Genomic DNA, 40,824 nt, shown 5'->3' with positions numbered 1-40,824 from the left:
CCGCCGCCTCACCAGTGAGAACACCATCTCCTGGCGCGACCCGAAGAAAGTCACAGAGCATCCCATCTCGGGATGAAACATTGGACGAAAACGACCTCTTAGATTGGCTGGTGTGCGTGCGCGGGGGCGGATTTACCGATATGTCGGACCGATCGAGTTGAAGGCTGCGGTCCGACCTGGCAGCGGCGGGCGCCGGATCAGCTCGGCGGCCGAATTCGACGACTGGATCGCTGGGCGATCGGCGACGGAGCTGGCCGAACCGTTCACCTTCGTCATGGGTACGGACGGTGTGCTTCGGCTGGCGCCGCGGCGGAGTGAGCATGTGGCCTGTGCCGGCGGAGACAGGGTTCTGAGCGCAGGAGAGATCGGCTTCGCGCGCGGGGCACACTGGTGGGGCGTGATCGAGGTCAGCAACCAGTCCACCGGGTTCTGCCCTGACATCGGCTCTTGGTCGGAAGTCGTTCGTGCGCTGGACGGCGTAGGGCTCGGGCGGCCCTCCGGCTTCACCCACGAGGTGGTGTTCCGGCGGTGTCCTGGCTGCCAGGAGCACAACATCGTGCGCGAGGGCGACTTCGTCTGCGTCTTCTGCGGCAGCGACCTTCCGGAGACGTGGAACGTGGATCCAACCGCGTGATACGCGAGCTACAGGTCGCAGGCCGGTCAGGAACCCATGGTGTCAGTGACGGCTCGTAGAGTGCGGTGGCATTCGACGAGGAGGATTGCATGGGCTTTTCCGGGCACCTGGTCTTTGCGTGTAGTGAGCGCCCGCTGCAGGAGACTGCTCTGTTCGGCAGCGCTGATCCAGGGCTGAAGGCCGAGGTGCATCAGTGGCCGCCACGACCGGGCGGTTGGCAGACCCTGCAGATGAGGCAAGGCATCTGGGAGGATGACTACCTGTTCGCCTTGGTCGACCTGACTGGTGCACCGGTGTGCGTCGCCGACGTGTCCGACAGCAGCGTCGCCCTCGTGACCGGCCTGGACACCCTTGGCCGGCGCTGGCAGGCATGGCTCAACCCGGACATTGCCGCGGCCCTCCTCGTCGAGCAACCCGAGGACGTGGACGACATGAGCCTGTGGGTCACCACTCCGGAGTTCGAAGAAGCCATCAGGCACAAGCACGCAGAGCTCGATGCGGAGGTGCCGGCCGACGCCGAAGGCGCTCTCGTGTGGGCGTCAGCGGCTGGCGCCCAGGCCGCGGCGCAGCAGTCGCGGATCGAGGAGTTGCTGCGTGCACGGGAGCCCTTCGTGGAGGACCTGTTCGAGGCGATGCTGACCGAACTGGGTTTCCCTGAAGCGGCTCAGTCTTCACCGCGGCCGTAAGAACGGCGTCTGAGGAAATCGATTCCGCCGCGCTGAGCCCGTGCGTAGTCTGGCGATCTGATCGAGAGCGAGCGGGGGTGGAGGGTGTCTGACGGGCCATGGACGGGTGATGATCGTGGTTACAACGACACGGTTCACGAGCGTTGGCTGCGGCTGGCGGACCGATCGACCGCGGCGCCCGGCTATCGCGACGAGTGGTTCGACACGCAGTGCGGCGGGTGCCGCTTCTGGGTCGCGCTGAGCGGCGAACTGGGGCGGGACTGGGGAGCCTGCACTCACGCCGAGTCGAGGTTCGACGGTCAGGTGCGATTCGAGCACGACGGCTGCGCCTCCTTCACGGTCCGCGCAGACGGCTCGTTCGGCTGACGGCAGCCCGTTCGGCTGGCGGCAGCCGCAAAGCAGCAGCCAAGCAGCGACCAACAGGGCAGAGGGCGGCGGGAAGGCCATGGCCTCGTCGAAGTGGTGAGGGTGCCGGATCCTGGACTGGCGGAGAGGTTGTCGGCGTGCGGTCGTGGGCGAATCGGCTGCGGTCGTCTCTGGTCTCGGTGAGCAAGCGGTGACTGCGGCCCGGTCGGTGGCTGCTCCTAGGATGTGCCGCATGGCAACGAGACTCGTGCAGATCAATATGAAGGCCCAGGACGACACTGCGCTCGGCCGTTTCTGGGCGGAGGCACTCGGTTGGGGTGTCGACAGCGAGGGGCCCGGCGTGACCAACCTCGAACCGGTGGGATTCTCCTACCCCGACCCCGTGGCCGTCTGCATCGACATCATCGCCCGCCCGGAACCCAAGACAGTGAAGAACCGGGTGCACCTCGATCTGGCCACCACATCGAGGGAACATCAGGCGGAGTTGGTCGCGCGGCTCAAGGATCTCGGTGCGACGCTTGCCGACGTAGGCCAGGGCGACGTCCCCTGGACCGTCATGGCGGACCCGGAGGGCAACGAGTTCTGCGTCCTGGAGCCGCGCCCGATCTACCAGGACACCGGGCCGATTGCCGCGGTGGTGGTCGACTGCACCGACCCACGAGCGATGGCCCGGTTCTGGGACCAGGCGATGGACTGGACTCTGCACGAGGTCACCGACGACCACGCCTCCATGCGCGCCGCCCAAGGCGTCGGCCCCTACCTGGAGTTCCTCCGCACGCCCGACACCAAGAGCGTGTGGAACCGTGTCCACCTCGACGTCCGCCCCTACCCCGGCGACGACCTGGCGGCGGAGGAAGCCCGGCTGCGCGCCCTGGGCGCCACCGACCCCGGTATCGACCAGTCCGAAATCTCCTGGAGGGTTCTGGCCGATCCGGAGGGCAACGAGTTCTGCCTGCTCGCCCCTCGCTGACCTTGAGCAACGGCTCCGGCCGGTCCGTGGTCGGCACCGGACCGATCGCCGTCGGATTGCATGGGGCGGGCCCGGGGCGTGGGCGCGTGGAGGTGGATGCATCATCGATCAGTGACAGATTAAACTGTCGCCACTAGTCCTCGACAGCTATGCTTGTCGCATGAGCGATGTGAGTGTGGTTCCGACTCCCGACAGGAACGACGAGAACTTCTGGACCGCCGCCTCGGTCCTGGTGGAGCCTCCCTGGAGCGAGCCCACCCAGGACGACGCGTTCGCGATGGACGAGAGCGTCTATGAAGCTGCCCGCGCCCTTGCTGAGCGGATCTCGACCCGCGCATCGGCCTACCGCGCCGCCGACAAGGCCCTCGACCCCGTACTCATGGCGTCCCCCGACGTACAGCTGGCACTGCTGCGCGCGCTGTACGAGACCAAGCAGTCCGTCGAGCGGCTGGCGGAGAGCGCTGCCACCGTCGCCGGCCGCAGTGGAGCCAACTACGCCCAGCTCGGAGCGGCCTGGGGCGGCATCAAGCGTCAGTCCGCCCGTCTCAAGTGGCCCCATGCGGTCATCAGGAGATCCGCCAGCGAGGCCATCCCGTTCAGCTACGCGGGTGGTACCGCCGTGGTGCACCACGATGCCGACGCCGATGCCTGGTGGTACACCGCCACCGCCGCGGACCATCAGGACACGGAGTCCGAGCCCGTCCACCGCACGTACGCCGAGGCGATCGCCGGAGCGACCGAGTACCTCCTTACGCACTCGCTGCCCGACGGGCAGTGACTCGTGTGAGGGTTGCCCCCGTCGGTGCTGTCGAGGCCCTGGTTACAGGGTTCGTATCGGGTGGGTCGGTTCCTCTCGCGGCCGATACCTCTCGCGGTGCTCGTCCGGGACGGGGATCTGGTCGACGGCCTCGAACAGCGGCGAAAGTACGCCTGTCGGCGCCTACGAGTTGGCGGTGCCCGGGAGGGGCACGTGCGGGAGTGGGCACGTAATGGGGGATGCTGTGAGGAATTCAGGTGTCTTCGTGCCCAACGCCGTGGTGCATGCCGAGCTGGACTACGAGCTGCCAAAGGACCCGGAAAGCTACCGCCGTTTGGTGGCCGATTGGTTCGCGGACTCCGCTCGTCATCTGGGCGGTGAAGCACTGGACCCCTTCACGCAAGGCCTCGACCTTTCGGGCCGTGGGGCTGTACTGCGTAGGTCAGGCCTGGCCTACGGCGAGCCAGGGGAGTTGTGGGGCAGTCTCTGGACCACCACGATGGCCGGAGGTAGACGTACGCGTCGCGGTCGGGTCTGGTCACCGGAGGAATGGGCGTCCTTCCAGAGGTACCTCGAGCGCGTTCCGTTGGAGGTGACGTTGAGGCTGACGCGGCTTGGTGGGGACGGGTATCCCGCGGCTCCCTGGCTGACGATCTCGGCTGAGCGGGACATCGAGGCTCCCGACTGGGTACGGCTCACGGCCGACCGGTCTGCGGAGGAGTTCTTCGCCCCGCGACGTTCTTCCGGACTCCAACGGCGATGGACCGACTTCCTGCTTCGCCGGCTGAACGAAGCAGGGCAGACGTGTCTCTTCGGCTGTCTGGCGGACGACGTCGAAACGACAACGAAGCGCACGGCTCTCGAGGCCTCGTTGGGACTGTTCCAGGACGAGACGTTTCCGGAACTCGACACCACGCTGCGTGGCTACTCATGGATCACGGTGTGTTCCCCCGGTGTCGCCGACCGACTCGGAGGTGCGGACGTCCTTCGCGTATCCGAGGCGTTCTCGGCAGTCACGGAACTGGCCGACGGCGGCTTGGTGCTCCAAGCGACCGACGACATGCGCACCTACACACCCGACCGGATCGCCAGGGTCTTCCAGCAGCTCCGTCCGGTGCTTCTGCCGGGAGAACCTGTGGGCGGAGGACTCTCGGACATGACCCCTCGGCTCGTCTTCGAGGGGCGCTGATACGAGGCGAGCGGGCGGGCCGACCTTGCGCGAGCATGCCGAGCCCGTACGGCCCTCTGCCCTCGACGCGTCCCACACCCACCCCGTTCACCACGACCGCGCGCGAGGAAGGGCCTGTTCAGTTCTGGGAGGACTCCTTGTTGTCCCGGACCGTGGAGAGGGGCTCGGCGATGTCTTCCAGCGAGCGGCGTTCTGCGTTCACCGCCAGGAAGGCCGCTACGATTCCCGCCGCACACATCAGCGCGGCGCCGATCTGGAAGGCCAGCGCCGTGTCGCCGACCACGCCCGACTCGGTCAGTTCGGCGAAGACCAGCGGGCCGCTGATGCCACCGGCGGCCGTTCCCAGTGCGTAGAAGAACGCGATGGCCATGGCGCGGGTCTCCATCGGGAAGATCTCGGAGACGGTGAGATAGGCGCTCGAGGCGCCTGCCGAGGCGAAGAACAGCACCACGCACCAACAGGCCGTCAGCGTCGTGGCCGACAGCGAGCCACTGTCGAAGAGCCAGGCCGTGACGAAGAGCAGCAGGCCCGAGAGGGTGTACGTGCCCGCGATCATGATCCGGCGGCCGACGGTGTCGAAGAGCCGGCCGAGGAGCAGCGGACCCAGGAAGTTGCCCGCTGCGATCACTGCGAAGTAGTAGCCGGTGTTGCCGGTGGGAACGTCGAAGAAGGTGATGAGGATGGTGCCGAATCCGAAGGTGATCGCGTTGTAGAGGAAGGCCTGTCCGATGAAGAGGGACAGTCCGAGGACGGCGCGGCGCGGATAGCGGCCGAATACCGTCTTCGCGATCGTGCCGAAGCCGATGCTCTTGCGCTGGTGGATGGTGATCTCGCCGGCGGGCGGCGGCAGCGCCGCGCCCTTCTCCTTTTCGATCTCCCGCTCAACGGAAGTGACCAGCTCCTCGGCCTCCTCGCTGTGGCCGTGGATGAACTGCCAGCGTGGACTCTCCGGTACGTGCCGGCGTACCAGCAGGATGACCAGGCCCAGGACGACGCCGAGGGCGAAGCTGAGCCGCCAGCCGAGGTTCTTGGGGAAGATGTCGGTGTCGAGCAGGACGATCGACAGCAGGGAGCCGCCGATGGCGCCCAGCCAGTAGCTGCCGTTGATGATCAGGTCGACGCGTCCCCGGTAGAGGGACGGGATCAGCTCGTCGATCGCGGAGTTGATCGCCGCGTACTCGCCGCCGATGCCGAAGCCGGTGAGGAAGCGGAAGAGGAAGAACCACCATGACTCGAAGGACAAGGCCGTCATCGCTGTGGCGCCCAGATAGACGGCCAGGGTGATCATGAAGAGTTTCTTGCGGCCGTAGCGGTCGGTCAGCCACCCGAAGAACAAGGCACCGGAGCAGGCTCCCGCCACATAGAGGGCGGCAGCCACACCCGTCACCTGGGCCGCGGTGATGTCCAGGCCGCTGCCCTCCTCGGCCAACCGGCCGGCGACGTTGCCGACGATGGTGACCTCGAGACCGTCCAGAATCCAGACAGTGCCCAATCCGATGACGATCATCCAGTGCCACCGCGACCAGGGAAGCCGGTCGAGCCGGGCCGGAACGGCGGTGGTGACCGTGCCCGTCCCGGCCCCCGGGTTTGAAGACGTCGCGCGCATGGTTCTCCTCTCTCCGTCAGCGCGGGTATCCCCGTCGCCAGTGGTCATCCGTCGGTACGCGTGGGCCGACGCGTGTCCCGCCGATCACGCAGGTCGAGACGGCGTCGGCGGTCACGCAGGGAGAGACGGCGGCGGCGATCACTGCGCTCGCGGACCCGCCGGTCAAGCTCCTCCATCAGGCGGTGGCCCCGGTGCTCGGGGTCGAGTTCGTCGAGGATCCGATCGATCTCGGCGAGCAGGGCCCCGTACAACTGCCAGCGACCGGGGTCGGCGAGGGCGAGGGCGAGAAGCCGGTCGGCGGCGTGGTCCCTGCAGGCCCTGGCCGCCCGCAGCTCGCCCGCAAGCCGGATCTCCGCGGCCTCGGCACCCTCGCTGGCGGGCGCGGTGACCAGGACGGCGAAGCTCACGAGGGCGTCGGCGGTGTACTGGGCGGTCTCCCGGATGGCCAGAGCTGCCGGCTCGGGCAGCAGCTGGTGCCCGTTACGGTGTTTCGCCAGGTCGGTGAGAGTGCGGGCGAGCACCCGCAGGACGACGGCGCAGATTTCCAGCGTGTCGAGGCCGGTACGCAACACCACCCGGTGCAGGAGTCCCTCTTTGACGCGGGGGTTGAATCGCAGGCTGTCCTCGGCGGTGCGCAGGGCCCCGTCGACATCGGCGACGTCGTTGTCGAGGCGGCGGGCCTCGTGGAGCCGATTGGCGGCCTGCTCGACGGGGGGTGCGCCGGTGAACTCGTCCGCCACGTCCAGGAGCAGCAGCCGCATCCGGCGGGCGAGGTCCTCGATGGAGTCGCCCGCGGTGTCGACCCAGACGGGCGGGGCGAGAAGCAGGTTGAAGAGCATGCCGACGACGGCGCCGATCAGGGTCTCCAGCACGCGGTCCCATGCGGTGTCGGACACCTGGGTGACGCCGAGGACGAGCATGGCGCTGATGGCGACCTCGGGGATGAACTCCTCGACCCGGACGAGCCGGCCGACGAGCAGCGAGGCCAGGATCACGAGGGCGAGACTCCACCAGGAAAGGCCGACGACGGCGCTGAACGCGATGGCGATCAGGACGCCGACGACGACGGAGTTCACCCGGCGAAGGCTGGTGGTCACGGTGGAGTAGAGCGTGACCTGGACGACGAGGAGGGCAGTGAGGGGTGCGGTGAGGGGAACCGGTTCGCTGCTGAGCTGGAGAGCGACGACATAACTGAGAGTGGCAGCCGCCGCGGACCGTACGGTCTGCACGGCGAAGGGGTCACGCCGGAGGCGCGCGAACAGCCCGTCGCCCCGGTCGTGCCGTCCTTCACCGCGTGCCACGCCCCACCTCGTCCCGTCGCCGCCCGGCAAGAGCCGTCTGGACAACCCGTCTGCCCGGGCGGGCCCAGGCTCATGCGCGGGTACGGCCGGGCGGACGAGGGATCACCCCCGCTTCGGGGACAGGGCGGCCCCGAAAGCGGACGGCGTCGACGCACCGCACTTGCCCCGCGGTACGTGTCCGCACATGCCACCGACGACCGATGACTGATCGCTGACGACTGACCGCCGGGCCAGCGGCCAGAGGCCCTTGGGGCGGGCCTCTCAGCGCAGGTCTAGTCGCATCAGGACCCGGGGGTGACCGGCCAGTACCGAGGTGGTGTCGGCGGCGTGGGTGAACCCGGCGCGTTCGAAGTTCTTCCGGATCCCGGCGTACGCCATCGTCGCGTCGATCATGGCGCCGCCGCTGTCGATCGGGTACGCCTCGATCGCCGGTGCGCCGTGGGCGCGGGCGAACTCGACCGCGCCGGTGATGAGGGCGTGCGAGACGCCCTTCTTGCGATGCCCGGGGCGTACGCGGATGCACCACAGGGACCAGACCGGAAGGTCGTCCACGTGCGGGATCTTACGGCTGCGCGCGAAGGCGGTGTCCGAGCGCGGTGCCACACCGGCCCATCCGACCGGCTCGTCGTCCTCGTAGGCGAGCACCCCAGGGGGCGGCGTCGTCCGGCACAGCTCGGCGACGTACTCGCCACGGGCCGGCCCACGGAGCTCATTGTTGAGTTTGGACGGGATCCGGTAGCTCAGGCACCAGCACACGTTGGCCCCGGGCGACTTCGGACCGACCAGGGTACGGACGTCCTCGAAGACTGAAGCAGGGCGAACCACGACGGTCATGACACCACGATGTCACGGTGTACAGCCCGGCTGCCGCTCAACCTCCGATGTGCGCCGAAGCCACGTGGGAACGACTTGTCCAGAGGCACCGACCAACGCCTTCGTTCGTCGCAATGAAGGTGCCCGTCGTCGCCGGCATCCCGGTCTCGGACGAGCCGGCGCAGAGGGTGCCCGAGGTCATCGGTGTGTGGTGGGATGGTCGGATTCCACTGCTGTGACCTGCTGGGAGTGCGACTTGATGCCGCCTTACTCGTCTCTGAACCACGCCCTGGCGGAAGCCCTGATCGATGTGCTGTGGTTCATCGACGGTTGCGACGAAGAGCAGATGGATGCGGACGACGCGGTCAAGGTCCTGGAGGGCGTCGGTCACGTGGTCGGCAAGCTGTCTAGTGGTCAGCGGAGCGAGTTCATCGCTCTCCTGGGAGCGATGGCTGAAGTCGAGTCTGACCCTGCGCGGCGCGAGTTCCTTGAAGGGTTCCCGGACGGCTTCGCGCCCCGTGATGATGCGGTCTGACCTGCGGCTCACGGGCGGGCCGAAGACTGCCGCCGGGTGGCAACCGGCCCGACCGGCGGAATCGAGGCCGTCTGAAGCCAGCCGAGGACCGGGCCGACCGCAGGCGCTCGGCCCGGCGCCCGTGCCGACCTCCTCCAGGCCGGCTCGCCCGAGCCCGGTGACTCAGTGCGCATGTGCCACGGATGGTCAGCCGGTCAGCCGGTCAGCCGGTCAGCCGGTCAGCCGGTGTGGCGGGAGCGGGTGAGGGCGAGGCCGCCGAGGCCCGTGCTGATGAGTCCCAGCAGCAGGGCGACGTAGGCCCCGCCCAGCCCGTTGCCGGTGCCGAGGCCACCGTCGGCGGTGGCTGCGACCAGCCCGCCGAGGGCCATGGCGATCAGCCCCGCCGCCATGGCCCTGAGCGGCCAGTCGGCAGTGCCGAGACGGCCGGTAGGCCGTGCCAGCGCCAGTACGGCGACGACCACGCCGGCCAGCCCCAGCAGCCCGCCTGTGGTGGCCCCCAGTCGCCCGAGGCTGAAGTCGTAGACACTGGCGGCGACCGGCTGAATCGATGAGTGTGCTGCTGCTGGTGCGGCAAGACCGAGGCCTGCGAGCAAGGCGGTCGAGGCCACGACGAACAGACGACGAGCGGACATCGAGGTGCTCCTTCTCTTCCCACGACTGGATGTCGACGAGCATGTCGGTCGGCCCCATGGCAGGTCGTCCAGCAGACGCAGGCACTTCGCGCTACCGCACAAGCAGCAGCAGCCGCGAAGATACTGCGTGCGTGGTAGTCGGCCGCTCGTCCTCGCGCGGGATTCGCCCGCGGCGGCGTCCGGCTACGGTTCGCGCATGAGTAAAGGGCGGTTCGGCGTTCGCGCCGGGGTAAGGGACTGGCTGATAGCCGGCGGTGTGACGGCTGCGCTCCTGGTCACCGGGATGTCGTCACACCGTTCCTCTACAGGCCTTGACCTCCTCGGCTACGCGTTGCTGGTGCTCGGCGGCCTGACGCTGGCCGGCGGCCGACGGGCTCCGGTTCCCGTTCTGGCCGTCAGCGGGCTGTGCGCGGTGGGGCACCAGGCCGCGGGTTTCGACGTGCCTGCCGTCGCGTTCCTCTTCGCGGTGTACGCGGCGATGCGGGCGGGACACCGCCGCGTCACGGTGGTGACGAGCGTGGCCGTACTGGCGGCTCTCCCGCTCGCGGCCCTGGCCTCGGGCCTGCATGACACGGGAGAGGCGTTCGCCCGGGCCCGAGGTGCCCTCGAGATTGCCTGGCTGATCGCCGCCGGTGCCGCAGGCGAAGCTCTGCGGCAGGCCGAGCGGCGAGCGGACGAAGCCGAGCGTACCCGCGAGGAGACCGCGAAGCGCCGCGCCGACGAGGAGCGGCTGCATATCGCGAGGGAGCTGCACGATTCGCTCACCCATCAGATCTCGGTCATCAAGGTGCAGTCCGAGGTCGCCGTCCATGTGGCCCGCAAGCGGGGTGAACAGATCCCGGAGGCCCTGCTGGCGATCCGGGACGCCGGACGTGAGGCGGCCCGGGAGCTGCGAGCGACGCTGGAGGCGCTGCGCGACGACGACACGACCCCGCCGCCCGGGCTCGGCCACATCTCGGAGCTGGTGGAGCGGGCCGGCAGGAGCGGTCTTGCGGCGACGCTGACGATCGAGGGGCCGCGGTACGACGTACCGGCGGCGGTGGGGCGGACCGTCTACCGAGTGGTCCAGGAGTCGCTCACCAACATCGCCCGTCACGCGGATGCCACCGAGGCATCGGTCCGCATCGCGTACCGCCCGGACGTTCTCTCCCTGCAGGTGGACGACAACGGCAAGGCCACGCCGGACACCACCCCGCCACCTGGGATGGGACTGCTCGGGATGCGAGAACGTGTCACCGCCCTCGGAGGTCGCTTCAGGGCAGCGCCGCGCGGCGGGCGCGGCGAGGGTGGCAGGCGCGGAGAGGACCGTGAAGGCGGTGAGGACGGTGAAGGCTGTGAGGGCGGCGCCGGAGGCTTCACCGTCCAGGCCGAGCTCCCTGTGGAGCGGGCCTCGTGATCCGTGTCCTGCTGGTCGACGACCAGCCGCTCATCCGCAGCGGATTCCGCGCACTCCTCGACCTCGAAGACGACATCGAGGTGGTGGCCGAGGCCGCCGACGGGAAGGAGGGCCTGGAACTCGCCGAGAAGCACCTGCCCGACATCGCGCTCGTCGACGTTCAGATGCCGGTCATGGACGGCATCGAGGCAACCCGACGCATCGCCGCGAATCCCGCCCTGGCCGCGGTGCGCGTGGTCATCCTGACCAACTACGGCCTGGACGAGTACGTCTTCCACGCGCTCCGCGCAGGCGCCGCCGGATTCCTCGTCAAGGACATCGTGCCGGAGGACTTCCTGCATGCTGTACGCGTCGCCGCACGCGGCGACGCCCTGCTCGCACCCTCGATCACCCGGAAGCTGATCGACCGGTACGTCACGCAGCCGCTCCCTGCCGACACCGGCACGGCGCTGGAAGAGCTGACCATCCGCGAACGAGAGGCCGTCGTCCTGGTCGCGCAGGGCCTGTCCAACGACGAGATCGCGGACCGCATGGTGATCAGCCCTCTGACCGCGAAAACCCACATCAACCGCGCCATGACCAAACTCGGCGCTCGCGACCGGGCCCAACTCGTCGTGCTCGCCTACGAATCCGGCCTGGTGGTCCCACGCAACGCCTGACGGGATACGGGCTGCGTCACGTCCGCCCTCGCCGAAGGGCGGATGCGTGCCTGACCCGGCCGACGCCCCGAGGTCCGCCGCGCGCAGATTCTTGGCCGAGGGGAAGCATCTGTAGGAGGGCATCAGTCCGTCGGGCACGACCTCGGGGTCTAGACCGACCTCGGGCGCAGGCCGACCTCGAATCGGCCGATTTGAGGTCCCAGAACAAAGAGCGAACCCTGAAGCCACCCCGTCGGCGGATGCCCTTCTCTTCTCCAGGCGGCCAGCTGTGTTGTGGATCAGCCCGCCGGCCCCTCGTGTGTCTTCCGGATCGTGGCGGAGTCTTCCGATTCGCCAGTCACCTTCTAGCCTGGTGGTATGTCTGTGGTGCGGGTTGGTGGCGTTGATGTTGCTTATACGCGGCAGGGGCAGGGACCGCTCGTGGTTCTTGCCCACGGGGCCGGGGCCGACGGGCGGATGTGGCAGCCGCAAGTCGAAGCACTGGCAGATGAGTTCACGGTGGTGGCCTGGGACGAGCCGGGGGCCGGGCGGTCCGGTCCGCTGCCGGTGGGCTTCGGGCTGGAGGATTTCGCACGTGCCCTGGCCGCGGTGATCGAGGATGTGGGGCTTGGGCCCGCGCAGGTCGCGGGATTGTCCTGGGGCGGGACGGTGACCCTGGAGCTGTACCGTTGGCGGCCGGAGCTGGTGCGATCGCTGCTGATGGTGGACACGTACGCCGGCTGGAAGGGATCGCTGCCGGCGGAGGAGGTCGCGGCCCGGGTCGAGGGGGCGCGGCGGATGCTCGCGGCGCCTCGGGAGGACTTCGACCCGACGTTGCCCGGCCTCTACGCAGCCGGGCCGCCGGAGCGTTTCAAGGGGATGCTGGAAGCCATGAGCCGGGACGTTCGGCCGGAGAGCATGGCCGTGCAGCTGTCTCTGATGGCCGAGGCCGATGAGACGGACCTGCTGCCGCGGATCACGGTGCCGACCCTGTTGCTGTGGGGGGAGCTGGATGCCCGCTCCCCACTGGATGTCGCCGCCGCTTTCGAGGACGCCATCGCGCACGCCGAGCTGGTGGTGATCCCAGAGGTGGGTCACATGAGCAATCTGGAGGCACCGGAGGCCTTCACGGCAGCGGTTCGCACGTTCTGCCGCGCGCACGCTGCGAGGTGACCCACAACACCGCACCGACGGCTCTGGCCATCGTCGAATCGCCATTGAAGGGCAGCCATGAGCTCACTCCGAAGGGAACGACTGTGTGGGGTCGGCTCCACGTCGCGGGAGGCTGCCGGGCAGCACAGGGCGATGGACGTCGAAGAACCGGTGCCTCGCGAGCTGAGAAGCGTCGATTCGTCATCTCTGTTCAGGCTGGAGGAGCGGGCGTATGACCTCGGTCTGAGCGGGCGGCTGGACCCGGATTGGGTGCAAGCGAACGCCGCGCCTGATGGCACCCACTACGTGTGGCCGGCCCTGTGGCACAGGCTGTACCACCGCCCGGACGTTCCACGTCAGCTGCGGTGCGAGTTGTTGATCACTCTGCGTGGCGATCGATACGTCGGTCCCGGAAGGCGCCGGCCCCCGCTCGGGGGATTCAGGGACCGGCGCCGACTGAGAGGGCCACGGTCATATACGTCGCCCCTGGCCACTCTATGAACCCGGCGTCGTCACCGCAGGTCCTGGAGAGCCATCAGGGGCGCGTTGCGCGCTCGCCCTCTGCGGCGCTCCCCCCTTGCAGTGGCGGTGCTTCGCCTGGCCGCGGCCGAACCGCCACCGGGCTGGTGCCGTGTCGGCGAGGCGATCGAGATCACGCGGTTGCTCGCTCGGATCCCGCAGGGCGAGGGAGAGTGGAACCTGTACGGGACGCGTCCTCAGCGGCACACCCTCCGGCCGTGCGGACCGGCCGACGGCCCCTGCCACGAGGTTCCTGTTGTGAGGCGATGCCGTGTGGACCCGTCGGGTGGCGGCCCGTCACCGGGCGAGCGGTAGGCAGCCGAAACCACCTGCGGCCGAGGACGAACCCGGCCGCACGCCTCGTATCGCGCTTCGCGTGGCGCCCTCGTCCGGACTCGCCGGCGATCGGCAGGCGCTGTCCCCTGCGTGGCCGCACTGCCCGACGCCCCCGTCAGGGAGCGATGCCGACTCCCGGCACGCGGCTCCACTTCTTCTCCTGCCAGGTGCTCAGTGCCGGCCAGCTCAGACCACCGGGACGGGGGTTGACGCGCGAGGCATAGGGCGCGGGTACGAACGCGGGCTTGTAGAAGCAGCCGGTGCCGTACGTGGAGTGGAAGGCCGGGCAGGATGCCGCGATCGAGGCGGGGGTGGGCCTCTTCCCGCTTCGGACCCAGGTGTCCAGCGCCGCGATGGAGTTGGCGTACTCGGCCGTGCTCAGTCCGCTGTGCTCGTGCTCGTCGCTGAAGGTCTGAACGAGGTGCTGTGCCTTCCCGGAACCGCGCAGAGAGGCCTGGTAGGCCGCCTCGTGTTCGACGAACGCGGTCGGGTCGTCGATCGCGTGGAGGGTGAGGACCGGGATGGAGACCCTGCCGGTGAGGTCGCTGTCGTAGGACAGGTCCCGTACAGCGGTGGGTTCGGCCGAGAAGCGCTGCACTCCGGCGTTGAGGGCGGCATCGTCGTGGGATCCGGAGTAGACCACGCCCTGGTTGGAGAACGGATTCCGTCCACCCAGCCGGTTGTGGACGATGTCGCGGAACGTGAACGTGGCGAACCTCAGATGCGACTCCAAGGTCCGCTCAGGGATTCTGGTGACGGCGAGAATGTCGTCGAGATTGCGCTGTTGTCCGGCAGTGCGCTGCTCTCGCGGCGAGGAGAAACCGGTGCACTCCTGGAGCCTTGCGCGTAGCCCCGTCGTCGTCAGGGTCGAGCCGTCACGCACCCCCGCCCACAGCGGGTACTGGACCTCGGACGGCCGTGGGTGGTTCTTGCAGTAGTACTGGTAGACCACGCGCAGATCCACCCGGTAGTCGTACCCCCGGGAGCCGCCGCCGAGGACGCCGTTGGTGAGCAGCGCGCCGTCGTAGGGGCCGTGCTTGGCGCCGTAGACCTCGACGACTTTCGCAGCGACGTTGCCGCCCCACGACTGGCCATGGACGTACGTCCGCTTCGGCCGGCGGAACTCCTGGACGAACAGCCGGCGCAGGCTTTCGGTATCGGCCGCGGCCATTCTCGTGCCGTAACCTCCGCGTCGGTAGGAGGAGCCGGCCCAGGCATAGCCCTGGTCCACCATGACGGACCAGCGTTCAAGGTCGCCGAGGCTGCGCTCCGGGTCGGACTCCTCGCCCAGGTCCGGCCCACCGTGGGCGTGCATCACCAAGGAGCCGTTCCATGTCCTGGGTATGGCGATCGCGTAGTAGGCGCCGTCCGTGCTCTGTCCGGTGTAACAGGTCGCCCGGTCAGCCAGGTCGGCCGGGCACTGAACGGCCACCGGTCGACCGGTGGGCATTGCGGCAGCATCAGCGGGACGACTCGGCGCGACGAGGGCGGCGGCCATGACGACGCCGATTCCGCCGGCCGTCGCCATGCGTCGGTGGCCACGTGACAGGGACCGAAGTCGCCGTGTCCGTACGGTTGTGGGTGGCATTTCCATGACGGTGCCTTCCTGCTCACCCGACGCGTCTGTCGCGCGGAGGGCTTGATGCTAGGCACGTCCTGGTGGCCACCTGAATGCTGCGGGAATTGATTTCATATTGGTCTTGGCCCAGGTCGGAGCACGGCTGGCCGTGCGCTGCCGTACCCCACGCGGGGGTCAAGCCGGCCGTAGCCGGGCTGCGGAGGCGCGAACGGTCCTTGGCCGGGTTCGTCCTGTGGTGGCGAGATGGGCAGGTCCTCGCGGGTCGGTCGCCTTCGGCGATCGCACCCCGCCCCGTCCCGTACCGATGGTTCAGGAGGGCGGCGGGAGCAGCCGCACTCCTGAACCATCGGTACGGACAGCGGGAGCAGCCACCGTGCCCGCACGAGTTTCGATGCGGCGGCCCGGAATCTTCCACAGGGCCGGGGCGCAACCTGGACACGCGCCGAAGGCGCTTCGGGAGGGGCGCACCACGCCTCGCGCTGAGCGGTCGTATCGGTCGGCTCCATCGCGGCCGCTCTGCTCTTCGTCGGTGCTTCTGCGCAGGTCACTGACCTTCTCAGCTGCGGTCTCCACCTACGAACGGGCACCGGACTGGCTCAACCTTGTTGTGGCCGTTGTGACCATCGCGTCCGTCATCACCGCCCCGTGCAGGATGTGCGGGGCTTCCCCGCCTTCTTCCCCTGGTCTGAATCGGCGAGACCTTCCCACCGGTCGCCGGCGATGCAACGACTTCGGGCCGGTGTGCGGTGCGCGGTGCGCGGTGCACGGTACGCGGTGCGCCGTACTCGCGTTGGCGAGATTCTGTGTAACGGCACGTCCTGGTGTCAGACGGCGGGAGCCTGGTAGAGGCCTCGGCCGGCGCGTGCGGCCCGAGAGGTGGCGACGAGCCGGTCGAGCGTGCTGCGGACGGTGTTGATGGCGCCCGTGGAGGAGTCACGGCCGAGAGCCTTCGCGACGTCACGTGCACGCATCGGGCTGTCCGGCGACTGTGTCAGGACGGCGGCCACCTGCTCGGTGAGGCCGCTGGTTCCCTGTGCCGCAGAAGGAGCCTCCTGTGTTGCGGCAGTGACGAGGGCCTTCTTGGCCGAGGGACGTTCCTTGCGTACGCGAGCGGGGGACGAGGCCTTGCGCTCACGGCTGGAGCGCGACGCGGCTGCCTTGCGAGGTGCGGGGACGGATCCGGTCTCGTCGGGCGCCACCGTCGCGGAAGCCTCAACCACAGCTTCGACTACCGCCGTAGCCGGTTCCGGCTCCGGCTCCTGTACGGCGCGCGGAGCGGGCGTGTCGGCCAGGGCGAGCAGAGCCGTCAACGCCGCGCGGACCGACTGCACGCGATCGGAAACCGCAGCCAACTCCTTCTCGAGATCCTGCTGGAGCTGCTCCAGCTCGGGAAGTTCCGTCTGTAGCGCGGCGGTTGTTGCATCGATGCTGTGAACGGCGGGACTCGATGAAGGCATGAATGTCTCCTACGTGATGTGGCCGGCCACATGGGACCGGGATCGCTTGATGTGCAGAGTACGTCCTCTTCGGCGGCGCGAAGAGGCTAATGCACCGAATCACAACCTGTCGGAGCAAGATGCCTCCCGCGGCGTCCCGACAATGACGCGCCGAATACGCGGAGGGAGCGGATACCCCGCCTGCGGCCTACCACTCGCAGGCGGGGCATGGAATTCCAACAGATCTGATCCCCGAGTGGGGGGCACGAGACTGCGCGTGGGGAGGCCGGCGCCGGGCGTCCGATACCCGTTCCGGCGGGGCGAGAAGAACGAAGTCCGGATCGTGCTCTCTCGCTGCGCAAGCCACCCATAGGTGCAGGGTGCTCCACGGAAGACCGGGGAGCACTCTCGGTTCACGACCAGACGAGTCGTCCTTCGGCGACCCGGCAGACCGGGTACCTTCCTTCGGCGATCTTCGTCAGCAGCTCCGCCACGGAGTCGAAATAGTGAGCCAGCGACTCGTACTCGCCCGTGATCGTGATCTCACCCACGAACCACCTGCCGATACGTCCGTCCCGTACGTCGATTGAACTTCCCCGTCCAGCCGTCCTGGTCCGACAGGAACGGGATCCACTCATTGCGCCAGAAGGGATTGTCCGGCTGGTCCGGAGGGTCGAACCCACCGGGCATGGAGCGGTTTGCGTAGAGCTTCTCCACCGCCCGGATTCCCAGAAAGAAGCTTCCCTCATCCGGGAACCCGGCGAAGCCGCAGCATGCCAGATCGTCGTCCACATCCTCCTCTGGAGGATCCAGACCGTTCTGCAGCAGCCACGCCCGCAGATCCTGGGGGAGGGGGATGCCCATCCGCTCCTCGGCGGCCGCGAGCATCTGCTCCGTAGCGGGCCCAGGCAGATCCGCGTGATCGGCAGAGGCGTGCTGCCGAAGAAGACTCATCACGCGGGACCAGCTCGCCACGACGCTCATTCCCCACTGCCCTCTCTGCCCGAGTTCCCCATACGGCCGGGCCACTGCGGGAGTTGCTGTTCGAATTGTTGTCGAGGCCGGGCGCCGTGATCCCGAAGCGCGTGCAAGAAAGCCACCATGCGGAGTGTCGGTTGGAACGCCCGCAGAGATGGTTCTTCGAGCGGACAGGCTGCCCCCGATCGGCGCCGTTCGCGAAGTGAAGCGACGTCTCAGTCGGAGATACCGGCGTTTGTCCGCGCGGGGCTTGTGGCCACGATGTCGATGGCGACACGCAGTGAAGTCTCCTGCCAACCGAGCAAAGCGCGAGTGATCGCGATCGACTGGATGATGCTCATGCCGCGTTCGGCCAGCAGATCCTGAACCGCTTCCATCCCCCGCCTGCGAGGACGGGCCGGCACTGCTCGACGAGTGCAGTCCATCGTGATGCCTCCTCGTGCCGCAGCCCGACGACATGCTCGAACACGGCTAGACCTGGCTCTCTGGACTTGCGGGGGTGAAACTCCGGTTCTGCTTGCCCTGCCGTTCGTCGTGGGTGCGGAAGTCGAAGAAGCCCAGACCCTCGATCTTGCACTCGGTGGCTATCTCTTCGAGCGTCCAGCAATGGTCGGAGTAGTCGTCGACGGTGACGCCGCCGGCTTCGAGGAGGTGTGACAGGAGGGCGCGGATCTCGGCAGTACCGTCGAAGTGGCTGGAGACGCAGACCAGGAGGGCCCAGGTCGGGCGATGGCCGAGCGTGGTGTCCAGCAGGCGTACGGCCTCGGGAGTCCAGCCGACGTACAGGCGATCGTCCTGCTCGTCCATGAAGTCGATGAAGAGCCTCCCGTCCGACCAGTACCCGTCCTTGCCGGGCATCAGCCGGTCGAGCAGTGCGGCTGTCGCGGTCGACTCTCCAGCGGGGAACACGAAGACACTGCGCATGGGCGGAGCGTAGAACGCAGCGCACGCTGTGGCCAGGAGATTTCGGCCCGGTCATGAGCTGCCTTCGTCGATGGTGGCAGTGCAAGCGGCGACTTCGCCGCATCACGGATGTCGAGGTTCACCGTTGAGATACGCCACCGCCGACCGCCGCCGGCTCCACCCTCGCTACAGACGCACAGCAGAACCCTCCCGCACCGACCGACGACCCACCAAGCGAAACAACGCGTCAGTGGCGGTACGCCGCCGTCGCGATCTCGATGAACGATCGGATCAACGGGTTGGTGTCACCCTCGTTCCACACCGCTACCACGCGGCTCGGCGGCATGTCGATCAGCGGCACCACGGCCAGCTCTGCGGGCAGGTCGTGCCCGAGTGGGGCCAGACCGACCGTGCCGTTCCACAGCACGGCCTGCAGACATTCCTGTACGACGCGCACCACGGGGCCCTCGCGCGGTTCGCCGCCGTTCCAGTACGACTGCCAGATCGGGTCGGCTCCCTTCGGGAACTGGAACCAGCGGCGGTCGCCCAGGTCGTTCAGTCGCAGGTGGTCGCGGCCGGCCAGCGGATCGTCGGCGCGCAGGACCACGCCCACCGGATCGGTCCGCAGCTCACGTACCGTCAGAGAGGTCTCGTCGAACGGTGCCCTGGTCAGGGCGACATCGACGAGCCCGGCGCGCAACCCGCAGGTCGGGTCGGTCAGGTCGGTGTCGCGGATGCGGACGTCGATGCCGGGGTGGCGTCGACGGTAGGCCGCGGCGAGCCTGGTCGCCGCGGCATCGGTGCTGTCGCCCAGGATGCCGACGGTGATGGTTGCCACGCCGGCCGCCGCGCTCACGCGTACGCGGAGGCGGTCGGCCTGGTCGAGCAGGGACCGCGCCTCATCGAGCAGCACGGCGCCCACCGGGGTGAGCGTGACGCCGGCAGGCGAGCGGGTGAACAGCAGAGCCCCGACCTCGGTCTCCAGCTGCTTGATCGCCCGGCTCAGCGGCGGCTGACTCATGTGCAGTCGAGTGGCGGCCCGGCCGAAGTGACGTTCCTCAGCGACTGCCACGAAGTAGCGCAGGGTACGTAGCTCCACGCTGCAACGATACCCAAGGGGTATCGACGTCGCGCAATGGGTCTTGGACAGTCACAGGGCCGTGGGGGTGCACTCGCAGCATGACCGAAGAAGCGAAGAGCAGCGCGCCGAAGGCCGACCCCGCCGTATCGGTGGTGGGTCCCGGCGAGGGCGAGACGATCGTGCTCGGCACCACGCACATGCGCGTCCTCGAAGACGGCAGCCATACCGGGCACCGCCTCGGAATGGTCGAGTCCGTCCTCGCCCCGCACACCTCCGGGCCGCCGCAACACCGCCACGCCCGGCACGACGAGGGCTTCCACATCGTCTCCGGCACAGTGCGGTTCACCGTCCGGGACCAGGAGTGCGACGCCACTGCGGGCGCGCTCGTGATGGTCCCGCCCGGCGCCCCGCACACCTTCGCCCACATCACGGACCAACCTGCCCTCATGCTCGGCACGTTCACCCCCGGCGTGTACGTGCAGTACTTCCGAGACCTCCACAACGCGATCGCCGGCGGCCGGCCGCTGACGCCGCAGGCCGGCGCCCATGCGATGAGCCGCTACGCGACCGAGCTCGCCACCGGCCTCACCTGACGCCGACGGGATGACACCCCGACCGGCCGTCGTTCACGTGCCCGGCGGAGGCTGGGGCGCTCCCACCTTTCGACCTCCGTGAACCTCCGGATCACGTGCCGGATCACTCACACCAAGGCTCGAGCCCTCTCCGAGGGCTGCCGCGGGAACCGACGGGTCACCTGCAACCGGTGACCGTGGATGGGAATCATGAACATCGCGTACTGGATCGTCTCCGGACTCCTCGCCTCCTTCTACCTCTACGCAGGCGCGTTGAAGGTCTTCCGCGGCCGAGAACAACTCCGTCCGATGATGGCCTGGGTCGATCGCATGCCTCTGCCCGCCGTCAGAGCGCTGGGGGCGGTCGAGATCCTCGGCGCGATCGGGCTGATCCTGCCGCCCCTGACGGGGATCGCGCCGTGGCTGGCAATGGGTGCGGCCATCGGGTTCGTGCTCCTGCAGCTCGGTGCGATCGCCGTCCACCTCACAGGCGAGGACCACCGGATCGCACTCAATGGCGGGCTCATTGCGATGGCGGCCGTGACCAGCTGGCTGGCCACCGCCCGGCTGTGATCCAGCACGGTTCTCGACCGGTGGACGCGAGCGGGTCAGTCGGGCCGAGCCGGCGCCCGTGGCCGGGAGGAGCTGAGGACGAGCCGAAGAGGGCCTGAGAACTCCTGACGAGATGGAGTGGCGGACGCACTCGTGAGGCGGTGACGATCTCTCGGAACTCGCCAGTGAGGGGGTGGCTGTGGGCGACATCGTTCCGAGGGAGCCCGTCTCCCTCGCCGATGACGAGGGGAACAGCGTCACCGTCGACGTTCTGGGGCGTGATCCCAGGTGGAGTGCCGGGCTTGCCGCCGGAATCGTGGTCGGAGCTCCCTCGGCGACCTTCCGGCGGCTGGTGTGCCGGGTGGTGAGCGCGGGTGGCCGGGAGCAGAGTGGGAGGTGTCCGTAGCCGCAGAGGTCCGGTTCCGTGTCCGGACGGAGGACTCGCCCCATGATTCAGCCGGCCGACATCCGTGAGTGGCGCCTGCAGGACGTGGTCGATCCCGACGGCCACAGGATCGGCACTCTCGAGGCGATCTACGTGGACACGAGTACGGACGAGCCCGCCATGGCGACCGTGGAGGTGGGGCTGCCGACGCGCCACCGCCTGGTCTTCGTCCCGCTCGACGGCGCCGTCGTCGGGCCCGGCTACGTCCGCGTCGCCTACGGGAAGGCGCTCGTGAAGGACTGTCCCGCGATGGGCACGGACGACGTCCTTCCCGCGGAGGAGGAACCCGCGGTGTTCCACCACTACGGTCTGGCCTACCGGCCCGGTGCCAACGGCGAGCGACAGCTCGCACGGCGCTGACGTGCCCCGAGGCCAGTTCTTTTCTCCGAGCGAGCGCACGTGTGCAGGCAGAGAGCGCTCCTGGGGCACGTCAAGACAGCGGACGGCTCCGCAAGACAACGGACGGCTCCTCGGGCGCGTCCAGGGCCTGTCGATAGCCTGCGCTTCATGATGCGAATGTGGGCTCTGCCGATGCTGCTCGTGCTCTGCGGCTCGGCCACGGCGACCGGCCGCAACGAGCGCCCCGGCGAGGCCGTGGCGCTGCTCGTGGTGTTCCTGTTGCTCGCCGTGGCGACCTCGCCCTTGATCTTTCCGAGGTCGATCGGCGCCCTGGAGGCGCAGCGTCGCAGTGCTGACGACGGTCGGCCGATCGTCTTCTGGAGACCTGGCTGCGTGTTCTGCCTGCGCCTGCGCATCCGCTTGGGGCGCAGCGCCCGGCGGATGCACTGGGTGGACATCTGGCGTGATGCGGAAGGTGCGGCGGTGGTGAGGGCGGCCAACGACGGCAATGAGACGGTGCCGACCGTCGTCGTCGGGGGCCGGCCCCGCGTCAACCCCGATCCCGCCTGGGTGCGGGAGCAGGTCCGTCGTTCTGGCTGACCGGAAGAGGTGCCAGGGAGTGCGGGACGGGCGGCCAGGGCGTTGCGGCGTGTGTGTGGGGGGAGAGAGACCGGGCCACGTGAAGGCATGAGGGACCGGGCCGCGTGACGACGTGAGGTCGGGGCCGCGGTCGGGGTCGGGGTCGGGGTCGGCCTGACGGTGTGGTGGTGGACCGGCTCACCCGTCGACGATCGTGCGTACGTTCTCAGGACTTCCGCAATCCGAGGCCAGCAGCCTCGCGCGCTCCCTCTGGAACGCAACGCCCAACTCGGCCCTGCGTTCGTCGGGGACGTTCTCCCTGGCTCCGTTGAGGATCGTCCGTTCCTCCTCGTCCACGTGGTGGGAGACCGCCTTCGCCAGCTCCTCCAGCCGCTCGTCCCACTCCTCGGAGCCCACGTCCTCGACCTCCAGCAGGGCCAGGAGCGCCTTGTTCCCCTCGGCATGCTCCTCCGTACCGTGCTCCACCTCCTCGTTGTCGACGCCCCGGAAGCGCTTGAGCGCACTGTAGACCTCGGCCTCCTCGGCCTCGCCGTGCGCGATGAGCAGGGCCGAGAACTCCTTCAACGCGGCGGCGCGGTCGGCCTCGACGCTCCGCATGCGGCGGAACAGGTCCTCCATGGCTCGGTGATCCGCGAGAATCACCGCGACGACGTCCTGGTCCAACGTGCTGCCGGTGCTCATGCTGTTCTCCTTGCTCGACTACGGGTTCGGGCCGCTGATCGGGGACCGTCGGGGCTGCGTGCGGCTCCCGTCGGTCCCGGGCGTGCAGGACGCGGCTTCCCGCTGGGCGCGGCGCGAAACAGTGACCGTGCGCGGTCGGCGGGCCGGCACGGCCGACCCGCTCGCCACGCCGGCGAACGCCGGCGATCGAGGCCCGCGGCGATTCACCCCCATGGCCACCGATCCGCCCCCGCGACCACCGATCCGACCGACCGGCGCCCGGGACATGGACGGTCGGCCGGAATAGTGGGCCCGGCCGAGGGTAGGCGCGTGCCGAGTGAGGAGTCGCGATGAATGTCCTGACGATGGGTGTCGAGGAAGAGTTCATGCTGGTCGACCGCGTCACCCGCACGCCCGTGAACCGTGCGCCACAGGTGATCGACCGGGCCTCCCGCGACCTCGGTGAGCAACTGCAGACAGAGTTCTTCAACGCGCAGATCGAGACCTGCACCCGGGCGACCTCCTGTCGGACGGCCCTGCGCGACGAACTCACGTGGATGCGCGGAGTGGTTGCCGCGGCCGCCCGCAGCGAGCGCTGCGTGCCGGTCGCATGCGGCACCCCGGTGCTCAGCCCGGAGGAGCCGCTGACGGTCACGAACACCGAGCGCTACCGACAGATGGCCCGGCGCTACGCGCCGCTGCTCAGGCACGACGACGGAAGTACGCGCGACGAGGGGCTCGTCTGCGGATGCCACGTCCACGTGGGGAAGCTCGACCGCGGACAGGCCCTCGCCCTCGCGCGGCACATGAGACCGTGGTTGCCGGTCCTCCAGGCCCTTGCCGGAAACTCTCCCTTCGCGCAACGCCGAGACACGGGCTACGCGAGCTGGCGCGCCGTCGAACACGCACGCTGGCCGACCGTCGGCCCCACCCCTGTACTCGACGAGCCCCAGTATCTCGCCCATGTCGCACGGCTCGTCGGGGACGGGACGCTCCTCGACGACCGCATGGTGTACTGGCACGCACGGCCTTCGGAACACGTGCCGACCCTGGAGGTCCGGGTCGCCGACGCCAATGCGGACCTCGACACGGTGGTGCTGCTCGCGGTCCTGGTCCGCGGCCTCGCCGGCACCTTGTTGTCTCGCATCGCCGCCCGCGTACCCGAGCCGCGGATGCCGTGCCCCGACCTGTTGCAGGCGCACCGGCTGGCCGCCGCCCAGGGCCTCGGAGGGCTTGGCCTGGATCCGGTCGACGGCCGGGAACGGCCCGCGGCGACCCTGGTGGACGCCCTGATCGGCTTCGTCCGCCCGGCCCTGGACGCGACCGGCGACACGGAGTGGGTGTGCGCGCAGTGGGACCGGATCCGTACGGACGGAGGAGGGGCGGCCAGGCAGCGAGCCGTGCTCCGTCGCAGCGGGCGGTTCACCGCGGTGGTCGACGCCTTGGCCGCCGCTACGGAGCGGGGCTGAGCACGACGACGGGCGCGCCGCGGGCCTGAGTCCCGTCACGATTCCCGACAAGGCTGGCGCGGCATCCGGCGATCGCGCGGGAGCGGGGGCCAGAGACGGCCATGCCGAGGGGGCGGGGGGAATCAGACATTGAGCTCGTGCGTGTGGCTGGAGTCCGCCCGCCCCCGGTGGCGGGGGCGGGCGGCAGGCTGCGTGGACGGGGCGGGAGCGGCCGTGGCCGGACCTGCCCGGTGGTCAGCTCAGCTCAGGCGGGGGCCGCCGGGGTCGACAGGCGGCATCGGGCGGGCTTCCTGCGCTCCCGATGCCGTACTCGTCGGACCGGGCGCGCCCATCGTCCCCGGAGCCTCCCGGACCGGCGCGTCGGACGGTGTGAGTCCGCCACCGCGGGGCGGAGCGTCGGCGGTGTCCGAAGGACGTACGCGGCCGCGCCAGCCGCCGGTCTCGTGGCCGTGGTCCTCGATGTAGCCCTTGAACCGCTTGAGGTCACCCTTGACCCGCCGGTCCAGGATGCCGAGCGCGTCGGCCGCCTTCTCGGCCATGCCTTCGGGTTCCACGTCCATGGCCAGACTCACCCGGGTGTGACCTTCGTCGAGCTGCTGAAAGGTGACGACACCCTTCTGCTTCACGTCGCCGCCGACCGTACGCCACGAGATGCGCTCGTCGGCCAGTTGGTCGACGATCTCCGTGTCGAACTCGCGCCGGACACCCGCGATCTTGGTCTGCCAGTGGCAGTGTCGGTCGTCGACCTGTGTGACGTCCTCGACGCCCTCCATGAAGCTCGGGAACTCCTCGAACTGCGTCCACTGGTTGTAGGCGTTCCGCACGGGAACGTCCACCTCGATCGTCTGCTTCACCATGCTCATGTCGTGCCTCCTGCCTGTGTCGTGAACAATTCGGTGTCTTTCCGCGCGTACCCGGCGAGGCCGACCCCAATCGCGGGCGGCCGATCCGGAGAACTTCCCGCTCCGGTTTCCGCCCGCCGTCCGTCTCCGTACCTCCCCGTTTTCCTCCGGGCCCCGTCGCCTTCAACCCTGTGCTGTCCGGGCGCCGTTACTCTCGGGCGCCTGCAGTGCTCCGCCGGGCAGCCGGCGGACGAGCGTGAAGCGATGCTGCACCCAGGCGTGCTCGATCCCCGTGGCGTCGCTCATCCGCGCCGTCACGTCGTAGGCGCCGCAGTGGGCGCGCCCGAGGGGCAGCCGTTCGGGCGGCAGCCTGATCTCGTAGGGGCCCCCGGCACGGAAGCTGCCCAAGGCGCTCCGCCGGGCCACGGGATCCTCTCCCTCCCCGACCCTGACGGTCTCGAAGACCAGGCCGTCCGTGTCTGCCCCCAGCCGGAAGGTCAGCACGATGCTGACCACCGCGCCCTCCGGCAGCTCGTACGGGAGACCGACCCCAGGGCCTTCGAGGGGCACGGTGAACGTCCCCAGCTCGTCGGAGACGAGCGTCAACGCCATCAGCTCGACGGTGCGCGCGGCGAGTGCGCCTCCGCCCTCGGGGGAGGGGTACGGCGCGGGGGAGCGCGAGGCACGGGTGGCGGGTGGCATGGGAATCAACTCCGCGGGATGGGTGCGAGGTCCTACGCTCTCGGCCGCCGACGGCCATGGGGCCTCAGGCGAGCCCCACACGGGTCCGGTCCGGGAGGACGGTGAACAGGCGAAGGGTGCCCGTCCGCAGGAACAGGTGGTGCAGCCGCCGGGGGATCGGTCCGATCAGGAGCAGGTTGTGGTGGGAGAAGTGCGCGGAGAGCAGTTCGTGCAGGAAGGACGAATCACCGAAGGTGACCCGCGCGAGGTCGAGAACGGTGTGGGTAGCCCGGTCGCGCCGTGCCTCGTTGAGGGCCTCGTGCAGGCAGGACACGTTGCTGACGCCGAAGGAGCCGGTCAGCGTCAGAAACACGGTGCCGGACTCGGCCGAGGCATCCCGGACGACACACGATCCGACGTTCCCCGCCCGGTAGGCCGGCAGCTCCGCCGAAGGACGGGGTGTCGCAGCCGCGGGGCCTTGGTTCCTGGTCATGATGCGGGCGTCCAGCCGTGCGTCCGTCGTCGACGACGGACGTCAGGACTTCGCGGAGACCGCGCCGAGGAGGTCGCCGACCTCGGGATCCGAAAGAACACGCGCGATGTCGGCCATCGTGCGTGCGGCGTCGACGAGCGTCTCGTCCCGACGGATGCAGGTCGCGTCCGGGGTCATGAGGTCACGTGCGGTGGTGGTCATGGCCGGTCACCCTCGTACGGGTCGGGGCAGGGGTTTCTCACGGCGCATTCCCGCTGTCTGAGTTCACAACCGTCGGAAACGCGGTTCTTCGCCCTCTCCCAGCGATGGACACACGCCGTGGCGGCCTCCGTGATGGCTTCCTCTCACGGTCTCGGCGACGGATGCAGGGCATCACCTCAGAGGCGGATGCATGGCACCGTCGAGAACGGGCAGCCGCGAGGGGAGCGGAGGCCACGCCTTGAGGACGACCCGGCGGCCTTCGACGGCATTCGGAGGTGGCGTCATGGTTCCCCTGCTTCTCGTCCTGCTGGTGATTCTGATCCTCTTCGGCGCGGGCTTCGCGCTCGACGTGCTGTGGTGGATCGCCATTGCCGTACTCGTGCTGTGGCTGCTGGGGTTCGCAATGCGGAGTGGCGGAGGTCGCTGGTACCGGTGGTGACCTGAGGCGCCCTGCCCGTCTGTCTCACCGGGCTCACCGGACCCACCTGTCTCACCTCACCGGGCTCACCGAGTTCTCCGGGCCGATGGGGGCTCGAGCCCCGAACCGACCTGACTGTAGTCGCCTGCCGCGACGGCCGGATGGCCGAGGATCGCCGCGACGCAGAGCGCCACGGGCACAGGGCTGGAGGGTGGGCAGGCCGGCGATGGTCGATGAGAGCAGCGGCCCGGCGACGACCCGTCTGCCGACGCAACGCAAGGACTGCCTCGCCCTGCTTTTGCTGCTTTCCCTCGACGGCCCAGCGGCGAGCTTTGCTGCTTCCCTCGACGGCCCAGCGGCGACGGGCCAGCTGCGATGGGGGATCTACGGGGGATCGACGATTCGGTGAGCGATCGGAGCGGCCTGCCACCGGGGCAGGTCGGCTGCCGGCTGCCGAGCGGTCTCGGAAGGGCGGTCGCCTTTCCCGGCCGCCGATGGAGGCCGGGGCCGGCCCCCCCATCGGCGGGGAGGGTCGCCGTTCGACCGACCCGGTCGCCGCCGCCCCGGGTGACCCTCGCGGCGTGTGAACGTCGCAGCGGACCGTGAGTGTGTAGCGTCCGAGTCGAGCGGGCCGACCGCCGCGCGCCGTCCCGCTGCGTGCCGCTGGGCCTGGCCTCGGCGGGCCGCGATTTCGGAGGCTGACGTGACGGGTGAGCGGATCGGACTGGCCGAGGTCCTCGCAGCGGCGGAGAAAGCCGCGCCCGCGGATTCCCTCGGCGTCGTGATGCGCGAGCTGCGCGATCGGTTCGGCGCCCGGCACGTGTCCTTCCTCTGTGTCGACGTCGTCGGCCGGCGTCTGCTGCGCGTCCACGACACCCCGGACGCCCACCATGAGGAACGAGCGGCGCAGGTTCTGCTCTCCGGTACAGGGGCGTACGACGAGGTCCTGCGCGGTCAGCGGCTGGTGCTGGCTCCGGAAGGCGGGCAGGGGCAGCGGCTGCTCGCCCCGGTGACGAACCGGGGCGACATCATCGGAGTCCTCGAACTGTCCCTCGACCACGCCCCCGTGGAGGTGCTGCAGCAGGTCGAGGCGGCCGCGCGAGCGCTGGCGTACGTCATCGTCACCGACCGCAGGTTCACCGACCTCTACCACTGGGGCAACCGCACCGCGACGGTCAGCCTCTCCGCCGAGATCCAGCGCCAGCTCCTGCCGTCGGCCTCCTGCTGCGAAGCGCTCCAGTTCACCCTCGCCGGCGCCCTCGTCCCGGCCTCCGACATCGCCGGCGACACCTACGACCACAGCCTCGACGCCCGCACGCTCCACCTCTCCATCACCGACGCCATGGGCCACGACGTCAGCGCCGCCCTCATGGCCACCCTGCTCGTCAACGCCTCCCGTGGTGCCCGCCGAGCCGGGGAAGACCTGGCCGAGCAGGCCCGCCAGACCCACCAAGCCCTCCTCGAACACGGCCGCCACTCCCTCGCCACCGGCCAGCTGCTGCGCATCGCCCTGGACGGATCCAGCGCCCAGCTGGTCAACGCCGGCCACCCAGCACCGCTGCGGCTGCGCGACGGAATGGTCGACCAGCTGCACCTCAAGGTCAACCTGCCTTTCGGCATCGTCGAGCAGGGCGCGTACCAGGTACAGGACGTGGACCTGCGCCCCGGTGACCGCCTGCTGCTCCACACCGACGGGATGCAGGAACGCGACGCACGGACGGTCGACCTTCCCCGCCTCCTGCGCGAGACCGGTACCGAGCATCCACGCGAGGTCGTACGTACCCTCGTCGGGGCGGTCTCCGACGCTTACGGCGGGCGGCCTCCGAAGGACGACGCGACGGTCCTGTGCCTGGACTGGCACGGCCCCTGGGGGGAGCAACGGTAGACGCGATGCGCTGCGACGCGACGCGCTCGATTCGGCGCGGGAGGCGCGAACCCCCGGCCCCGACGCGTGCACGCGGCTCGATGTCCATGCCGGATCCATCGCATGCCGGATCGGTCCCATGCCGGGTCCGCGGCGGAGGCGTCCCATCACCGGCAGGTTCGCGGCAAGCCGGCTTACCGCGGGTTTCGGCCGTACGGCCCAACCGGCGACCGGGTGAGCGGGGTTCCGTCGCGTCGATGAGTCGGCGGCCGACCGGCAGGGGCTATCTCTTGACGGAGACAGCCGCCTCATCGGGAGTAAGCCATGGGCCTCATCACCATCGAGTTGTTCGCGACCCTCGACCTTGTCGGGCAGGCGCCCGGCGGTCCTGACGAGGACCCGGCGGGCTTCCCCTTCGGCGGCTGGCAGGCGCCCCTGCTGGACGAGGTCGCGGGGGCGCAGATCGGTGCCGCGTACGAGGGTACGGACGCCCTGCTGCTCGGTCGGCGGACGTACGACATCTTCGCCGCCTACTGGCCTCACCAGGACGGCGGCGAGGACGGCGAGATCGCCGCGTTGTTCAACAGCGTCCCGAAGTACGTGGTGTCTCACGGCAGGCCCGACCTGTCGTGGGCCGGGTCCACGCAGCTCGGCCCAGACCTCGGAGAAGCGGTGCGTGAGATCCGTGACCGGCACGAGGACGTGAAGGTCGTCGGGAGCCTGAACCTCGTGCAGACGCTGCTGCGCGAGAAGCTCTTCGACCGCATCGATCTCTGGCTGCACCCGATCGTGCTCGGTGTCGGGAAGAAGGTGTTCGACGACGGCGCGGTGCCCACCAACGTCACGCTCCTCGCGCCCCCGGTGGCCGGCCCGAAGGGGACCGTGTTCCTGCGTTACGGGATCGCCGACGGCACTCCCGCGACCGGTGACATGAGCCTCCCCGACCGCGGTCTCGAAAGCGACGGCTGAGGCACCCCGGGCGAAGCGGCCGTGCAGGAGGATGCGGGGATGCCCACGGCCTCCCGCCACCCTCCGGAGTGACACACTCCGGGACTGGGGTCCTCACCTTGCCGCGGCCGCCGCACGATTGCGCAATCGCCGCTTGAGGGCACGGCGTTCGTTCTCGTCGAGGCCGCCCCAGACTCCCGTGACCTGACGGGCGTCGTCCATGGCCCAGTTCAGGCATGCCGTCTGAACTGGGCAGTCTCGGCAGATGCGCTTGGCCTCTTCGGCCTGGACCAGAGCCGGGCCACCGGTCCCCACCGGGAAGAAGAGGTCGGGGTCGATGTTCTGGCAAGCAGCGGATGCGCGCCAGTTGTCCATGTCATTCCTCCTGTCTAGGAGTACGGAGGTTGTTCCATTCGGCTGACCGCTCAGCGCTACTTGAAACGTGGTCAGCACTCGTGAACACGAATCAGTCGGGTGCGCCGGGGTGAGGTGCGGGCGCGGTGGGGCGGGGGCCCGGCGGCGCGTGGAAGGGCGTGGAGGGGCGTGGGAGAGTGCGACGGTCGACAGGTGCCGGCAGTACCGCGAGCCCGCGCTCCCGGCGAACTCGCGGAGATCGCGATCATGTCGGCAGACCTGTCCTCCTCGGCCCGACCCTCGGACTTCACCCCCGACCCCGACGCCGCCCCCACCCCGCCCCCCGACCACGCGGAACGCCAGGAGGCGCTGTGACGGACCTCGCTCCTTTCACCGACATGCTCGACGGCCCCATGTACGTGGTGACCGCCGCGTCCGGCGGCGAACGGGCGGGCTGCCTGGTGGGCTTCGCCTCGCAGTGCTCCATCGACCCGCCACGGTTCGCCGTGTGGCTGTCGGTCGCCAATCACACGTACCGCGTCGCGCGCGAGGCGGAGTTCCTCACCGTGCACCTGCTCCATCAGGACGCGCGGGCGCTCGCTGAGCTCTTCGGGTCGGAAACGGGTGACCGGGTCGACAAGTTCACTGCGGTCGGCTGGCGGCCGGGAGAGGGAGGCAGCCCGGTCCTGGAGCAGCTGCCCACCTGGTTCACCGGCCGGATCGAGGGGCACATCGACGGCGGCGACCACATGGGTTTCCTTCTGGCCCCCGTGGCGGTGTGTCCACCGACAGAGGGCCCACCGCCCGCGCTGCTCCGATACCGGGAACTGCGGAACCTCGAACCGGGCCACCCGGCCTGAGGCCAGGAGCCCGCACGCAGCCTCCACCTGAGCTGCACGTAACCCCCCACCGTCGAATGCGGGCCGTCGGAGCACGCGCTGCCAGTGCCGAGTGAGGGGCTTCTGTTAGGACGTTTAAGGCGTCCAGGACGCGCAGCAGGTTGAGATCCATCAATCGCTCCTGACCTGCAGTTTTGCATCTGAGGCAATGATTGGATACCCATCTTTGCATGGTTGTGGAGCCCTGTGGCACGGACAGTGGAGACGTCCGCGGAACGCGCGGCATTCCTCCCTTCGTCCCTTCTCAAGGAGCTGTTGTGCACCAGTCCCCCCGAACCGGTCGGGAAGGCGATGTCCTGGCCGTCGTCAGCCAGAGCGGTCCGACCGTCTCGTTCTTCGATGCCGTGTCCGACCGCCACCTCGGCCACGTGGAGGTCCCGGCCGAGCCCCACGAGTTGTGCCTCGATGCGACGCACCGGCTCCTGTGGTGCACGTTGACGTACAACTCGGGCTACTACCACGCGAACGGAGGCCGGCGCACCGACCTGGCCGTCATCGACCCCGACACCCGCCGTATCGTCGAGATCGTCGACATCGGCCCGGAACACGGCCCGCACGGCTTGGCGTTGGACCCGACGCGCGGCCGGCTCTACGTCAGTGTGGAGGGCGCCGCGGACCGGTCAGGCGGTGTCGTGGTCATCGACACGGCGACCCGTCGGCCCGTGGGCAGGATCGACACGGACGCACCCGGCCCGCACTGGTTCGCCATCGACCCGGCGGGCAGGACGGGGTACGCCACCAACAAGGAGGCGCCGTTCGTATCGGTCGTCGACCTCGAACGGGGCGTCCTCACCTCGAAGGTCGAGGTACCGGGCAGCGAGGGCCTCGCCGTCTCCGCCGACGGCGCGTACGCCTTCGTCGCCGCGCCCTACGGCGACTTCTCCGCCGCGGTCGAAGGACGGCCGGCCACGGGAGTCCGGGTCATCGACGCCCGCAGGGTGTCCGTCGTCGACACCCTGCCCACGGAGGGCATCGTCCTGCCGGTGCATCTGACCTCGACGGGGAAGTTGCTGGCGGGCGAAGTGCGCATGACACCCGATCCTGGGTCGCGACTCGGACGCCACGCACCCGGCCGCCTCACCGTGTTCGCCGCCGACACGCGCAAGCAGGTGGGTGAACTCGCGGTCGGGCTCTTCCCGCTGACCATCACCTCGTCTCCCGACGGCCGACTCGCCTATGTGGCCTGCGCCGTCTCCTCCACCGTCGATGTCGTCGACCTGGAGACGCTGGATCTCCTGGCCCGGCTGGACATCGCCAAGCTCGGCGAGGCCGGCGCGCACGGCCTGGCCTATCTCCCGCGCCCCGCCTGAGGGCCCGGCGCGGCGAGGCGGACGTCCTGGCATCTCGCGCCCGCTCGCGAGGCCACTGCGACGACGCACTCGGAGACGGGACCCCCGGCCACCTCCTGCAGTGGGGCCTGGTTCTGGCGATCTCGGAACGGAACGGAACGGTACGGCTACGTGCTCACTCTTCGTATCCAACAGTTGGTGGTCACCTTTCGTGCCCAACCCAGCTCGTTCGTGGTCACTCTTCGTGTCCCACACCTCCCTGCGCGTCGATAGATCGCAGCATCGCGGATGAGCCGCCGTGCACGGGGCAGTCGCCAGGAGGAGCGGGACGGCGCCGTCCCGTCCGCGATCAGTCGTGTCGATCCTGGAGGTGTCCCGTGTCCGGTACTGCTCTGCCCGTGGGCACACTGCCAGGCGGGCTGATCGCCCTGCCGGGCGTCTACCGACCGCAGGCGGACACACGTCTGCTCGCCCACGCCCTCGCCCACGAGGACCTCGGTCCCGGGACCGAGGTACTGGAGATCGGTACGGGTACCGGCGCGCTCGCCCTCGACGCAGCGCAGCGACGGGCACGGGTCACGGCGGTCGACGTCTCATGGCTCGCCGTTGTCACCGCCCGCCTGAACGCCCTGCGCCGAAGACTGCCCCTGCGCGTCGTCCACGGCGACTTCGCGGCGCGCAGCGCGGGCCGCCGCTTCGATCTCATCGTCTCGAATCCGCCCTACGTGCCGGCACCGGACGTCCTGCTGCCCTCGCGAGGGCCGGCGCGGGCCTGGGACGCCGGACCGGACGGGCGCGGCGTCATCGATCGCATCTGCGCGGGCGCTCCGGCGCTGCTGAGGCCCGGCGGGGTGCTGCTGCTGGTCCATTCCCAGATGTGCGGTGCTCAGGAGACCGTGGACCGATTGAGACGGGTGGGCATGGACGCGCAGGTCACGGCCAGGACCTCAGTGCCGTGGGGGCCCGTCCTGCGCTCGCGCCGGTCCTGGCTGACGCGGGTGGGCCTGGCGACTGAAGCCGAGGAACGGGAAGAGCTGGTGGTCATCCGTGCACGCTGACTCCCGGAGCACCGCCGGCGGCTCTCGGAACGCTCCAGGTGACTCCCGGACCACCACCGGTGGCTCCCGGCGTACCGACGGAGACTCCCGGAACACTCCCGGCCAGGACCACGCGGAGGGGCCTGCCCATCACACGGAGGGGCCGGCCCACCGTGCTGAGAGGCCTGCCCACCACGCGCCTAAGGACCCGAAGGGACCTGTCCTGGTCGAGGGACCGGTCGAGATCGTGCTCGACGACGGGACGGTCGCCCGCTCCGAGCGCTTCATGGTCGCCCTCTGCACCTGCCGCCGCAGCCGTATCTACCCGTGGTGCGACACCAGCCACCGGCCCCGGCAGCGCGCCGTCCCTCCCTCCGAGGACAGGAGCACCTCATGACGCCCTCGTTCACGAGCACCACAAGCGCCACAAGCCGCACAGCCAACACGAGCCCCACAGCAGCCGCGACCACCACCGCCACAGCCCCCGCGGTCTCGGAGGCCGCAGCCGGGCCCCGCCTCGTGGAACCGCGCGGCCCGCTGTCCTCCGCTGTCACCGAGGCCCTGCGGTCGAACGGCACTCCGGCGTACCGCCCGGGCGCCGTACTGACGGCCGACCCCTGGGGCGAGGACCTCCAGCTCGCGCTCTACCTCCTCTACGAGCTCCACTACCGCGGCTTCGACGGTGTGGACGACGACCGCGAGTGGGACCCGGAACTCCTGCGGCTGCGCCAGGCCGTGGAGTCCCGCTTCCTGCACGCCCTGAGCACGGAACTCCTCGACGCGCCCCGATCGGTCGCCGAGGCCTTCGCCCCGCTCCTCGTCGAACCGCTGGACTCCGTGAGCGGTGTAAGTCGCCACCTGGAACGGAAGGGCGAGCTGTGGCAGTTGCGGGAGTACGCGGCCCTTCGCTCCCTCTATCACCTCAAGGAAGCCGACCCGCACGTCTGGGTGATCCCTCGGCTGCGGGGCCGGGCCAAGGCGGCGATGGCCGCCATCGAGTACGACGAGTTCGGTGCCGGCCGCCCCGACCGGATCCACGCCCAGCTCTTCGCCGAGCTCATGGTGGACCTTGGCCTCGACCCCGCGTACGGCCGCTACCTGGACCAGGCCCCCGCGCCGCTGCTCGCCACCGTCAACCTGATGTCCCTCTTCGGGCTCCACCGGTCCCACCGAGGTCTCCTCGTCGGTCACTTCGCCTGTGTAGAGGTGACCTCGTCACCCGGCTCCAGGCGACTCGCCAAGGCGATGCGGCGCTGCGGTGCAGGAAGGGCGGCCGAGCGGTTCTACGACGAGCACGTCGAGGCGGACGCCGTGCACGAGCAGGTCGTACGCCGTGAGGTCATCGGCGGACTGCTTGCCGACGAGCCGTCCCTGGAGCCTGACATCGCCTTCGGCTGCGCGGCCACGGTCCACTTGGAGGACCGCCTCGCGGAGCACATCGGGGCGGCCTGGGACGAGGGACGCAGTGCGTTGCGTACGCCGCTGAACGCACGCCCCTGAGCGCGCGGACCTGAGAGCGAGCCGCGCGACGCCCCCGACGCGGGTGAACTCGGGGGAGGAGTGTGACGCGGGCCGGTGCGTCTGAGCATCGGCCGGTATCGAGCCTCGTAGGCTGGCCGGATGCGTCACCACGATCTTGTCGTCATCGGTGCGGGATCCGGCAACGCCGTCGTCGACGATTCGTTCGCCGATCTGGACGTGGCCATCGTCGAGGAACGCTGGTTCGGCGGCACCTGCCTCAACTCCGGATGCATCCCGAGCAAGATGCTCGCGTACACCGCGCAGGTCGCCCGGACGGTACGGGAGGCCGGGGCGTACGACGTCGACGCCGAGCTGCGAGGGGTGCGCTGGCGCGAGGTGCGCGACCGGGTCTTCGGGCGGCTGGACAGTGAACGGGACAGCGGCCGTCAGGGGCGCGTGCGACAGGACTCGGTCACCGTGTACGAGGGCAGCGCCCGGTTCATCGGGCCCAGGAGCCTTCGGATCGAGGGTGAGCACGGGACCGTCGACGTCAGCGCCGGGCAGATCGTCGTCGCGGTGGGCGGCCGGCCCTCGATCCCCGGTCCTGTCGCGGAGTCGGGACTGCCGTACGAGACCTCCGACACGATCATGCGCATCGACGCTCCGCCCCGGCACCTGGCGATCCTCGGGGGCGGATACATCGCCGCGGAGCTGGCCGAGGTCTTCGCGGAGGCGGGTTCCTCCATCACCATCGTGGAGAAGGAGGAGCGCCTGCTCGGGCCGCAGGACGAGACGGTCGCGGAGCGGTTCACCGAGCTGGTCCGCTCCCGCTACGACCTCAGGCTCGGCCGAGAGCTCACGGCGGTCGGCGGGGAGCCGGGCGCGCTACGGCTGACCCTGGACGACGGAGCCACGGTCGAGGCGGACGTGCTGCTCGTCGCGGTGGGCCGGACCCCGAACAGCGACAAGCTCAGCCTGGAAGCCGCCGGCATCGCGATCCACGACGACGGCCGGGTGCGTGTCGACCGCCATCAGCGCACCACCGCGGAAGGCGTCTTCGCCCTGGGGGACGTCTGCTCGCCGGTACCCCTCAAGCACGTCGCCAACCGTGAGGCGGAGGTCGTCGCTCACAACCTCCGCCACCCGGACGACCTCATCGCCGCCGACCACGACCTGGTACCGGCGGCGGTCTTCACGCAGCCCCAGATCGCCTCGGTCGGCGTCACCGAGCAGGACTGCCGAGCGAGAGGGCTGGACCATGTGGTGGGCATGGCCGGCTACGGCGACGTGGCCTACGGCTGGGCGATGGAGGACACCACCGGGTTCTGCAAGGTGCTCGCCGAGCCCGGCACAGGGCGCCTCCTCGGCGCCCACCTCATGGGAGCCGAGGCCTCGACGCTCATCCAGCCCCTCGTCCTGGCGGCGACACTCGGCATCGACGCCACCACGCTCGCCCGGTCTCCGTACTGGATCCATCCCGCGCTCACCGAAGTCGTGGAGAACGCCCTGCTGGACCTCGACCTCTGAGTCCTCCCGTCACGGGTGGCAACGGGGCGATGTCCTCGTGGCGGCCGTCACCGAGCGGTCTGACCGGCACCGTCAGAGAGGGGGTGTCGATCGTCATGAAGCGAGCTGCTCGCGGAGCTGCTCGCGGAGCCGCGCCGCCACCGCCGCGGCCTCGTCCGGTGAAACGTCCAGGATCCCGTTCTCCGACATGAGCGCGTGGAACTGCTGCTCGCCGTAGGGCACGTCCGGCGGCAGGCCCGCGACATGCCAGTGGACGTGGGAGTTTCCACCCTGCGCGCCCAACGACAGAAGGTAGACGCGCTCCGGCGCGCATACCTTCTCGACGGCCAGGGCCACCTTGCGCACCACGCGCATGATGGCGACATAGTCGTCGTCGGTGAAGCCACTGACGACATGCTCGATGTGGCGCTTGGGAGCGACCAGTACCTTGCCGGGCAGTGTGGGATACCGGTCGAGGAAGGCGACGTGATCGGCATCCTCGTAGACCAGGTGGTGCTCGTAGTCAGGGTTCCCGTCGAGGAAGGCGCACACGAAGCAAGGGCCGCGCCGTGCACGAACCTCGTAGGCGTCCAGGTCCATGGGCCGTCGGTCGGGCTGTGTCACGTGCGTCTCCTCGGGCTCGGGGAAGACGGCGGCGTGACTTCGGTGCACCCCCGCCGCACGACACCGTAACCGGTAGCAGGTGCCCCCTCCCGACGACGTGCAGCGTACCGACCGGCGAGATGATCAGGGCCCCTGCTATCGTGCGCCGATGTCAACGATCAAGCAGTTCCAGGTGACCTTCGACTGCGCCGAACCTGCGCGCCTCGCCGCTTTCTGGTGCGAGGTGTTGGGGTACGTCGTACCGACGGTGCCGGAGGGCTTTGCCACGTGGGGGGAGTACCACGGCTCGCTGCCGCCCGAGGACGAGATCTACTTCGCGTGTACCGATCCCTCGGGCGTGGCCCCGCGCCTGCTCTTCCAGCGAGTTCCCGAAGGCAAGGTCGTCAAGAACCGGGTGCATCTCTGTGTGCGGGCCGGTGCCGGGCTCGTGGGTGACGAGCGCCTGGCCACACTCGAGGCCGAATGCGCACGGCTGATGGCGCTCGGCGCGAAACACGTGCTGACGCAACGCGCCGATGGCGTCAACGAGTCGTGCATCACGATGCAGGACATCGAGGGCAACGAGTTCTGCCTCGGCTGATTCTCCTCCGAGACTGCGAGGTGGGGGCCCTCTCCCGGCGACAGCTCAGATCCCGCATGCGGCGGGAGTCATCCTGTGAGAGCGAGGTCGTGTAGGCGGGCAACGCCTTGCATCGCGTGGCGCACACCGTCGCCTCCGAGACGGCGGTCGCGCAGGATCTTCCAGGTCTTCATGCGGGCGGAGGCGTGCTCGACTCGGGCGCGGACTTTGCGGTGAGAGGTGTTGTGGGCTCCGTCCAGGCCGGTAGCTCGGTCTGGACGGGTTCTCGGCGGTGCGGGATGATCACGCCGGGTGTCGGCGTCCATGACGACCTGATGGTTGGTCGAGGGGCGGTAGTTGTTGGACTGCTCCGCCACGCTGAAGTCCCGTGTCGGCACCAGGGTGCCGTCCACGATCAGCACCGTGTCGGTGGGCCTGGCGTTCCTGCACGGTCCAGACTTGCGGGCACTGGATTGGCCGGCCAGGGTCAGTAGAGCCAGCGGTCCAAGAGCCCTGGCCAGAGAAACCCCTCGTAGCCGTTGAAGGCCGCCGGGTCGATCTCCTTCAGCTCCTCGACCAGCCGGTTCAGTTCGGCGAAAGCCCGCTCTTCCTCCTCCTCGGAGAGGTACTCTTCGGGGCCGTCCGGCTCGCTGAGAAGCTCTGAGGCTGTGACGCGAGTGCCGTAACGGTGCAGGACGTCGAGCCACACGTCGACACCCGAGTTGGCGAACCACGCCGCCCCGTCCGGCATGACGAAGTAGACCGCCCCGGTCTCCGGCTCCACACCGAACGATGACCGCTCGGCCTCGTCATCGGGGTCTGCCTGCTCGGTGAGACGGTAGAGCGGGCCCCGGGACGTGAGCAGGGCCGGCTCAGCCCCGCTCTGCATCACGACTCGTTCGATGAGGCGCGGAGCCAGGGGGATGCCCACATCGACGAGCTGTGCCTTCATGAAGCCCGGGATCCGCCAACCGGCCACAACGTTCCGTCCGGCTCGCGTGACATGCCCCAGACCGGCCCACTCGGTCAGCTGGTCGTACGTCACCATCGAACGGTCCTCTTTCATCGGCTGTGGCCCCGACCCCACTCGGACGACCTGTCCGCCGTCGGCAGCGGCCAGTTGTCAGGTTCCCGAGATGCCCTGTCAGACCAGGTGAACGCGTTCAACACTGCGGCGGGAGAGTTGGCGCGCGCCACCCCTGGCTCGTGCATCCACCCGTGTCCGCCAGGCGTCGGCGAGCATCGCGAACAGCGTTGTCGATCGACTTCCTAGTAGTCGCCGAGCCATGGGCCACGGGTGATCTGTGGGTGAAGGCGCTCGTCCAGACAGTTCAGGTGGGCCCACACGAACTGCGTGCTCCGTTCGCCGGCCCGTGTGATCTCCAACGCGACGCCATCCCCGGAGGGGCTGACGTCGGTGGTCTCCATACAGAACGCGCAGCTCACTCGCTCCTCGGTGTTCATCTGGTGAATGTAGCCCGAGGCGTGCAGATCGAGTGAGGTGGGTGTGAGCCACCGGAATCCGCCGGATCCGGGAGGCCGCCGGCCGGTTGGGCTGCAGGTCATGCGCTGACCAGGTGTCAGGTCAGGGGCCGTACGTATGCCGGCGGTGGTGAGTGTCCGGTGTTCCCGTGATGCCCCGTGATTCCCGCTCCGGGGCATGAGGGGGGAGGCGGGGGTACAGCTACCGACTCAGAGCTTCGGCAAGGTCCAGGAACAGCGATACCCCGAAGATGCCGACAGTGACGCTCCCTATCACCAACAGCGTCACGACCAGCGCGAATGCCATCGTGATCCGTGTGCGTCTCACAGCTGATCTGTATGCGCTGTCGTCGTCCCAGCCCTGCTGATCATGCATGGTGCCCCCTTGATGGCCAGGATACAAAAGGCATGAGGAGCTGCTTCGGGCAGGCGCAGTCCCGTCCATCCCCGGAGCGTCACTGGAGGCCTGGAGCCGTTGAGAACGCCGGCCGACGCCGTGGCCCGGGTGGGGGAGTGGCAGCGGAGAGGCGTCTTCCGATCTCTGGTCCGTGCCCGCGGCGTCCCAGACGTTCCATCCGGCGCGAAGGGAAGCTTTCGTCTGCGCTGCTGTCCTCCGACGTCGCGGAACCGGCGGCGGCAGGTTGAGCGTGCTCGGCATGTTCGACGTCCGCTCCAGTCGACGGGGGCCTACCGTCATCGGCATGAACGCCGAGGCCGGCACCGTCATGTTGCCGCGGCCGTGTGGGTGACCGAGGCTGCGGTGCAGGTCACCGAGGCTGCGATGTCCTGCATCGATGCGACCGTAATGGTCACCCAGGCGACCGCGTCGGTCTTCGACGGGTCCGGGCCGACGGTCTTTCCCTGCAGGTCTCTTGACGGGATACCCGGAGCACTGGCTTGATGGCACATGGGAGCGCTCCCATCGGTTCAGTTCCGTTCCCCCCTCGTGGAAGGCCCCCACCCTTGCCTCCTGTCATCCTCCGCGGCGTGTTACGTCGCGCTACTGTCGTGTTCACCGGTCTCGCCCTGGCCGCCGGCACTCTGACCAGCACCGCGTTCGCGGTGGACTCCGCCGGTGCAGGCAGCGGTGCGGCCCTCGCGGCCCCCGCCGATCTTCCCGTCCGGGTCAACCAGCTCGGCTATCTGCCCGACGGGCCGAAGCGGGCCACCGTGGTCAGCTCGGCCACCGCTCCTCTCTCCTGGCAACTACGCGACGCCGCTGGAGCACAGGTCGCCGCGGGCACGACGACGGTGAGAGGCGCCGACCAGGCGTCCGGTCAGTCGACGCACCTGGTGGACTTCGGCGGCTACAGCGGCACAGGCTCAGGCTTCACCCTGGTCGTCGGCGGACAGGCCAGCCACCCGTTCGACATTTCTGCCGCACTGTACGACGGGCTGCGCGCCGACAGCATGTCGTTCTTCTACCAGCAGCGCAGCGGAACCGCGATCGACGCGGGCCTGACGGGCAGCGCGTACGCACGTCCCGCCGGGCACGTGGGCGTGGCGCCGAACAAGGGTGACACCAGCGTGCCGTGCCAGGCGGGCGTGTGCGACTACCGGCTGGACGTCCGCGGCGGCTGGTACGACGCGGGTGACCACGGCAAGTACGTGGTCAACGGCGGGATCGCGACCTGGCAGGTGGTCAACTCCTACGAGCGGGCACGCCGTTCGGGCGGTGACGCCGCACTCGGCGATTCGACCCTGCGGGTGCCCGAGCGCGGCAACGGGGTGCCGGACGTACTGGACGAGGCCCGCTGGGAGCTGGAGTTCCTGATGCGGATGCAGGTTCCTGTCGGCAAGCCGTCAGCCGGCATGGCCTTCCACAAGATGCACGACACCGAGTGGACCGGTCTCCCCATGCGGCCCGAACTCGACGACAAGCAGCGTGAACTGCACCGTCCGTCCACGGCTGCGACGCTGAATCTGGCGGCCACGGCCGCCCAGTGCGCTCGGGTGTACGCACCGTACGACTCCGCGTTCGCCTCCCGCTGCCTTGACGCCGCCCGCCGGGCCTGGGCAGCG

At 69.3% G+C, this 40,824-nt stretch carries 46 protein-coding genes and 2 pseudogenes (1 of these 48 cut by a window edge); 27 read left to right on the top strand and 21 right to left on the bottom strand.

Going from position 1 to position 40,824, the window contains the following annotated elements; all coding sequences use genetic code 11:
- Positions 1–112: 112 nt before the first annotated feature.
- The 6 genes from ACZ4XX_RS24515 to ACZ4XX_RS24490 all read left to right on the top strand — a co-directional run bounded on the left by ACZ4XX_RS24515 (position 113) and on the right by ACZ4XX_RS24490 (position 4,602).
- Complete coding sequence (locus ACZ4XX_RS24515; protein WP_468510011.1) at positions 113–634, top strand: hypothetical protein; 522 nt, start codon at positions 113–115, stop codon at positions 632–634.
- A 65-nt stretch (positions 635–699) separates the two neighbouring features.
- Positions 700–1,320: a hypothetical protein gene (locus ACZ4XX_RS24510; protein ID WP_468510010.1), complete on the top strand. Its 621-nt coding sequence runs from the start codon at positions 700–702 to the stop codon at positions 1,318–1,320.
- Between the two features lie 84 nt (positions 1,321–1,404).
- Positions 1,405–1,686, top strand: coding sequence for a DUF3027 domain-containing protein (locus ACZ4XX_RS24505; RefSeq protein ID WP_468510009.1), 282 nt, complete (start codon positions 1,405–1,407; stop codon positions 1,684–1,686).
- 232 nt (positions 1,687–1,918) lie between these two features.
- Positions 1,919–2,656: a VOC family protein gene (locus ACZ4XX_RS24500; RefSeq protein WP_468510008.1), complete on the top strand. Its 738-nt coding sequence runs from the start codon at positions 1,919–1,921 to the stop codon at positions 2,654–2,656.
- Between the two features lie 160 nt (positions 2,657–2,816).
- Entirely contained in the window at positions 2,817–3,434 is a 618-nt protein-coding gene (locus ACZ4XX_RS24495; protein ID WP_468510007.1) for a hypothetical protein, read from the top strand.
- Between the two features lie 244 nt (positions 3,435–3,678).
- The gene (locus tag ACZ4XX_RS24490; protein WP_468510006.1) at positions 3,679–4,602 is read left to right on the top strand and encodes a hypothetical protein; all 924 of its coding nucleotides are present in this window, start codon (positions 3,679–3,681) and stop codon (positions 4,600–4,602) included.
- A 118-nt stretch (positions 4,603–4,720) separates the two neighbouring features.
- On the opposite strand, the gene ACZ4XX_RS24485 is transcribed toward ACZ4XX_RS24490, so the two are convergent.
- From ACZ4XX_RS24485 to ACZ4XX_RS24475, 3 genes are all read right to left on the bottom strand, one after another.
- Positions 4,721–6,208, bottom strand: a complete 1,488-nt coding sequence (locus ACZ4XX_RS24485; RefSeq protein ID WP_468510005.1) for an MFS transporter — start codon at positions 6,206–6,208, stop codon at positions 4,721–4,723.
- Positions 6,209–6,252: 44 nt separating this feature from the next.
- A complete protein-coding gene (locus ACZ4XX_RS24480; RefSeq protein WP_468510004.1) occupies positions 6,253–7,509 on the bottom strand; it encodes an FUSC family protein in 1,257 nt (418 codons plus the stop codon).
- Between the two features lie 261 nt (positions 7,510–7,770).
- Positions 7,771–8,343: a GNAT family N-acetyltransferase gene (locus tag ACZ4XX_RS24475; protein WP_468510003.1), complete on the bottom strand. Its 573-nt coding sequence runs from the start codon at positions 8,341–8,343 to the stop codon at positions 7,771–7,773.
- Between the two features lie 238 nt (positions 8,344–8,581).
- Between ACZ4XX_RS24475 and ACZ4XX_RS24470 the strand changes: the two genes are divergently transcribed.
- Positions 8,582–8,857, top strand: coding sequence for a hypothetical protein (locus ACZ4XX_RS24470; protein WP_468510002.1), 276 nt, complete (start codon positions 8,582–8,584; stop codon positions 8,855–8,857).
- A 218-nt stretch (positions 8,858–9,075) separates the two neighbouring features.
- Here the strand turns inward: ACZ4XX_RS24470 and ACZ4XX_RS24465 are convergent, their stop codons facing one another.
- A complete protein-coding gene (locus ACZ4XX_RS24465; protein ID WP_468510001.1) occupies positions 9,076–9,489 on the bottom strand; it encodes a DUF6223 family protein in 414 nt (137 codons plus the stop codon).
- Positions 9,490–9,685: 196 nt separating this feature from the next.
- Here ACZ4XX_RS24465 and ACZ4XX_RS24460 point away from each other — a divergent pair, with 196 nt between their 5' ends.
- From ACZ4XX_RS24460 to ACZ4XX_RS24450, 3 genes are all read left to right on the top strand, one after another.
- Entirely contained in the window at positions 9,686–10,885 is a 1,200-nt protein-coding gene (locus ACZ4XX_RS24460; protein WP_468510000.1) for a sensor histidine kinase, read from the top strand.
- Positions 10,882–11,544: a response regulator gene (locus ACZ4XX_RS24455; protein WP_468509999.1), complete on the top strand. Its 663-nt coding sequence runs from the start codon at positions 10,882–10,884 to the stop codon at positions 11,542–11,544. Before ACZ4XX_RS24460 ends, ACZ4XX_RS24455 begins: the two co-directional genes overlap by 4 nt.
- Positions 11,545–11,901: 357 nt before the next feature.
- On the top strand, positions 11,902–12,696 hold the full coding sequence (locus ACZ4XX_RS24450; protein ID WP_468509998.1) for an alpha/beta fold hydrolase: 795 nt from the start codon (positions 11,902–11,904) through the stop codon (positions 12,694–12,696).
- A gap of 949 nt (positions 12,697–13,645) precedes the next feature.
- On the opposite strand, the gene ACZ4XX_RS24445 is transcribed toward ACZ4XX_RS24450, so the two are convergent.
- From ACZ4XX_RS24445 to ACZ4XX_RS24415, 7 genes are all read right to left on the bottom strand, one after another.
- Positions 13,646–15,058: a hypothetical protein gene (locus ACZ4XX_RS24445; protein ID WP_468509997.1), complete on the bottom strand. Its 1,413-nt coding sequence runs from the start codon at positions 15,056–15,058 to the stop codon at positions 13,646–13,648.
- 875 nt (positions 15,059–15,933) lie between these two features.
- Entirely contained in the window at positions 15,934–16,566 is a 633-nt protein-coding gene (locus tag ACZ4XX_RS24440; protein WP_468509996.1) for a hypothetical protein, read from the bottom strand.
- 392 nt (positions 16,567–16,958) lie between these two features.
- Positions 16,959–17,096 (bottom strand): hypothetical protein, encoded by a 138-nt coding sequence (locus ACZ4XX_RS24435; RefSeq protein WP_468509995.1) that lies wholly within the window; start codon positions 17,094–17,096, stop codon positions 16,959–16,961.
- The gene (locus ACZ4XX_RS24430) at positions 17,089–17,529 is read right to left on the bottom strand and encodes an SMI1/KNR4 family protein (RefSeq protein WP_468509994.1); all 441 of its coding nucleotides are present in this window, start codon (positions 17,527–17,529) and stop codon (positions 17,089–17,091) included. The genes ACZ4XX_RS24435 and ACZ4XX_RS24430 overlap by 8 nt, the downstream gene beginning before the upstream one ends.
- 209 nt (positions 17,530–17,738) lie before the next feature.
- A complete protein-coding gene (locus tag ACZ4XX_RS24425; RefSeq protein ID WP_468509993.1) occupies positions 17,739–17,900 on the bottom strand; it encodes a hypothetical protein in 162 nt (53 codons plus the stop codon).
- A 94-nt stretch (positions 17,901–17,994) separates the two neighbouring features.
- Entirely contained in the window at positions 17,995–18,447 is a 453-nt protein-coding gene (locus ACZ4XX_RS24420) for a hypothetical protein (RefSeq protein WP_468509992.1), read from the bottom strand.
- Positions 18,448–18,673: 226 nt separating this feature from the next.
- Positions 18,674–19,525 (bottom strand): LysR family transcriptional regulator, encoded by an 852-nt coding sequence (locus ACZ4XX_RS24415; RefSeq protein WP_468509991.1) that lies wholly within the window; start codon positions 19,523–19,525, stop codon positions 18,674–18,676.
- An 80-nt stretch (positions 19,526–19,605) separates the two neighbouring features.
- On the opposite strand from ACZ4XX_RS24415, the gene ACZ4XX_RS24410 reads away from it, so the two are divergent.
- From ACZ4XX_RS24410 to ACZ4XX_RS24395, 4 genes are all read left to right on the top strand, one after another.
- A complete protein-coding gene (locus ACZ4XX_RS24410; RefSeq protein WP_468509990.1) occupies positions 19,606–20,100 on the top strand; it encodes a cupin domain-containing protein in 495 nt (164 codons plus the stop codon).
- Between the two features lie 189 nt (positions 20,101–20,289).
- On the top strand, positions 20,290–20,652 hold the full coding sequence (locus ACZ4XX_RS24405; RefSeq protein WP_468509989.1) for a DoxX family protein: 363 nt from the start codon (positions 20,290–20,292) through the stop codon (positions 20,650–20,652).
- Positions 20,653–21,079: 427 nt separating this feature from the next.
- Complete coding sequence (locus tag ACZ4XX_RS24400; protein WP_468509988.1) at positions 21,080–21,436, top strand: PRC-barrel domain-containing protein; 357 nt, start codon at positions 21,080–21,082, stop codon at positions 21,434–21,436.
- 147 nt (positions 21,437–21,583) lie between these two features.
- Positions 21,584–22,015 (top strand): glutaredoxin domain-containing protein, encoded by a 432-nt coding sequence (locus ACZ4XX_RS24395; protein ID WP_468509987.1) that lies wholly within the window; start codon positions 21,584–21,586, stop codon positions 22,013–22,015.
- Positions 22,016–22,192: 177 nt separating this feature from the next.
- Here ACZ4XX_RS24395 and ACZ4XX_RS24390 read toward each other — a convergent pair whose 3' ends face one another.
- The gene (locus ACZ4XX_RS24390; RefSeq protein WP_468509986.1) at positions 22,193–22,696 is read right to left on the bottom strand and encodes a hemerythrin domain-containing protein; all 504 of its coding nucleotides are present in this window, start codon (positions 22,694–22,696) and stop codon (positions 22,193–22,195) included.
- Positions 22,697–23,025: 329 nt separating this feature from the next.
- Between ACZ4XX_RS24390 and ACZ4XX_RS24385 the strand changes: the two genes are divergently transcribed.
- Entirely contained in the window at positions 23,026–24,144 is a 1,119-nt protein-coding gene (locus tag ACZ4XX_RS24385) for a carboxylate-amine ligase (RefSeq protein WP_468509985.1), read from the top strand.
- 398 nt (positions 24,145–24,542) lie between these two features.
- Here the strand turns inward: ACZ4XX_RS24385 and ACZ4XX_RS24380 are convergent.
- The 4 genes and pseudogenes from ACZ4XX_RS24380 to ACZ4XX_RS24365 form a co-directional block, all read right to left on the bottom strand.
- Positions 24,543–25,007: pseudogene (locus tag ACZ4XX_RS24380) on the bottom strand (SRPBCC family protein); the annotation flags it as partial.
- Between the two features lie 162 nt (positions 25,008–25,169).
- Positions 25,170–25,688: a hypothetical protein gene (locus ACZ4XX_RS24375; RefSeq protein ID WP_468509984.1), complete on the bottom strand. Its 519-nt coding sequence runs from the start codon at positions 25,686–25,688 to the stop codon at positions 25,170–25,172.
- 64 nt (positions 25,689–25,752) lie between these two features.
- Positions 25,753–26,160 (bottom strand): STAS domain-containing protein, encoded by a 408-nt coding sequence (locus ACZ4XX_RS24370; RefSeq protein WP_468509983.1) that lies wholly within the window; start codon positions 26,158–26,160, stop codon positions 25,753–25,755.
- Between the two features lie 42 nt (positions 26,161–26,202).
- Positions 26,203–26,361 carry a CBS domain-containing protein gene (locus tag ACZ4XX_RS24365; protein WP_468509982.1) on the bottom strand — a complete coding sequence of 53 codons (159 nt, stop codon included), beginning with the start codon at positions 26,359–26,361 and terminating at the stop codon, positions 26,203–26,205.
- 283 nt (positions 26,362–26,644) lie between these two features.
- Between ACZ4XX_RS24365 and ACZ4XX_RS24360 the strand changes: the two genes are divergently transcribed.
- The 3 genes from ACZ4XX_RS24360 to ACZ4XX_RS24350 all read left to right on the top strand — a co-directional run bounded on the left by ACZ4XX_RS24360 (position 26,645) and on the right by ACZ4XX_RS24350 (position 29,612).
- Complete coding sequence (locus tag ACZ4XX_RS24360; RefSeq protein WP_468509981.1) at positions 26,645–26,800, top strand: hydrophobic protein; 156 nt, start codon at positions 26,645–26,647, stop codon at positions 26,798–26,800.
- A 682-nt stretch (positions 26,801–27,482) separates the two neighbouring features.
- Positions 27,483–28,664 carry a PP2C family protein-serine/threonine phosphatase gene (locus ACZ4XX_RS24355; RefSeq protein ID WP_468509980.1) on the top strand — a complete coding sequence of 394 codons (1,182 nt, stop codon included), beginning with the start codon at positions 27,483–27,485 and terminating at the stop codon, positions 28,662–28,664.
- A gap of 303 nt (positions 28,665–28,967) precedes the next feature.
- Complete coding sequence (locus tag ACZ4XX_RS24350; RefSeq protein WP_468509979.1) at positions 28,968–29,612, top strand: dihydrofolate reductase family protein; 645 nt, start codon at positions 28,968–28,970, stop codon at positions 29,610–29,612.
- Between the two features lie 93 nt (positions 29,613–29,705).
- Here ACZ4XX_RS24350 and ACZ4XX_RS24345 read toward each other — a convergent pair whose 3' ends face one another.
- Positions 29,706–29,966, bottom strand: a complete 261-nt coding sequence (locus tag ACZ4XX_RS24345) for a WhiB family transcriptional regulator (protein WP_468509978.1) — start codon at positions 29,964–29,966, stop codon at positions 29,706–29,708.
- A 192-nt stretch (positions 29,967–30,158) separates the two neighbouring features.
- Between ACZ4XX_RS24345 and ACZ4XX_RS24340 the strand changes: the two genes are divergently transcribed.
- From ACZ4XX_RS24340 to ACZ4XX_RS24310, 7 genes are all read left to right on the top strand, one after another.
- Positions 30,159–30,320, top strand: a complete 162-nt coding sequence (locus tag ACZ4XX_RS24340; RefSeq protein ID WP_468509977.1) for a hypothetical protein — start codon at positions 30,159–30,161, stop codon at positions 30,318–30,320.
- The gene (locus ACZ4XX_RS24335; protein ID WP_468509976.1) at positions 30,317–30,805 is read left to right on the top strand and encodes a flavin reductase family protein; all 489 of its coding nucleotides are present in this window, start codon (positions 30,317–30,319) and stop codon (positions 30,803–30,805) included. Before ACZ4XX_RS24340 ends, ACZ4XX_RS24335 begins: the two co-directional genes overlap by 4 nt.
- A gap of 296 nt (positions 30,806–31,101) precedes the next feature.
- Positions 31,102–32,154, top strand: a complete 1,053-nt coding sequence (locus tag ACZ4XX_RS24330) for a YncE family protein (protein ID WP_468509975.1) — start codon at positions 31,102–31,104, stop codon at positions 32,152–32,154.
- Positions 32,155–32,540: 386 nt separating this feature from the next.
- A complete protein-coding gene (locus tag ACZ4XX_RS24325) occupies positions 32,541–33,191 on the top strand; it encodes a HemK2/MTQ2 family protein methyltransferase (protein ID WP_468510013.1) in 651 nt (216 codons plus the stop codon).
- Positions 33,181–33,567, top strand: coding sequence for a CDGSH iron-sulfur domain-containing protein (locus ACZ4XX_RS24320; RefSeq protein ID WP_468509974.1), 387 nt, complete (start codon positions 33,181–33,183; stop codon positions 33,565–33,567). The genes ACZ4XX_RS24325 and ACZ4XX_RS24320 overlap by 11 nt, the downstream gene beginning before the upstream one ends.
- Entirely contained in the window at positions 33,564–34,670 is a 1,107-nt protein-coding gene (locus ACZ4XX_RS24315) for an iron-containing redox enzyme family protein (RefSeq protein WP_468509973.1), read from the top strand. Before ACZ4XX_RS24320 ends, ACZ4XX_RS24315 begins: the two co-directional genes overlap by 4 nt.
- Before the next feature lie 120 nt (positions 34,671–34,790).
- A complete protein-coding gene (locus tag ACZ4XX_RS24310) occupies positions 34,791–36,158 on the top strand; it encodes a mycothione reductase (protein ID WP_468509972.1) in 1,368 nt (455 codons plus the stop codon).
- Positions 36,159–36,251: 93 nt separating this feature from the next.
- On the opposite strand, the gene ACZ4XX_RS24305 is transcribed toward ACZ4XX_RS24310, so the two are convergent.
- Positions 36,252–36,761, bottom strand: coding sequence for an HIT family protein (locus ACZ4XX_RS24305; protein ID WP_468509971.1), 510 nt, complete (start codon positions 36,759–36,761; stop codon positions 36,252–36,254).
- Positions 36,762–36,909: 148 nt separating this feature from the next.
- Between ACZ4XX_RS24305 and ACZ4XX_RS24300 the strand changes: the two genes are divergently transcribed.
- The gene (locus ACZ4XX_RS24300) at positions 36,910–37,341 is read left to right on the top strand and encodes a VOC family protein (protein WP_468509970.1); all 432 of its coding nucleotides are present in this window, start codon (positions 36,910–36,912) and stop codon (positions 37,339–37,341) included.
- 68 nt (positions 37,342–37,409) lie between these two features.
- Here ACZ4XX_RS24300 and ACZ4XX_RS24295 read toward each other — a convergent pair.
- From ACZ4XX_RS24295 to ACZ4XX_RS24285, 3 genes and pseudogenes are all read right to left on the bottom strand, one after another.
- Positions 37,410–37,748: pseudogene (locus ACZ4XX_RS24295) on the bottom strand (IS5/IS1182 family transposase); the annotation flags it as partial.
- 59 nt (positions 37,749–37,807) lie between these two features.
- Entirely contained in the window at positions 37,808–38,368 is a 561-nt protein-coding gene (locus ACZ4XX_RS24290; protein ID WP_468509969.1) for an SUKH-4 family immunity protein, read from the bottom strand.
- 221 nt (positions 38,369–38,589) lie between these two features.
- Positions 38,590–38,784, bottom strand: a complete 195-nt coding sequence (locus tag ACZ4XX_RS24285) for a hypothetical protein (RefSeq protein WP_468509968.1) — start codon at positions 38,782–38,784, stop codon at positions 38,590–38,592.
- A gap of 1,005 nt (positions 38,785–39,789) precedes the next feature.
- Here ACZ4XX_RS24285 and ACZ4XX_RS24280 point away from each other — a divergent pair.
- Positions 39,790–40,824 carry the start of a glycoside hydrolase family 9 protein gene (locus ACZ4XX_RS24280; protein WP_468509967.1) on the top strand. It continues 1,428 nt past the right edge of the window, so the window shows 1,035 of its 2,463 coding nt (coding positions 1–1,035); its start codon is at positions 39,790–39,792; its stop codon lies off the right edge, out of view.

The organism is Streptomyces sp. NPDC029956 (assembly GCF_055574655.1).
The sequence above is the reverse complement of the archived record's forward strand: the minus strand, read 5'-3'. Positions and strand labels throughout refer to the sequence as shown.

Excerpts from the sequence above, each read along its gene's own strand:
- ACZ4XX_RS24500 (WP_468510008.1), top strand. The coding sequence starts at position 1,919 with ATGGCAACGAGACTCGTGCAGATCAATATGAAGGCCCAGGACGACACT.
- ACZ4XX_RS24495 (WP_468510007.1), top strand. The coding sequence starts at position 2,817 with ATGAGCGATGTGAGTGTGGTTCCGACTCCCGACAGGAACGACGAGAAC.
- ACZ4XX_RS24485 (WP_468510005.1), bottom strand. The coding sequence starts at position 6,208 with ATGCGCGCGACGTCTTCAAACCCGGGGGCCGGGACGGGCACGGTCACC.
- ACZ4XX_RS24475 (WP_468510003.1), bottom strand. The coding sequence starts at position 8,343 with ATGACCGTCGTGGTTCGCCCTGCTTCAGTCTTCGAGGACGTCCGTACC.
- ACZ4XX_RS24470 (WP_468510002.1), top strand. The coding sequence starts at position 8,582 with ATGCCGCCTTACTCGTCTCTGAACCACGCCCTGGCGGAAGCCCTGATC.
- ACZ4XX_RS24465 (WP_468510001.1), bottom strand. The coding sequence starts at position 9,489 with ATGTCCGCTCGTCGTCTGTTCGTCGTGGCCTCGACCGCCTTGCTCGCA.
- ACZ4XX_RS24460 (WP_468510000.1), top strand. The coding sequence starts at position 9,686 with ATGAGTAAAGGGCGGTTCGGCGTTCGCGCCGGGGTAAGGGACTGGCTG.
- ACZ4XX_RS24450 (WP_468509998.1), top strand. The coding sequence starts at position 11,902 with ATGTCTGTGGTGCGGGTTGGTGGCGTTGATGTTGCTTATACGCGGCAG.
- ACZ4XX_RS24445 (WP_468509997.1), bottom strand. The coding sequence starts at position 15,058 with ATGGCGACGGCCGGCGGAATCGGCGTCGTCATGGCCGCCGCCCTCGTC.
- ACZ4XX_RS24440 (WP_468509996.1), bottom strand. The coding sequence starts at position 16,566 with ATGCCTTCATCGAGTCCCGCCGTTCACAGCATCGATGCAACAACCGCC.
- ACZ4XX_RS24430 (WP_468509994.1), bottom strand. The coding sequence starts at position 17,529 with ATGAGCGTCGTGGCGAGCTGGTCCCGCGTGATGAGTCTTCTTCGGCAG.
- ACZ4XX_RS24425 (WP_468509993.1), bottom strand. The coding sequence starts at position 17,900 with ATGGAAGCGGTTCAGGATCTGCTGGCCGAACGCGGCATGAGCATCATC.
- ACZ4XX_RS24420 (WP_468509992.1), bottom strand. The coding sequence starts at position 18,447 with ATGCGCAGTGTCTTCGTGTTCCCCGCTGGAGAGTCGACCGCGACAGCC.
- ACZ4XX_RS24410 (WP_468509990.1), top strand. The coding sequence starts at position 19,606 with ATGACCGAAGAAGCGAAGAGCAGCGCGCCGAAGGCCGACCCCGCCGTA.
- ACZ4XX_RS24405 (WP_468509989.1), top strand. The coding sequence starts at position 20,290 with ATGAACATCGCGTACTGGATCGTCTCCGGACTCCTCGCCTCCTTCTAC.
- ACZ4XX_RS24400 (WP_468509988.1), top strand. The coding sequence starts at position 21,080 with ATGATTCAGCCGGCCGACATCCGTGAGTGGCGCCTGCAGGACGTGGTC.
- ACZ4XX_RS24395 (WP_468509987.1), top strand. The coding sequence starts at position 21,584 with ATGATGCGAATGTGGGCTCTGCCGATGCTGCTCGTGCTCTGCGGCTCG.
- ACZ4XX_RS24390 (WP_468509986.1), bottom strand. The coding sequence starts at position 22,696 with ATGAGCACCGGCAGCACGTTGGACCAGGACGTCGTCGCGGTGATTCTC.
- ACZ4XX_RS24385 (WP_468509985.1), top strand. The coding sequence starts at position 23,026 with ATGAATGTCCTGACGATGGGTGTCGAGGAAGAGTTCATGCTGGTCGAC.
- ACZ4XX_RS24375 (WP_468509984.1), bottom strand. The coding sequence starts at position 25,688 with ATGCCACCCGCCACCCGTGCCTCGCGCTCCCCCGCGCCGTACCCCTCC.
- ACZ4XX_RS24370 (WP_468509983.1), bottom strand. The coding sequence starts at position 26,160 with ATGACCAGGAACCAAGGCCCCGCGGCTGCGACACCCCGTCCTTCGGCG.
- ACZ4XX_RS24365 (WP_468509982.1), bottom strand. The coding sequence starts at position 26,361 with ATGACCACCACCGCACGTGACCTCATGACCCCGGACGCGACCTGCATC.
- ACZ4XX_RS24360 (WP_468509981.1), top strand. The coding sequence starts at position 26,645 with ATGGTTCCCCTGCTTCTCGTCCTGCTGGTGATTCTGATCCTCTTCGGC.
- ACZ4XX_RS24350 (WP_468509979.1), top strand. The coding sequence starts at position 28,968 with ATGGGCCTCATCACCATCGAGTTGTTCGCGACCCTCGACCTTGTCGGG.
- ACZ4XX_RS24345 (WP_468509978.1), bottom strand. The coding sequence starts at position 29,966 with ATGGACAACTGGCGCGCATCCGCTGCTTGCCAGAACATCGACCCCGAC.
- ACZ4XX_RS24315 (WP_468509973.1), top strand. The coding sequence starts at position 33,564 with ATGACGCCCTCGTTCACGAGCACCACAAGCGCCACAAGCCGCACAGCC.
- ACZ4XX_RS24310 (WP_468509972.1), top strand. The coding sequence starts at position 34,791 with ATGCGTCACCACGATCTTGTCGTCATCGGTGCGGGATCCGGCAACGCC.
- ACZ4XX_RS24300 (WP_468509970.1), top strand. The coding sequence starts at position 36,910 with ATGTCAACGATCAAGCAGTTCCAGGTGACCTTCGACTGCGCCGAACCT.
- ACZ4XX_RS24290 (WP_468509969.1), bottom strand. The coding sequence starts at position 38,368 with ATGGTGACGTACGACCAGCTGACCGAGTGGGCCGGTCTGGGGCATGTC.
- ACZ4XX_RS24285 (WP_468509968.1), bottom strand. The coding sequence starts at position 38,784 with ATGAACACCGAGGAGCGAGTGAGCTGCGCGTTCTGTATGGAGACCACC.